54 protein-coding genes and 1 riboswitch (2 of these 55 running past the window's edge) are annotated in these 56611 nt (G+C 70.2%); of the genes, 17 read left to right on the forward strand and 37 right to left on the reverse strand.

The genetic code is table 11. The annotated features are described in order from the left end of the window. Together V1227_RS20275 and V1227_RS20280 are read right to left on the reverse strand one after the other, a co-directional pair. On the reverse strand, positions 1-124 hold the 5' portion of the coding sequence (locus tag V1227_RS20275) for a polysaccharide lyase 6 family protein (RefSeq protein ID WP_329787174.1). Its footprint begins 1217 nt before the window's first position; the window shows 124 of its 1341 coding nt (coding positions 1-124); it begins with the start codon at positions 122-124; its stop codon lies beyond the left edge, outside the window. A 43-nt stretch (positions 125-167) separates the two neighbouring features. Next, the gene (locus tag V1227_RS20280) at positions 168-602 is read right to left on the reverse strand and encodes an NUDIX hydrolase (protein ID WP_329787175.1); all 435 of its coding nucleotides are present in this window, start codon (positions 600-602) and stop codon (positions 168-170) included. Between the two features lie 73 nt (positions 603-675). On the opposite strand from V1227_RS20280, the gene V1227_RS20285 reads away from it, so the two are divergent. Together V1227_RS20285 and V1227_RS20290 are read left to right on the forward strand one after the other, a co-directional pair. Next, the gene (locus V1227_RS20285; protein WP_329787176.1) at positions 676-1608 is read left to right on the forward strand and encodes an SPFH domain-containing protein; all 933 of its coding nucleotides are present in this window, start codon (positions 676-678) and stop codon (positions 1606-1608) included. Then, positions 1608-1841 carry a hypothetical protein gene (locus V1227_RS20290; protein ID WP_329787177.1) on the forward strand — a complete coding sequence of 78 codons (234 nt, stop codon included), beginning with the start codon at positions 1608-1610 and terminating at the stop codon, positions 1839-1841. Before V1227_RS20285 ends, V1227_RS20290 begins: the two co-directional genes overlap by 1 nt. Here the strand turns inward: V1227_RS20290 and V1227_RS20295 are convergent. After that, on the reverse strand, positions 1838-2584 hold the full coding sequence (locus V1227_RS20295; RefSeq protein ID WP_329787178.1) for a PIG-L deacetylase family protein: 747 nt from the start codon (positions 2582-2584) through the stop codon (positions 1838-1840). The two genes, V1227_RS20290 and V1227_RS20295, sit on opposite strands and share 4 nt — an antisense overlap. Positions 2585-2753: 169 nt before the next feature. Here V1227_RS20295 and V1227_RS20300 point away from each other — a divergent pair, with 169 nt between their 5' ends. The 3 genes from V1227_RS20300 (at position 2754) to V1227_RS20310 (ending at position 4323) form a co-directional block, all read left to right on the forward strand. Next, positions 2754-3002, forward strand: coding sequence for a fibronectin type III-like domain-contianing protein (locus tag V1227_RS20300; RefSeq protein WP_329787179.1), 249 nt, complete (start codon positions 2754-2756; stop codon positions 3000-3002). Positions 3003-3125: 123 nt separating this feature from the next. Then, positions 3126-3392 (forward strand): 30S ribosomal protein S20, encoded by a 267-nt coding sequence (rpsT, locus tag V1227_RS20305; protein WP_090100067.1) that lies wholly within the window; start codon positions 3126-3128, stop codon positions 3390-3392. A gap of 91 nt (positions 3393-3483) precedes the next feature. Next, on the forward strand, positions 3484-4323 hold the full coding sequence (locus V1227_RS20310; protein WP_329787180.1) for a hypothetical protein: 840 nt from the start codon (positions 3484-3486) through the stop codon (positions 4321-4323). Between the two features lie 10 nt (positions 4324-4333). Here the strand turns inward: V1227_RS20310 and holA are convergent, their stop codons facing one another. Further along, positions 4334-5302, reverse strand: coding sequence for a DNA polymerase III subunit delta (gene holA, locus V1227_RS20315; protein ID WP_329787181.1), 969 nt, complete (start codon positions 5300-5302; stop codon positions 4334-4336). 87 nt (positions 5303-5389) lie between these two features. Further along, a riboswitch (SAM riboswitch) is annotated at positions 5390-5533 on the forward strand. Between the two features lie 11 nt (positions 5534-5544). Between holA and thrC the strand changes: the two genes are divergently transcribed. Next, positions 5545-6801, forward strand: coding sequence for a threonine synthase (gene thrC, locus V1227_RS20320; RefSeq protein WP_090100073.1), 1257 nt, complete (start codon positions 5545-5547; stop codon positions 6799-6801). On the opposite strand, the gene V1227_RS20325 is transcribed toward thrC, so the two are convergent. The 10 genes from V1227_RS20325 to V1227_RS20370 form a co-directional block, all read right to left on the reverse strand. Then, entirely contained in the window at positions 6785-9691 is a 2907-nt protein-coding gene (locus V1227_RS20325) for a DNA internalization-related competence protein ComEC/Rec2 (RefSeq protein WP_329787182.1), read from the reverse strand. The two genes, thrC and V1227_RS20325, sit on opposite strands and share 17 nt — an antisense overlap. Positions 9692-10511: 820 nt before the next feature. Then, positions 10512-11201, reverse strand: coding sequence for a ComEA family DNA-binding protein (locus tag V1227_RS20330; protein ID WP_329787183.1), 690 nt, complete (start codon positions 11199-11201; stop codon positions 10512-10514). Between the two features lie 87 nt (positions 11202-11288). After that, on the reverse strand, positions 11289-12182 hold the full coding sequence (locus V1227_RS20335; protein ID WP_329787184.1) for a DegV family protein: 894 nt from the start codon (positions 12180-12182) through the stop codon (positions 11289-11291). A gap of 20 nt (positions 12183-12202) precedes the next feature. Then, positions 12203-12916 carry a diglucosylglycerate octanoyltransferase gene (octT, locus tag V1227_RS20340; protein ID WP_329787185.1) on the reverse strand — a complete coding sequence of 238 codons (714 nt, stop codon included), beginning with the start codon at positions 12914-12916 and terminating at the stop codon, positions 12203-12205. Then, the gene (locus tag V1227_RS20345; protein WP_329787186.1) at positions 12913-13518 is read right to left on the reverse strand and encodes a histidine phosphatase family protein; all 606 of its coding nucleotides are present in this window, start codon (positions 13516-13518) and stop codon (positions 12913-12915) included. The genes octT and V1227_RS20345 overlap by 4 nt, the downstream gene beginning before the upstream one ends. An 8-nt stretch (positions 13519-13526) precedes the next feature. Next, entirely contained in the window at positions 13527-13910 is a 384-nt protein-coding gene (gene rsfS, locus V1227_RS20350) for a ribosome silencing factor (protein ID WP_109642793.1), read from the reverse strand. Positions 13911-14052: 142 nt separating this feature from the next. After that, positions 14053-14256, reverse strand: coding sequence for a transcription antiterminator/RNA stability regulator CspE (gene cspE, locus V1227_RS20355; protein ID WP_030468099.1), 204 nt, complete (start codon positions 14254-14256; stop codon positions 14053-14055). 85 nt (positions 14257-14341) lie between these two features. After that, positions 14342-14923 (reverse strand): nicotinate-nucleotide adenylyltransferase, encoded by a 582-nt coding sequence (nadD, locus tag V1227_RS20360; protein ID WP_329787187.1) that lies wholly within the window; start codon positions 14921-14923, stop codon positions 14342-14344. 181 nt (positions 14924-15104) lie between these two features. Beyond that, positions 15105-16274: a cytochrome P450 gene (locus V1227_RS20365; protein ID WP_329787188.1), complete on the reverse strand. Its 1170-nt coding sequence runs from the start codon at positions 16272-16274 to the stop codon at positions 15105-15107. 16 nt (positions 16275-16290) lie between these two features. Beyond that, on the reverse strand, positions 16291-17556 hold the full coding sequence (locus tag V1227_RS20370) for a glutamate-5-semialdehyde dehydrogenase (protein ID WP_329787189.1): 1266 nt from the start codon (positions 17554-17556) through the stop codon (positions 16291-16293). A gap of 63 nt (positions 17557-17619) precedes the next feature. Here V1227_RS20370 and V1227_RS20375 point away from each other — a divergent pair, with 63 nt between their 5' ends. Beyond that, the gene (locus V1227_RS20375; RefSeq protein ID WP_329787190.1) at positions 17620-19704 is read left to right on the forward strand and encodes a RecQ family ATP-dependent DNA helicase; all 2085 of its coding nucleotides are present in this window, start codon (positions 17620-17622) and stop codon (positions 19702-19704) included. Between the two features lie 209 nt (positions 19705-19913). Then, entirely contained in the window at positions 19914-21098 is a 1185-nt protein-coding gene (locus tag V1227_RS20380) for a cytochrome P450 (protein ID WP_329787191.1), read from the forward strand. Here V1227_RS20380 and V1227_RS20385 read toward each other — a convergent pair. Then, on the reverse strand, positions 21076-21486 hold the full coding sequence (locus V1227_RS20385) for an anthrone oxygenase family protein (RefSeq protein ID WP_329787192.1): 411 nt from the start codon (positions 21484-21486) through the stop codon (positions 21076-21078). The genes V1227_RS20380 and V1227_RS20385 overlap by 23 nt on opposite strands. A gap of 82 nt (positions 21487-21568) precedes the next feature. Here V1227_RS20385 and V1227_RS20390 point away from each other — a divergent pair, with 82 nt between their 5' ends. Further along, a complete protein-coding gene (locus V1227_RS20390; RefSeq protein WP_329787193.1) occupies positions 21569-22468 on the forward strand; it encodes an AraC family transcriptional regulator in 900 nt (299 codons plus the stop codon). Here the strand turns inward: V1227_RS20390 and V1227_RS20395 are convergent. Next, entirely contained in the window at positions 22450-22815 is a 366-nt protein-coding gene (locus tag V1227_RS20395) for a VOC family protein (RefSeq protein ID WP_329787194.1), read from the reverse strand. The two genes, V1227_RS20390 and V1227_RS20395, sit on opposite strands and share 19 nt — an antisense overlap. Before the next feature lie 56 nt (positions 22816-22871). On the opposite strand from V1227_RS20395, the gene V1227_RS20400 reads away from it, so the two are divergent. Further along, positions 22872-23456, forward strand: a complete 585-nt coding sequence (locus V1227_RS20400; RefSeq protein WP_329787195.1) for an alpha/beta fold hydrolase — start codon at positions 22872-22874, stop codon at positions 23454-23456. A 12-nt stretch (positions 23457-23468) separates the two neighbouring features. Beyond that, positions 23469-24734 carry an MFS transporter gene (locus V1227_RS20405; RefSeq protein ID WP_329787196.1) on the forward strand — a complete coding sequence of 422 codons (1266 nt, stop codon included), beginning with the start codon at positions 23469-23471 and terminating at the stop codon, positions 24732-24734. On the opposite strand, the gene V1227_RS20410 is transcribed toward V1227_RS20405, so the two are convergent. The 7 genes from V1227_RS20410 to V1227_RS20440 form a co-directional block, all read right to left on the reverse strand. Beyond that, positions 24697-25095 carry a VOC family protein gene (locus V1227_RS20410; RefSeq protein WP_090100102.1) on the reverse strand — a complete coding sequence of 133 codons (399 nt, stop codon included), beginning with the start codon at positions 25093-25095 and terminating at the stop codon, positions 24697-24699. The two genes, V1227_RS20405 and V1227_RS20410, sit on opposite strands and share 38 nt — an antisense overlap. 9 nt (positions 25096-25104) lie before the next feature. Then, positions 25105-26232, reverse strand: coding sequence for a glutamate 5-kinase (gene proB / locus V1227_RS20415; RefSeq protein WP_329787197.1), 1128 nt, complete (start codon positions 26230-26232; stop codon positions 25105-25107). A 3-nt stretch (positions 26233-26235) separates the two neighbouring features. After that, positions 26236-27687 carry a GTPase ObgE gene (gene obgE, locus V1227_RS20420; protein ID WP_236222969.1) on the reverse strand — a complete coding sequence of 484 codons (1452 nt, stop codon included), beginning with the start codon at positions 27685-27687 and terminating at the stop codon, positions 26236-26238. 102 nt (positions 27688-27789) lie between these two features. Further along, a complete protein-coding gene (rpmA, locus tag V1227_RS20425; RefSeq protein WP_329787198.1) occupies positions 27790-28047 on the reverse strand; it encodes a 50S ribosomal protein L27 in 258 nt (85 codons plus the stop codon). 14 nt (positions 28048-28061) lie between these two features. Next, positions 28062-28373, reverse strand: coding sequence for a 50S ribosomal protein L21 (gene rplU, locus V1227_RS20430; protein ID WP_065913850.1), 312 nt, complete (start codon positions 28371-28373; stop codon positions 28062-28064). Between the two features lie 252 nt (positions 28374-28625). Then, entirely contained in the window at positions 28626-31721 is a 3096-nt protein-coding gene (locus V1227_RS20435) for a translation initiation factor IF-2 N-terminal domain-containing protein (protein WP_329787199.1), read from the reverse strand. Positions 31722-31949: 228 nt separating this feature from the next. Further along, positions 31950-32675 carry a TIGR03936 family radical SAM-associated protein gene (locus tag V1227_RS20440; protein ID WP_329787200.1) on the reverse strand — a complete coding sequence of 242 codons (726 nt, stop codon included), beginning with the start codon at positions 32673-32675 and terminating at the stop codon, positions 31950-31952. Between the two features lie 205 nt (positions 32676-32880). On the opposite strand from V1227_RS20440, the gene V1227_RS20445 reads away from it, so the two are divergent. Further along, positions 32881-34311 carry a S8 family peptidase gene (locus V1227_RS20445; RefSeq protein ID WP_329787201.1) on the forward strand — a complete coding sequence of 477 codons (1431 nt, stop codon included), beginning with the start codon at positions 32881-32883 and terminating at the stop codon, positions 34309-34311. Between the two features lie 57 nt (positions 34312-34368). Here V1227_RS20445 and V1227_RS20450 read toward each other — a convergent pair whose 3' ends face one another. The 4 genes from V1227_RS20450 to V1227_RS20465 form a co-directional block, all read right to left on the reverse strand. Next, positions 34369-36330, reverse strand: coding sequence for a TIGR03960 family B12-binding radical SAM protein (locus tag V1227_RS20450; protein WP_329787202.1), 1962 nt, complete (start codon positions 36328-36330; stop codon positions 34369-34371). Between the two features lie 61 nt (positions 36331-36391). Continuing rightward, positions 36392-37237, reverse strand: coding sequence for an ABC transporter permease (locus V1227_RS20455; RefSeq protein ID WP_329787203.1), 846 nt, complete (start codon positions 37235-37237; stop codon positions 36392-36394). Between the two features lies 1 nt (position 37238). After that, positions 37239-38012 carry an ABC transporter permease gene (locus V1227_RS20460; protein ID WP_329787204.1) on the reverse strand — a complete coding sequence of 258 codons (774 nt, stop codon included), beginning with the start codon at positions 38010-38012 and terminating at the stop codon, positions 37239-37241. Further along, positions 38012-38926, reverse strand: coding sequence for an ABC transporter ATP-binding protein (locus V1227_RS20465; protein WP_329787205.1), 915 nt, complete (start codon positions 38924-38926; stop codon positions 38012-38014). Before V1227_RS20465 ends, V1227_RS20460 begins: the two co-directional genes overlap by 1 nt. Positions 38927-38981: 55 nt before the next feature. Here V1227_RS20465 and V1227_RS20470 point away from each other — a divergent pair, with 55 nt between their 5' ends. Continuing rightward, complete coding sequence (locus V1227_RS20470) at positions 38982-39569, forward strand: GNAT family N-acetyltransferase (RefSeq protein ID WP_329787206.1); 588 nt, start codon at positions 38982-38984, stop codon at positions 39567-39569. A gap of 263 nt (positions 39570-39832) precedes the next feature. On the opposite strand, the gene ndk is transcribed toward V1227_RS20470, so the two are convergent. Continuing rightward, positions 39833-40243: a nucleoside-diphosphate kinase gene (ndk, locus tag V1227_RS20475; RefSeq protein WP_089928249.1), complete on the reverse strand. Its 411-nt coding sequence runs from the start codon at positions 40241-40243 to the stop codon at positions 39833-39835. Positions 40244-41055: 812 nt separating this feature from the next. Between ndk and V1227_RS20480 the strand changes: the two genes are divergently transcribed. The 3 genes from V1227_RS20480 (at position 41056) to V1227_RS20490 (ending at position 42366) form a co-directional block, all read left to right on the forward strand. Continuing rightward, positions 41056-41535 (forward strand): hypothetical protein, encoded by a 480-nt coding sequence (locus V1227_RS20480; RefSeq protein ID WP_329787207.1) that lies wholly within the window; start codon positions 41056-41058, stop codon positions 41533-41535. Then, positions 41532-41843 carry a roadblock/LC7 domain-containing protein gene (locus tag V1227_RS20485; RefSeq protein WP_329787208.1) on the forward strand — a complete coding sequence of 104 codons (312 nt, stop codon included), beginning with the start codon at positions 41532-41534 and terminating at the stop codon, positions 41841-41843. Before V1227_RS20480 ends, V1227_RS20485 begins: the two co-directional genes overlap by 4 nt. A gap of 151 nt (positions 41844-41994) precedes the next feature. After that, complete coding sequence (locus tag V1227_RS20490) at positions 41995-42366, forward strand: hypothetical protein (protein ID WP_329787209.1); 372 nt, start codon at positions 41995-41997, stop codon at positions 42364-42366. 53 nt (positions 42367-42419) lie between these two features. Here the strand turns inward: V1227_RS20490 and V1227_RS20495 are convergent, their stop codons facing one another. The 9 genes from V1227_RS20495 to V1227_RS20535 all read right to left on the reverse strand — a co-directional run bounded on the left by V1227_RS20495 (position 42420) and on the right by V1227_RS20535 (position 55695). Then, positions 42420-43862, reverse strand: a complete 1443-nt coding sequence (locus tag V1227_RS20495) for a DHA2 family efflux MFS transporter permease subunit (RefSeq protein WP_329787210.1) — start codon at positions 43860-43862, stop codon at positions 42420-42422. A 40-nt stretch (positions 43863-43902) separates the two neighbouring features. Further along, complete coding sequence (locus V1227_RS20500) at positions 43903-44385, reverse strand: MarR family winged helix-turn-helix transcriptional regulator (protein ID WP_329787211.1); 483 nt, start codon at positions 44383-44385, stop codon at positions 43903-43905. A 49-nt stretch (positions 44386-44434) separates the two neighbouring features. After that, positions 44435-49834, reverse strand: coding sequence for a pullulanase-type alpha-1,6-glucosidase (pulA, locus tag V1227_RS20505; RefSeq protein WP_329787212.1), 5400 nt, complete (start codon positions 49832-49834; stop codon positions 44435-44437). A gap of 94 nt (positions 49835-49928) precedes the next feature. After that, positions 49929-51173 carry a hypothetical protein gene (locus V1227_RS20510; RefSeq protein ID WP_329787213.1) on the reverse strand — a complete coding sequence of 415 codons (1245 nt, stop codon included), beginning with the start codon at positions 51171-51173 and terminating at the stop codon, positions 49929-49931. A gap of 22 nt (positions 51174-51195) precedes the next feature. Further along, a complete protein-coding gene (locus V1227_RS20515) occupies positions 51196-52704 on the reverse strand; it encodes an alkaline phosphatase D family protein (RefSeq protein ID WP_329787214.1) in 1509 nt (502 codons plus the stop codon). Positions 52705-52783: 79 nt separating this feature from the next. Then, a complete protein-coding gene (locus V1227_RS20520) occupies positions 52784-53482 on the reverse strand; it encodes an ESX secretion-associated protein EspG (protein WP_329787215.1) in 699 nt (232 codons plus the stop codon). A gap of 1 nt (position 53483) precedes the next feature. After that, complete coding sequence (locus V1227_RS20525; RefSeq protein ID WP_329787216.1) at positions 53484-54785, reverse strand: hypothetical protein; 1302 nt, start codon at positions 54783-54785, stop codon at positions 53484-53486. Beyond that, positions 54782-55384: a DUF3558 domain-containing protein gene (locus V1227_RS20530; RefSeq protein ID WP_329787217.1), complete on the reverse strand. Its 603-nt coding sequence runs from the start codon at positions 55382-55384 to the stop codon at positions 54782-54784. The genes V1227_RS20525 and V1227_RS20530 overlap by 4 nt, the downstream gene beginning before the upstream one ends. A gap of 11 nt (positions 55385-55395) precedes the next feature. After that, entirely contained in the window at positions 55396-55695 is a 300-nt protein-coding gene (locus tag V1227_RS20535; protein WP_329787218.1) for a PE domain-containing protein, read from the reverse strand. 186 nt (positions 55696-55881) lie between these two features. On the opposite strand from V1227_RS20535, the gene V1227_RS20540 reads away from it, so the two are divergent. Then, a protein-coding gene (locus V1227_RS20540) for a DUF6346 domain-containing protein (RefSeq protein ID WP_329787219.1) crosses the window boundary here: on the forward strand, positions 55882-56611 show its 5' portion. It continues 245 nt past the right edge of the window; the window shows 730 of its 975 coding nt (coding positions 1-730); the start codon lies at positions 55882-55884; its stop codon lies beyond the right edge, outside the window.

Here is a 56611-nt window from a genome sequence, read left to right on the forward strand (position 1 = left end):
CGGTGTCGAGCGCGGCCTGCAGGGAGGACGCGGTCGACACGCCGACGACGGCAGCGAAGGCAGGCACGTGGACGAAGGACGACAGCAGGGCGGCCGCGCCCACTGCGGCCAGTGATCGGATCATTCGCCAACTCCGGTGTGGGGTCGTCGGCGGCGGCAGAGGGAAGCTACCGCAGGATTCCGCCGGGTGGGCTGTTCCGGTACAAGCCCAGGGCGGTGTCCAGTGACGGCACGCGCTCCAGCTCTCCGATGTCTGCGAGAGGGAACCACTGCGCGAGGTCGGTCGTGCCGTCCACCTCGTTGCGGAGCTCGCCGCCGACGATCCGCACCTCGTACATGATGCGAAGGGCGTGGTAGTCGCGGTCGGGCTCCTCGCGGAGCTCGGAGTCGATGCCGAGCAGGCGGACCACCTCGGCGAGGTAGCCGGTCTCCTCCTCGACCTCCCGGACGACCCCGTCGTACGGGTGCTCGCCGTGGTCGATGCCGCCGCCGGGGAGGATCCAACGTTTGCCCTTAGGGCCAAGCCAGCGCGCCAGCAGGATCTCGTCGTCGTCGTTGATGCACACCCCGTACGCGGCCACGCGCTGCTTCTTCGCCCTCATGCTACGGAGCGTAACTTGCGGTCGGCGCGAAAAAAGTGATATCACTTAGCTACTACTTCGCTAGGGGGTCTGGATGAGCGCATCCATCGACACGACGGTCCACATGCCGGCGCCTGTCGTCCGTGAGAAGCACGCGCGGGAGCTGCCCGGTCTGCCGATGTTCCTCGTGGGTTTGGCGGTGCTGGCTGTGAGCGCGTGGACGATCATCGAGGGCGTCAGGGCGATCGACCCCGACGGCGGTGACCCGTCGCCGGGCCTGCTGATCGCGGGGCTCCTGCTCTTCGGCGCCGGGGCTCTGATCTGGAAGGGGCTCTTCACCGTCGCGCCGGGTGAGGTGCGGGTGCTGCAGTTCCTCGGCCGGTACGTCGGCACGGTCCGCACGGACGGTCTGCGGTGGGCGAACCCGCTCACCACCAGGGAGAAGATCTCCGTCAGGATCCGCAACCACGAGACGGCGACCCTCAAGGTCAACGACGCCGACGGCAACCCGATCGAGATCGCCGCTGTGGTCGTGTGGCAGGTCGAGGACACTGCGCGCGCACGGTTCGAGGTCGACGACTTCGTGCGGTTCGTGGGCATCCAGACCGAGACCGCGGTGCGGCACATCGCGAACAGCTACCCGTACGACAACCACGCCGAGACGGGTCTGTCTCTGCGGGAGAACGCGGACGAGATCACCGAGACGCTGGCGATCGAGATCGCGGCGCGCGTGCAGTCCGCGGGCGTGAAGGTGATCGAGTCACGGCTCACGCACCTCGCGTACGCGCCGGAGATCGCCCACGCCATGTTGCAGCGTCAGCAGGCCGGCGCGGTCGTGGCGGCGCGGACCCGGATCGTCGAGGGTGCCGTCGGCATGGTCGAGCTCGCGCTGGAACGGCTCGCCGACCACGAGGTCGTCGAGCTCGACGAGGAGCGCAAGGCGGCGATGGTCTCGAACCTGCTCGTCGTCCTGTGCGGTGACCGTTCCACCCAGCCCGTGGTGAACACCGGGTCGCTCTACACCTGATGGCGGATCGCAAAAGCGTTCTGCTCAGGCTCGACCCGGCCGTGCACGACGCGCTGAGCAGGTGGGCGAACGACGAGCTGCGCAGCACCAACGCGCAGATCGAGTTCCTGCTGCGACGTGCGCTGGCGGACGCGGGCCGGCTGCCCGGCGAGGTGAAGAAGATGCCTCGCCGCGGCCGGCCCCCGAAGAAGCCCGGGAGCAAGAACGACGAAGAGCCGGACGAACAGGCTTAGAACTCCGGCGGTGCCTCGAGGTCGTGGGCGCGGAAGAGCACGGCGTGCTCGACGCCCATGGCCTCGCCGCTCATCGCGAGGAACTTCGGGATGAAGTCGGCCGGGGCGGGGTGGTCCGGGAGCGCGGCCAGGTACTCGGCGTGCGCTTCCAGCGAGGCGACGCCGCGGCGCAGCGGTTCACCCGTCACGTCGACGCCGTGGGTCGCGCCGGACCCGGCCAGCCCGGGAGTGATGTACCAGCGCACCGAGTGCGGCTCCAGGCCCTCGTCGACCTGTTCCGGGAACACCCAGCGGTTGCCGGCGTCGCGCAGCGCGTCGAGGGTCGCGAGCCCGGCCGCGCGGTGGTCGGCCTGGTCGAAGCCGTAGGGCGTCTCGACCTCGAAGCCGCAGCCGAACACGACGTCCGGCTTGAAGCGGCGGATCTCGCGGCAGATGTCCCGGCGCAGGTCCAGGCCGTAGACGAGGACGCCATCGGGGTGTTCGAGCACGGTCAGGTGCTCCACACCGACCACGGCGCAGGCGGCCCGCTGCTCGGCGACGCGCAGCCGTGCGGTCTCCTCCGGCGGGTTCGGCATCCCCGCCTCGCCGCGGGTGAGCAGGAGGTAGCCGACCTCGATGCCGCGCTCGGTCCAGCGGGCGACGGCCGCGGACGTGCCGTACTCCATGTCGTCGGGGTGTGCGACGACGCAGAGCACGCGCCGGAAGGTCTCCTCCGGAAGGGCAGGCAGTGTCATGCCGGTCATCGTCCCGTGCGAGGCGGCCGGCGTCCGGGAACCGGCGGAAGAAGTTGCGGGGACGAGCGCTGGGTGGGCCGCCGGTCTCGGCGTGTCGTACACGTCGTTCAGACCTGGGGGACGACGGTGTCCGTGGACCGCCGTGACGGCGTGGTGGAGTCCACGGGGGCGAACACCGATGGGCGCGCGGGCACGGCGATCGCGCCGGTGTACGTGCGCCAGCCGGCCTCCCCCCGTGCTCACGCCCGACGCGCGTCTGGTGGCCTTCACGCGCGTGGAACTCGCTGCGGGGCAGTTGAAGCAGGTCGAGGTGTCGTCCCGGCTCTCGCAGCTGGCGCTCACCGTCGGCGACGGGCGGCGTGAGGTCGCGCGCGGCGGGTACGAGGCCGTGGTGGGCGCGGCGAAGGCCGCCTTCGCGGTCCGCTGAGCTGGCCTGATATCCTTCGTCGTCGTGAACGCGCGGCTCTCCGCCGTGGAGGAGACCCGGTCCTTGGCCGGTGCCGACGAAGCGCGCCACGAACCCCGGTTTCGACAAGAAGGGTGATGTCGCATGGCGAACATCAAGTCCCAGCTCAAGCGGATCAAGACCAACGAGAAGGCTCGCCTTCGCAACAAGGCGGTCAAGTCGTCCCTGAAGACGGCCATCCGCAAGTTCCGCGAGGCTGCCGAGGCCGGTGACAAGGCGAAGGCCCTGGAGCTGCTGCAGGACGCGTCCCGCAAGCTCGACAAGGCCGCCACCAAGGGCGTCATCCACGCCAACCAGGCCGCCAACAAGAAGTCGGCGATGGCCCAGCGCGCGAACAAGATCGAGGGCTGATCTCGCTCGCGGAGCCTCGAGCTTCCGCAAAGGGCTCCACCTCCTCCGGGAGGTGGAGCCCTTTCGCGTTCCTGGTGTAGGCGTAGTTCCCATGGACTCGCTGCCGCGCATTCAGTTCGTCGAACTCCACGACCTCGAAGGCACCCCGCCCGTGCTGCGGACCCTGCACACCGAGTCGATCACCACGATCTACCGGCTGACGGACGCGGCGCGGGAGTACTCACGGCCACTGGCACGGGCGCTGCGGTCGGGCGCGGACCACCGGTCGGGCGCGGACCACCGGTCGGGCGCGGACCACCGGATCGTCGACCTGTGCGCGGGCTCCGGCGGACCGGTACCGCTCATCCAGCGCCGGCTGCACGCGGAAGGCGTCCACACCCACGTCACGCTGACGGACCTGGTGCCGAACGTGCGCGCGTTCGAACGCGTGGAAGCCGAGAACCGGCGCCGGCTGCGCGATTCGTGCTGCTCGGTGGACCACGTGCCCACCTCGGTCGACGCCACGGACTGCCGGGTCGAGGGGACGCGCACGATCTACGGCGCCTTCCACCACTTCCCGCCCGCGCTCGCCGCGCGGATGCTGCAGAACGCCGTCGACACCCGGCAGCCGATCGTCGTCGTGGACACCAAGCGGTCGTTCGTCTACCCGGTGTTCTTCCCGTTCCTGCTGACGCTGGCCGTGCTGGTGGCGGCGCCGTTCCAGCGCAATCCCCTGCCGCGCTACCTGCTGCGCCTGCTGCTCACCTACGTCGTGCCGGTGCTGCCGTTCATGATGTTCTTCGACAGCGTCGTGTCGTTCCTGCGCATGTACGGGCGCGCGGAACTGCGCCGGATCGTCGACGGCCTCGACCGCACCGAGTCGTTCACGTGGACGATCGGCGTCGAGCCCGGCTTCACGGGAGCCCAGTACCTGATCGGGATCCCGCGGTGACCTCCTCCGGTCAGCGGCGGCCGTGCGCGGCGACGATCCGGAGCACCGCGCGTTCCAGCGCGTAGTCGGCGTCGGCCGCGACGCCCTTCACGTCGGCGTTCAGACCGGCGACCACCTGCATCGCGTCGGCGAGACCCGACTGGTCCCAGCCGCGCGACTGGGCCTGGGCCTTCTTGATCTTCCACGGCGGCATGCCGAGCGGGCCGGCCAGGCTGAACGGGTCGGCCCGCCCCACCGCGGACACGCGCGCGACCGTGCGCACCGCATCCGCCAGCGCGTCCGCGACCAGCACGTGCGGCACACCGAGCTGCATCGCCCAACGCAGCGCCTCCATGGCACCCGCGCGGTCACCGGTGACGGCCTTCTCCGCGACGGCGAACCCGGTCACCTCCGCCTTGCCCTGGTGGTAGCGGCGGATCTCCTCGACCGTCACCTTGCCGTCGGTGTCGGAGACGAGCTGCGAGGCCGCCGCGGCGAGCTCGCGCAGGTTCGTGCCCACGGCGTCGATGAGCGTGGCGACGGCCTCCGGGTCGATCTTGCCGCCCGCCTGCCTCACCTCGTTGCGCACGAACGCCTCGCGCTCGGCGGACTTCGTGACCTTGCCGCACTCCGTGACCGCGGCACCGGCCTTCTTCAGCTGACCGGGCAGGTCCTTGGCGGCCTTGCTGCGGCCACCACCCGTGTGAAGGACGACGAGCGTGACCCCGTCCGCAGGCGCCTTCACGTAGGAGAGCACCGTGTCGGCGACTTCCTTGCTGATGTCCTGCGCGTTCTGCAGGACGATCACGCGGCCCTCCGCGAACAGCGACGGGCTCACCAGTTCGGCCAGCTCCGGAGGCGTGAGATCAGTCACCTGGACGCGGGTCAGGTCGGCGTTCGGATCGACCTCGCGTGCGGCCTCGAGAGCCGCCCGAACAGCACGTTCGACCAGCAGCTCCTCCTCGCCGACGACGAGGTGCAGTGACTCCGGTGCGCTCACGTTCCGCATCCTTCCACGTCCCGGATCGTGGACGACGGTGGCTCAGCGGCGGACCGGTGCCGTAGCTTGGTGGCCACAACTGAACACCGCTCATCCAGAGGGGCAGAGGGACCGGCCCGAAGAAGCCCCGGCAACCGGCGTCAGCGCTGTGTGCACACCTGTGCGCGCATCTGAGTGCAGACGATCACGGTGCCAATTCCGACCCGTTCGATTTCGCGGGAAAGATGAGGAGATACCTCGCGATGACTGCTGTCTCTGTGCCGACGAGCACCAAGTTCGACCTCGGCCCCGCCCGCGCGCTGCTGTGCCGTGAGTGCGGCAACGAAACCCCTCTCGCTCCCGAGTACGCCTGTCTGGAGTGTTTCGGGCCACTGGAAGTGGCCTACGACTTCGGGAAGATCCGGCGCGAGGACATCGAAGCCGGCCCCAGGTCGATCTGGCGCTACCGCGGCCTCCTCCCCGTTCCGTCCACTGTGGAACAGCACCCGAACACCGACCCCGGCGGCACCCGCCTCGTCGAGGCGCACAACCTCGCCAAGGCACTGGGCGTCCGCAAGATCTGGGTCAAGGACGACACCGGCAACCCCACCCACTCGTTCAAGGACCGCGTCGTCGGCGTCGCGCTCGCCGCCGCCCGCGAGCTCGGCTTCAAGGTGCTGGCCTGCCCGTCGACCGGCAACCTGGCGAACGCTGTCGCCGCGGCCGCCGCCCGCGCGGGCTGGCGGTCGGTCGTCCTCGTGCCCTCCAACCTCGAGCGCGCCAAGATCCTCATGAGCGCCGTCTACGAGGGCGCCCTGATCGCCGTCGACGGCAACTACGACGACGTCAACCGCCTCGCCCAGGAGCTCGCCGCGGAGAACGAGGACTGGGCGTTCGTGAACGTCAACGTCCGCCCGTACTACGCGGAGGGCTCGAAGACGCTCGGCTACGAGGTCGCCGAGCAGCTCGGCTGGCGCCTGCCCGACCAGATCGTCGTGCCGATCGCGTCCGGCTCGCAGCTCACCAAGGTCGACAAGGCGTTCCGCGAACTCGGCCAGCTCGACCTCGTCGAGGCCACGCCGTACAAGGTGTTCGGCGCGCAGGCCACCGGCTGCTCCCCGATCTCGGCCGCCTTCAAGGCGGGCCACGACGTCATCCGCCCGGTCCGCCCGGACACGATCGCCCGCTCGCTGGCGATCGGCGCCCCGGCCGACGGCCCGTACGTGCTCGACGCGGTGCGCCGCACCAACGGTGCCATCGAGGACGTCACCGACGAAGAGGTCGTCGAGGGCATCAAGCTCCTCGCCCGCACCGAGGGCATCTTCGCCGAGACCGCCGGCGGCGTGACCGTCGCGACGGCGAAGAAGCTGATCGAGTCGGGCCAGCTCGACCCGGACGCCGAGACCGTGCTGCTGATCACCGGCGACGGCCTCAAGACCCTCGACGCGCTCGGCGACACGATCGGCCCTCGTGCGACGGTGCCGCCGTCGGCCGAGGCAGTGATCAAGGCGCTGGGGTAGTCACCTCCTTTCCGGCTCCGGGGACGAGACTGCGTCTCCGGAGCCGTAGGTGAACGTCTCGTTCAAGAGATGGGCTGCTCCGGAAGCGCGCAGCCCTGTCGGGATGCCTATCCGTTGCGGCACAACGTGATCTCGACAGGGAACATTGGTTCACAAGGCGATCGCGTCCGTCTTCAGCCAGCCCGTGCGCGGGAAGCGCCGCAGGCCGTCCACCACGTGCGGTCCGACCGCCTCCACGGTTGCGCGCCAGGCCGCGATCCGTTGCGGCCACGGGGCTTCCGCCTTCAGGGCGTTGTAGTGGTAGTCGTGCCAGACGTCCGGGGCGATGCGCAGGTCGTCGTCGAACACGTGCTCGGCGATGAGGTCGTACGCCTCTTCCGGCTTCTCCGCCTTGGTGGGCGACAGCACGTGGGTGGTGGTCGCCTTGTACGTGACGGCGCGGGTGCCGTCTTCGAGTGTTTCGCAGATGTAGTAGGCGAAATCGGGTTTGAGTTCGTCGTGCGGCCACGGGGTCGCCGCGTAGTTCATCTGCCACAGCGCCCATGCGAGGCCCGGCGTGCCGCCGGGGATCGGGTAGCGCGCGTTGAACAGCCTGATCCAGACCATCTCTTCTCCTTCGTACGATGCGGTTCCCCGGCAGCACCGCCAGGTCTCCGTCCTTGTCCGTGCGCAGCACCAAGGCGCCTCCCGTTCGCAGCACGTCGATCACGTGCGGGCTCGGGTGGCCGTAGCGGTTGCCCGTGCCGACGCTGACGAGCGCTATCTGGGGCCGCACGGCCTTGAGGAACGCGGGCAGCGAGTAGCGGGAGCCGTGGTGCGGCACTTTGAGCACCTCCGCGGTCAGGTCCCGCTCTCCCAGCAACGCGGCTTGGCCGGCCAGTTCGACGTCGCCGGTGAGCAGCACTCGGCCTGCTCTCGTGTGGGCTTTGAGCACGAGCGAGTAGTCGTTCACCGTCGTGTTCTCGGCCTCGGCGACCGGCGGGCGCCTGGGGCCCATCACCTCCAGGTCCAGGCCTGGCAGGGCGAAGCGCTCCCCTGCCTTCGGTTCCACCACCCGCACGTTCTGGGCGCGGGCTCGTCTGCCGACCTCCCTCCAGGCCCACTCGGGTTCTTTGAGCGGGCCCACCGCGATCGCTCCCACCGCACGTCCGGTGAGCGCGGCTTCCAGGCCACCGACGTGATCCGCGTGCAGGTGGGTGAGGACCACGAGGGGGATCTTGGTGATCCCCAACGTCTTCAGGCACCGGTCAACCGCGCCGGGATCCGGTCCGGTGTCGACCAGGACCGCCGTGTCCGCGACGTCGGTGGCCAGGACGAGCGCGTCGCCTTGGCCCACGTCGCAACTGACGACCTTCCAGCCGTCCGGTGGCCAGACCGGTGCGACGACTCGCATCGGCACCAGCACCACGAAGCCGCCGACGAGCACGGCAACCACCAACGTCCGCGACTTCTTCAGCCGCAGCAACAACACGACCACCGCCGTGACGGCGGCCAGCGCGAGCGCTCCGGTCCAGCCGTCCGGCCAGCCGACCGCCGCGCCGGGCACGGTCGACGCCTGGCGTCCGACCTGGATCAGCCACGTCACCGCCGGACCGGCCACGTGCGTCACCAGTTCGGCCGCGCGGGGTGAGAACGGCGCCACGACCGCTGCGACCACGCCCAGCACCGTCGCCGGCGCGACCACCGGCCCGGCGACCAGGTTGGCCAGCACCGAGACCAGGCTCACCTGCCCGGACAGCCCCGCCACCAGCGGAGCCGTGGCCAGGCTCGCGGCCGTTGGCACGACCACAGCCTCGGCCAGTCCGTTCGGCACGCCACGCTGTTTGAGCGCTTGTGCCCACCTCGGCGCGATGAGCACCAACGCCGCCGTCGCCACCACGGACAACGCGAAGCCCGGCTCACCGCCCAGCGCCGGGTCGTGGAGCACCAGGACGAGGACCGCTGCCGCCAGGCTCGGCACCGCCGAGCGTTCCCGGCCCAGCACCAGCCCCAGCAACGTGACGGCGCCCATGACCGCGGCCCTGAGGACGCTCGGCTCCGGTCCTGCCAGGATCACGAACCCGACCAGCGCCACCATCGCCGCGACGGCGGCCTTGCGCGGTCCGAGCCGTCTGGTCAGCAGGTAGACCGCGCCGCACACGATGGCCAGGTTCGCCCCGCTCACCGCGAGCAGGTGGGCCAGACCGGCCGTGCGGAACTCGTCGACGATGCGCGGCACCATCTGCTCGGTGTCGCCCACGACGAGCGCCGGCAGGAGCCCGGCCTCCTCGTCGTCCAGCACCCGGCTGGCTTTGGCCAGGCCGTCGCGGAGGTCGTCCGCCCAGCTCTGCCAGACCGGTGGCGGTTGTAGGTCTGCCGGCGGACCTCTCACTCTCAGCAGGGCTGACGCCAGATCGCCGCCTCTGGGCGGGGCGAGCGTGCCCTTGACCGTGACCTTCTGGCCGGGCAGCAGGTCTCGCCACTTGGCTGCCGGAGCCAGCAGCACCAGTTGCGCGCCGTCCGCGGTTGCTTTGACCACGACGTTGTCCACGCCTGCCTGGTGGCTCGCGAAGCCCTCGGCCCTGATGCCCTTCGGCCTGGTGACGATCTCGACGGTGAGGGTGGTGCTGCGGCCTTCGTTCGCCGCCAGGCGGAACGGGTGGGATTCCGCCCGCAGGACGTGGCCGCCGACCCAGGCCGCTGCCACCGGGCCCGAGATCAGCAGGGCTATCGCGCAGGTCCTGTTCCACCACGCCCTGCGCCACGCGGCCAGGCCGATGGCGCCTGCCGCCACGCCGGTGCTCACTGCCGCCTGCCAGCTCAGGAAGAGGCCGGCGACCGCGGTCGCCCACACCGCCGCCGCGGCGGGGACCAGGCGGTAGTCCTGGGCTACCGGGTGCTTGCGGGCCACGGGGTGCTTCCCAGGCCGCTCGGCGGATCGGAGGCACGGCTTGGACTGCCTTGGCGTGGCTGGGGAACGTTCGGCACCTCGCCTGGGGCGTCGTGCGGCTGGATTTGCGTGCTGCGGCTCTTGTGGTCGTGCGACCTGGGCTCGGCATGAAGCGAGCGGGTGATGCGGACGGACGGCATGGGATGACTCCGATCTACGGGTGGATGGTTGCCGCGCACAACCGGCAGGCGCGCTTTTCGGGGGCGGCTGGGGCCGAGTTGGGTGGGGCCGAGTTGGGTGGGGCCGAGTTGGGTGGGGCCGGGTTCGGCGGCACGGGGCTGAGCTGCCCCCGGCTGGGCAGGGCTGGACCGGACGGCACCGCTACGGCTGGAGCCGGGCTGGGCGGCACCTGGCTGGGCGGCACCTGGCTGGGCGGCACCTGGCTGGGTGGGATTGGGCTGGGTGGGATTGAGCCGGACGGGACTGGGCTGGGCGGGACTGGGCTGGGCGGGACTGGACTCGGCGGGACCGCCACGGCTGGAGCCGGGCCGGGCTGCGCCGGGCTTGGCGGCACAGGACTTGGCTCCACCTGGCTAAGCGGGATTGGGCTGGGCCGGACTGGACCGGATGGCATCGGGTTCGGCGGCACCGCTACGGCTGGGGCGGGCTGGGCGGCGCCGGGTTCGGCGGCGCCGGTGCGGCTGGAACCGGGCCGGGTGGCGCTGGGCCGGGTGATGGTGATGGCGGTGGGAAGGCGATCGCCAGGAGGTGGCACACGGCGGTGGTCAGTGGAACTGGGCTTTGGTGCGGTGGTAGAGCGCCAGGGCCGCGCGGAGGAGGCTCATGTGTGGACCAGTTCGGCGAGCTTGGCCAGTTTCGAGTCGCCGATGCCCTCCACCTCGCGGAGTTGGTCCACGGAAGCGAACGGGCCCTTGCGGGTTCGGTGGTCGACGATGCGTTGAGCCGTCACCGGGCCCACCCCGGGCAGGGTGTCCAGTTCGGTGGCCGTCGCGGAGTTCAGGTTCAGCTTCGACTGGGCGGCACCGGCCTGGGGCGGTGCCGGTGGCGGGATGCCCACCGCGATGTGTTCGCCGTCGGCGAGCTTGCGGGCCAGGTTCAGGTTGTGAAGGTCGGTGCCCGGCTTGATGCCGCCTGCCAGGCGGAGGGCGTCGGCCACCCTGGCGCCGCTCGTCACCGTCACGAGGCCCGGGGTGGCGACCTCGCCGATCACGTTGACGACCAGTTCCGGGGCCGGCGCGGAGGTGCTCACCAGGGCCAGGTCCGGGGCTTGTTCGGCGGCGGGGCTCTGCCACCAGCTGCCCAGGCCGATGACCGTGCACGCCACCGCCACACCGAGGGCCAGCAGGCCGCGGCGCGGGAGGCGGGGCAGGCGGAAGCGGCGGCGGGGCGGGCCGTGTTCGTCCGAGTCCTCCGACTTCGTGAAGACGAGGGTCGGGTCGGCTCTCACCTTGTCCGCCAGGGCGGCCAGGCGTTCGTGCGGAAGGGTGTCCGGGTGGGAGCGGGGGAGCATGCGAGCGACGTTACGGAGCGGGGTGGGTGGGGAGGTGGGGTGAGCTCCGGGGCTGTGGACTACTCGCGGGTTGTGGACAGGTCGCGATCACTTAGGGGTCTGGGACGGGGAATTGTCGGGGGTCTGTGGGATGCTGTCGGGTCCTCCCGGCAGCACCACGACGCCCAGCACGCCCGGTCCCGTGTGCGCGCCGATCACCGCGCCGACCTCGGAGATCACGCATCCCGTGGAGCCCGGCAGCCGTTCGTCCAGGCGCGTGGCCAGTTCCGCGGCGCGTTCGGGTGCGGCGAGGTGGTGCACCGCCAATCCGACGGGCCCGTCGCCCGCCGCGGCCGCCGCCAGGTCGACCAGGCGTCCCACGGCACGGCTCATCGTGCGCACCTTCTCCAGCGGCACGATCCGGCCGTCGTCCATGTGCAGCAGGGGTTTCACCGCCAGCGCGGTGCCCACCAGGGCCGCCGCCGTGCCGATCCGCCCACCCCGGCGCAGGTGGTCCAGCGTCTCGAGGCAGAAGAACATCCGCACCTGCTCGGCGACGGAGCTCGCGGCCTCCTCCACCTCGGAGTGCGAACGACCGGCGGACACCGCGGCGCACGCGCGCAGCACCGCGAATCCGAGCCCCATGCCCGTCGACCGCGAGTCGACCACTCGGATGCGGGCGGGATCGATCTCCTCCGCCGCCAGCCGTGCGGCCTCCCACGTCCCGGACAGCTCACGGGAGAGGTGCAGGGACACGACCGCGTCCGACGACAAGAGCACCTCGCGGTAGACGTCGGCCATCTCGCCGGGTGTGGGACGCGACGTCGTCACCCTGCGGTGCTCGGCGAGGGCGCCGGCCAGCTCGGACGGCCCGAAGTCGACGCCGTCGAGGCGTCCGGCGCCGTCCACCGCCACGTGCAGCGGCACCACGGTGATCGCATGGCGCTTCGCGAACCCCTCGGGCAGGTATGCCGTCGAGTCGGTGACGATGGAGATGCGCACGAGCGACGAGCCTACGGGGCTCACTCCTCCGAAGGACTCAACGCCACGGAGGAGATGAGGGCCGCCATCGCCTCGCCCACGAGCTCGTGCCCCTCCCAGCCCCAGTGCATCCCGTCCGGGTTCCCGGCACCGGAGCGCACGTGCTCCCCGATCACGGCGGGCAGGTCCAGCAACGGCACTCCCGCACCCGCGGCCCACCCGCGCACGGCGGCCACCGCAGCCGCGTGCCCCTGATGCGCGAACGCGTACGTAGGTGCGCGGTGGACCGAAGGCACGACCCCGACCGCGGGCATCGTGTACTGGAGGTTGCGGACCGACTGCAGCATGTCCCGCAGGTACCGCGCGGTCAGCGCGGGAGGCAGAGACGCGCGCGTATAGGGCGCCAACCGAGGTTGAACGTCCTGATAGCGCGCACGAAGCCAACGCCGAAGCCAATCAGGCCGCACATAACGCAGCCCCTCGCGCAGATACGTGGGCAACGGCGAAGGCAGCGTGTCCATGCTGCCCACCGCGAACACCAGCACGTCCGCGCGAGGCAGCAACGACCAGATGCGGGGATCCCCGGTCAACGCCCACCAGGCGTCCCGCGCCGTCCACCCGAACCCGGCCGCCAGCTCCGCGGAACCACCCAGGGCCGAGGCGCAGATGTTGTGCCACAACCTCGGGTGATCGGCGGGCAGCGGTCCGGACGGCCCGAAGAACGACAGCGAGTCGCCGAGGACCAGCAGTCTCAACGCGTGGTGCCCGCGTTGTACGACGACAGCCGCCACCGGTCGTTGCGGCGCGTGAACACGGTCCAGTGGCAGTTCGAGATCCCGCCGAGCTGGGACCAGGTCTCCACCGGCAGGTCGAGCAGCCGACCGGTCAAAGCGCTGATCAGGCCACCGTGCGCGCACAGCAGGACCGTCTCGGAGAACTCCGCGTCGACCTCGTGCACGACCTTGATGGCCCGTTCGGCGACCTCGACGCGCGACTCGCCGTCCGGCGGCGTGTAGGTCGGGTCCGTGCGCCACACGGTGACGGCGCCCGGCCACTCCTGCTCCACCTCGGCGGTCGTCAGGCCCTGCCACTTGCCCAGGTGGGTCTCGCGCAGCCGCTCGTCGATGCGCAGCGGCACGTCCGCGGACGTGGTGAACACCCGTGCGGTGTCACGCGCGCGCTGCAGGTCGGAGGCGACCACGATCTCCGGCTCGAACCCGGCGAGCACCGGGACGGCGAAGCGGGCCTGGTTCAAGCCGGTCTCGGTGAGCGCCGAGTCCAGATGACCCTGCAGGCGACCTGTCGCGTTGTAGTCGGTCTCACCGTGCCGCCACAGCACGAGCCGGCTCAGGGCCATCAGCTACCTCATTCAGCCGTGGACTCGGCGGGGACGTCCGCTTCGAACTCGATCCGCGGGCAGTCCTTCCACAGCCGCTCCAGGCCGTAGAAGCTGCGCTCCTCCGTGTGCTGGACGTGCACCACGACGTCCACGAAGTCCAGCAGGACCCATCGGCCCTCGCGGGCCCCTTCGCGGCGCACCGGCTTCGTGCCGGCCTCCCGCAGCTTCTCCTCGATGTTGTCGACGATCGCGCCGACCTGCCGCTCGTTGGGAGCGGACGCGATCACGAACACGTCCGTGATCACGAGCTGGTCGGAGACGTCGAGCACCGTCACGTCGTGCGCCTTCTTGTCGGCCGCTGCGTTCGCCGCGACCAGCGCCAGCCGTCGTGCCTCGTCGGTGGCTGCCACGTCACTCCTCTGACTTCCGGCGGGCGTCGATACGCCCACACGAGTTACTGAGGGTACCGGCGAGCGCCAAACCGGTACTTCACGCCCAGGCATGACGAAGGCCACCTCAGCGCCCTGAGGTGGCCTTCACCTGCGCCGAAGCTTAGAGCGGGCGGACCTGCTGGGCCTGCGGCCCCTTCTGGCCCTGGCCGACCTCGAACTCGACCTTCTGGTTCTCCTCGAGCGAGCGGAAACCCTTGGACTGGATCTCCGAGTAGTGCACGAAGACGTCTGCCGAGCCGTCGTCGGGCGCGATGAACCCGAAGCCCTTTTCGGCGTTGAACCACTTCACGGTGCCTGTAGCCAAAGTCTTGCCTTCCACGAACCAGCAACAACCCGCTGATTGTTGCTCCCCGCGCCCTCCAATGCACGCAAAATCCACTCGAACGTGGTCACGACTCGGAGTACAGGCCCGTTTTGGCGATGTACTGGACCACCCCGTCCGGAACGAGGTACCAGACGGGCTGACCCGAAGCGGTCCGCTCGCGGCACCCGGTGGAGGAGATCGCCATGGCCGGGACCTCCACGAGCGACACCGAACCGGGCGGCAGGTGCCGGTCGTTCAGCGTGTAACCCGGACGGGTGACTCCGATGAAGTGGGCGAGCTCGAACGCGTCCGCGGCGCGCTTCCACGACAGGATCTGCTCCAGCGCGTCGGCACCGGTGATGAAGAACAGCTCGGCGTCCGGGTACTGCTTCCTGAGGTCCGTGAGCGTGTCCACGGTGTACGTGGGGCCCTCGCGGTCGATGTCGACCCTGCTGACCGAGAACCGGGGGTTGGACGCCGTGGCGATGACCGTCATCAGGTACCGGTCTTCGGCGGGCGAGACCTCCCGCGACGCCTTCTGCCAGGGCTGACCCGTCGGGACGAAGATCACGCGGTCCAGGTCGAACCTGTCCTGCACCTCACTGGCGGCGACGAGGTGACCGTGGTGGATGGGGTCGAACGTGCCACCCATGACGCCGATGCGCATCGAGACAGCGTAGACCGGCGCCGAGCCGCTCCCGAGGCCCGGCGCCGGTCGTGCTGATCACACCGCACGGCCCAGGGGGAGGACGGGCCGTGCGGGTCGCGGCCCACCCCGAAGCAGAGCCGCGCGCACTGGAGGAACGCGCGGGCCGCTCCCCCATGACGCGGTCAGCCCAAGATTTTTCTCACCACGCGACGACGAGCTCCACCGGTCCTCTGACCAGCGAACCCTTGCGGAACTCGGCGGGTTCTTCGAGCCGCAGGCCGGGCATCCGGCGCAGCAGCGCGTCCAGTGCCACCTGCAGTTCCATCCTGGCGAGCTGCGAACCGAGGCAGAAGTGGATGCCGTGCCCGAACTGCAGGTGCTGGCCGACCTCGCGCTCCAGGTCCAGTCCGGCGCCGTCCGGGTAGACCGACTCGTCGTGGTTCGCCGACGACACGACCACCAGCACGGCGTCGCCCTCCTTCACCAGCGCGTTGCCGATCCGGACGTCCTCGGTGGCGATGCGGGTGAAGCCGGCGCCGCTGCCCAGCGGGATGAACCGCAGCAGTTCCTCGACGGCGTTCGGCAGCTTCTCGGGGTGCTCGCGGAGGCTCTTCATGGCCTCCGGATGGTCCAACAGCGTGATGACGCTGTTCGCGAGCATGTTCGCCGTCGTCTCGTGTCCCGCCACGAGCAGCGTGATGCCGAAACGGACGAGTTCGTCCTCGCTCAGCCTGTCGTCGTTGTCCCGTGCGGCGACAAGCGCGCCCATCAGGTCGTCCGTGGGGTGTGCGCGGCGTATGGCAACGAGTTGAGTGAAGTAGGCGTGCAGCTTCATCAAGCCGTGCATCGCCTCTTCGGGCGTGTACCCGCCGACCGTGGACAGGACCTGGTTCGACCACGTGCGGAAGTCGTCGCGGTCCTCGAACGGCACCCCGAGCAGCTCGCAGATGATGGTGATCGGGAACGGCATGGTGAAGCCCTCGACCAGGTCGCCGGGGTTGTCCAGGCGGTCGAGCAGCTCGTCGGTGATCTGCTGGGCGCGCGGCCGCAACTCCTCGACCCGGCGGACCGTGAACGCCTTCGACACCAAGCGGCGCATGCGCGCGTGGTCCGCGCCGTCGTGCGTGAGGATCGATTCGCCCGGTGCGATGAGCGGCTGCATCCTCGGCACGTCCCGGTTGACGGTCCGCGCGCGGCTGAACCGCGGATCGCCGAGGACGAACTTCGTCTCTTCGTAGGACGTGACGAGCCAGCCCTCGCCGCCGTAGGGGAACGTCACGCGCGAGACGGGCTCGTCACGCCGTAGCCGTTCATACGTCGGATCGAGGGTCAGGCCGTCGGGTTCGGAGAACGGGTAGTTCGGAGCCATGGCTCCGAAGCTAGAGCTACGCCTTCGCGCGTGTGTGCCCTTCGCCCCACACGACCCATTTAGAGGACGTCAGCTCCGTCAGGCCCATCGGACCGCGGGCGTGCAGCTTCTGCGTGGAGATGCCGATCTCCGCGCCCATGCCGAACTCCGCGCCGTCGGTGAAGGCCGTGGAGGCGTTCACGAACACCGCCGCCGCGTCCACACGAGCCGTGAACCTGCGTGCCGCCACCACGTCGCTCGTGACGATGGCCTCGCTGTGACCGGAGCCGTACGTCGCGATGTGCTGCACGGCCTCGTCGAGCGAGTCGACGACCTTCGCGGCGATGTCGAGGCTGAGGTACTCGGTGCCCCAGTCGTCGTCGGTCGCGCCGAGGACGTCGGGCTGCCGGGCGAACTGCTCGTCGCCGTGGATCGTGACGCTCTCCTGCTGCAGCGCCTTGGTGATGCGCGGGACGAACTCGTCCGCCACGTCCTTGTGCACCAGGAGGGACTCGGCCGCGTTGCACACGCTCGTGCGGCGCGTCTTGGCGTTGAGGACGATCGACTCGGCCATGTCGAGGTCGGCGTGCGCGTCCACGTAGACGTGGCAGTTGCCGACGCCGGTCTCGATCGTGGGAACGGTCGCCTGCTCGACGACTGCGTTGATCAGGCCGGAGCCGCCGCGCGGGATGACCAGGTCGACCAGGCCGCGCGCGGTGATGAGGTGGGTGACGGACGCACGGTCGTGGCACGGCAGCAGCTGCACCGAGTCGGCCGGCAGGTTCACGCTTTCGAGTGCATCGCGCAGGACGCCGACGAGCGTGGTGTTGGAGTTCTCGGCGGTCGAGGAACCGCGCAGCAGGGCGGCGTTGCCCGACTTCAGCGCGAGGCCGGCGGCGTCGACCGTGACGTTCGGGCGGCCTTCGTAGACCATGCCGACGACGCCCATCGGGACGCGGACCTGCTTGAGCTCGAGGCCGTTCGGGAGGATGCCGCCGGTGATCACCTGACCGACCGGGTCCGGCAGGCCCGCCACGGTTTCCAGGCCGGTGGCGACGCCGTCGACGCGCGCCTCGGTGAGGGTGAGGCGGTCGAGGATGTTGTCCGGGAGACCCGCTGCCCTGCCCGCGTCGAGGTCCTTGCGGTTGGCCTCGAGGATCTCCGGCGTGCGCTTGCGGAGCGCGGCGGCCATCTCCAGGAGCGCGGTGTCCTTGCGCTCGCGGGTGGCGAGGACGAGTTCGTCGGCGGCGACGCGGGCGCGGCGAGCTGCTGCGTGTACCTGGTCGCGCAGGTCATCAGTCACGCTGCACAGCTTACGACCTGCGACAATCACAATTGTCAGAGTGGCCTGGCAAGCTTGCTCCCCATGGACGACATGGCGTTGCGAGAACTGGCGGAGGAACGGCTGCGGGCACTGGCGGGCCCGGACGCCGTGCTGCGCGAGGACCAGTGGACGGCGATCCACACCCTCGTGGCGCAGCGCCGCAGAGCTCTCGTCGTCCAGCGCACCGGCTGGGGCAAGTCGGCGGTGTACTTCATCGCGACGGCGCTGCTGCGTCAGCTCGGTGAGGGGCCCACGGTCATCGTGTCGCCGTTGCTCGCGTTGATGCGCAACCAGATCGATGCCGCGGCGAGGGCCGGTGTGCACGCGGTGACGATCAACTCGGCGAACACCGACGAGTGGGACGCCGTGCAGGAGCAGGTCGCCGCGGGCGAGGTCGACGTGCTGCTGGTGAGCCCGGAACGCCTGAACAACCCCGACTTCCGCGATTCGGTGCTGCCCTCGTTGACGGCGTCCGCGGGCATGCTCGTCGTCGACGAGGCGCACTGCATCTCGGACTGGGGGCACGACTTCCGGCCCGACTACCGCCGGCTGCGGACGCTGCTGACGGAGCTGCCGCCGGGCGTGCCGGTGCTGGCGACCACGGCGACGGCCAACAACAGGGTGGTCCACGACGTCACCGAGCAGCTGGGGCTCGGCACCGACGAGGGCACGCTGGTGCTGCGCGGGCCGCTCGACCGGGACAGCCTGCGCCTGTCGGTCGCGCTGCTGCCGACCGCGGAGTCACGGCTCGGGTGGCTGGCCGAGCAGCTCGACCGCATGCCCGGTTCCGGGATCATCTACACGCTGACCGTGGCGGCGGCGGACGACATCGCGGCGTTCCTCGCCTCGCGCGGGTTCGCGGTGGCGGCGTACTCGGGCAAGACCGAGCCGGCCGAGCGGGAGCGGGCCGAGCAGGACCTGCTCGAGAACCGGGTCAAGGCGCTCGTCGCCACCTCGGCGCTCGGCATGGGGTTCGACAAGCCGGACCTGGGGTTCGTCGTGCACGTCGGCGCCCCGTCGTCCCCGATCGCCTACTACCAGCAGATCGGCCGGGCGGGCCGCGGCGTCGAGCGGGCCGAGGTGGTTCTGCTGCCGGGTCACGAGGACCGCGACATCTGGGCGTACTTCGCGTCGCTGGCGTTCCCGCCGGAGGTCGTGGTGCGCCAGGTGCTGTCGGCTCTCGACGGTGCCGGCAGGCCGCTCTCGACGGCGGCGCTGGAGCCGGTGGTCGAGCTGTCGCGCGGCCGGCTCGAGGTGGTGCTGAAGGTCCTGGACGTCGACGGCGCGGTCCGGCGCGTGCGCGGGGGCTGGGAGTCCACCGGACGGCCGTGGGAGTACGACGGCGAGCGGTACGCGCGCATCGCCGAGGCGCGCAGGGCCGAGCAGCAGGTGATGATCGACTACCTGCGGACCGGCTCGTGCCGGATGAAGTTCCTGCAGGACCAGCTGGACGACCCGACCTCGCACGAGTGCGGGCGTTGCGACAACTGCACCGGCGAGCGGCTATCGGTCGAGGTGTCGGACACGGCGGCGAGCGCGGCTCGTGAACGGTTGCTGCGTCCCGGTCTGGACGTGGCGCCGCGCAAGATGTGGCCGACGGGCATGAACGCGATCGGCGTTCCGCTGTCCGGCAAGATCCCCGCGACCGAGGTGGCGGCCACGGGCAGGGCGCTCGGCAGGCTCACCGACATCGGCTGGGGCAACCGGTTGCGCGACCTGCTGGCCGACGGGAACGACCGCGAGATCCCGGACGACGTGTTCGCGGCGTGCGTGAAGGTGCTGACGGCGTGGGGCTGGGACGAACGGCCGGTCGGCGTGGTCGCGGTCGGCTCGCGCAGGCGACCGCAGCTGGTCGGCAGCTTCGGGCGGAAGATCGCGGAGATCGGCCGGCTGCCGTTCCTGGGCACCGTGTGGCTCGGCGAGTCGACGCACCGGGCCAACAGCGCCCAGCGGCTGGCCGGGCTAGTGCGGGCGGGCGAGACGCCTGACGTGTCCGGTGTGGACGGTCCGCTTCTGCTGGTGGACGACCACATCGACACCGGGTGGACGATGACGGTCGCGGCTCGGATGCTCAGGAAGGAGGGGGTGTCCGCCGTGCTGCCTTTCGCGCTGGCGGTGACGAACTGAGTCCGGCTCGTCCTGACCGGAGGCGGGGTGAGAAGCTCCCGCCCGTGTGATCCCGGAACCCACGCCGGCGCAGGTCGTGGCCGCGGACGTTCGCCGTCGTGGTGACCGGCGAGCCGTGGCAGGAGCACCCGCAGCTGTCCACCGTGATCTCGTGGCTGGGACCGGCGGGTGCGCACCGACGCGGTCTGGGTTGTGGCACTGTCTTCGGCATGACTGCGGAAGTCGTGCGGTTCCGGCAGGCCGACCTCCTCGCCGGTCTGCACCGGCGGTTCGGGCCGGTCGTGCGGATGGGTCCGTACACCTACCTCCTCGGGGCCGAGGCGAACCGGTTCGTGTTCGCGCACTCCGAGCTGTTCGAGGTGGAGCGGGCGTTCCAGTCGCTGGTGCCGGTGGACGGGCCCACGTCGTTGATCGTGAGCGACGGCGAGGACCACAAGCGGCGGCGCAGGTTCGTGCAGCCCGCGTTGGCGCATCGGCAGATCGCCGGTCATGTGCCGGTCGTGCGGGCCAACGCCGAGGCCGTGCTCGACTCGTGGCGGCCCGGTGACGTGGTCGACGTCTACCAGGAGTTCCGGCGGGCGGTCCGGCGCAGCACGATCCACGCGTTGTTCGGCGAGGAACTGGCTCGGGACTCGGACTTCTTCGGGGCGCACCTGCAGGTGCTGATCAACCTGGTCGACCGCAACCCCGCTGTCGTGACGGTGCTCCGGCGGACGAAGGCGCCGGCTTGGCGTGACGCGATGCGGGCGCGCAGGGCCGTGGACGCACGGGTGTACCAGGCGATCGAGGAGACACGTCAGGGCAAGACGGCCGGTGATGTGCTCACCTCTCTCGTGCAGGGCGACGGGTTGAGCGATCTGGAGGTCCGCGACCAGGTCGTCACGTTGATCGCGGCCGGGTATGAGACGACCAGTGCCGCTATGGCGTGGGCGGTGTTCAACCTGTTGCGGCACAACGGAGTCTGGGAGCGCGCGCAGGAAGACGACGACTACCTGGCCAACGTCGTCAACGAGACGCTCCGGCTGTACCCACCGGCGGTGGTGTCGGCAAGGGTGGCGGCGCAGCCGTTCGAGTTCGCCGGGAAGAAGATCAAGCAGGGCGCGTTCCTGTTGTACAGCCCGTACGTCACGCATCGGCTCGAAGAGATCTATCCGGATCCGTTGCGGTTCGACCCCGATCGCTGGGAGACCAAGCCGGCGCCGCACGAATTCCTGCCGTTCGGCGGTGGCCCGCACCGGTGCATCGGCGCCGGGCTCGCCACCACCTCGCTCACGGTGATGCTCAAGGCGTTGCTGCAGAGGCCGAAGCCGGAGCTGCTCCCCCAGCGCATCACGCCGACCAGCGTCGCCGCGATGCGTCCGAAGCGGGGCCTCAGAGTCCGAGCAGCAGGGTGACGGCCGAGGCGGTGCAGGCGACGGTGCGCAGGTGGTTCCAGAGCGTCCACCGCCGCAGGTACGCGGGCCAGTAGGCGTCGTCGGCCTGTTCGAGACGGTTGTTCATCGGCACATTGACGACGACTGTCACCAGGAAGCAGCCGACGACGTAGAGCAGGCCACCGACGGCCCGGCCCTGGAACACCTCGACGGCGCACAGGACCAGGGTGCCGACGAACAGCAGCAGGAACACCGGGTTCTGGATGCGGGCGTTGATCCGCCGCATGGCGGCGCGGGCATCGGCGGGCGAGAGGTCCGCGAGGCCCGGCATGACCGCGGCGGAGAAGGCTAAGAACACCCCGGCCATCAGGCCGGTGGCGGTGACCGTGATCAGCGTGAGTGTCCCCATGCCGGTAACTCTGTCCCGTCGGCGTCGGACTCCCAATGACAATTCATCGCGCAGACTTGCTCGTTCGTCCAGAATCAACGGCATGACGGACGCACTGGGCGAAGCGCTGCACCTGTTGAGGATGTCCGGGACCTTCTACTGCCGCAACGAGCTCACCGCGCCGTGGGGCGCGACGATGCCCGACATGGCGGACTGCCTGTGGTTCCACGTGCTGACCAGCGGCCGGTGCGACGTCGAGGTGGACGGCCAGGTCATCCCGCTCGAACCCGGCGACGTGCTGCTCGTCCCCGGCGGGCAGCGCCACCGGCTGTTCCACGGCGAGGCGGAGTCGCCGGTCGTCACGACGCTGCCGCACGAGTTCGAGACCGAGAACTACGCGGTCCTGCGCCACGGTGGCGGCGGCGCGGTGACGCACCTCGTGTGCGGCGCGGTCCGCTTCGACCACCCGGCCGCCAAGCACCTCGTCACCGTCCTGCCGAACGTGCTCCACCTGCGGCAGGCCGACGACATGCGCGCCACGATCGACCTCATGGCCGCCGAGGCGAAGGCCGTGCGGCCCGGCGGCGAGGCGGTCATCACCCGGCTCGCGGACGTCCTGGTGATCCAGACGATCCGCTCGTGGCTCGCCACCGACCCGGCCGCGCGCACCGGGTGGCTGGGAGCGTTGCAGGACGAGCAGATCGGGCAGGCGCTCGCGCTGATCCACCGCGATCCCGCGCAGCCGTGGACCGTCGAACGCCTCGCGCACCGCACGGCCATGTCGCGGTCGGCGTTCGCGGCGCGGTTCACCGAACTCGTCGGTGAGCCGGCCATGCGGTACGTCACGCGGTGGCGCATGCACGTGGCGATGAACCGCCTCAAGAACCGCGACAGCACCGTCAGCGAGATCGCCCGCGGTCTCGGTTACGAGTCGGAGGCGGCGTTCAGCCGGGCGTTCAAGCGGATCGTCGGGGTGTCGCCGGGTCAGGCGCGGGCGGGCTGAAGCAGGTCCCAGCGGTTTCCGTAGAGGTCCTCGAACACGGCCACACGACCGTAGACCTCGTCGCGCGGCTCCTCCCGGAAGTGCACGCCGTACGCGGTCATGCGGGCGTGGTCGCGGTCGAAGTCGTCGGTGTTCAGGAAGAACCCGACGCGGCCACCGGTCTGGTCGCCCACTCGTGCCTGCTGCTGACCTGTGTCAGCCCGGGCCAGCAGCAACGACGTCCCCTCCCCCGCCGACACCACGACCCAGCGCTTGTCGCCCTGCGGAACGTCCTCGACCAGCGTGAACCCGAGCCCCTCCACGTAGAAGCGGATCGCCTCGTCGTAGTCGCGGACCACCAGCGTCACCAACCCAATAGATCGCACGGCGACGAGTATCGACGACGAGAGAGGTCTACCCGCACATGGCTGACTCACTCGTGCTCCTGCACCCCGGCGGCGCGGACCCGTCCGCGTTCGGGCCGCAGTTCGACGCTCTCGCCGATTTCGCCCTGCACGCACCACACCGGACGAACCAGGCCACTCAGGACCACACGGAGATGGCGCTCGAGACCGTCGAGTTCCTCGACCGCACCGGGCCGGCGCACCTGCTCGGCTGCAGCGACGGCGCCACCATCGCGCTTCTCACCGCCGTGCTCCGACCTGATCTCGTGCGACGGCTTGTGGTCGTGTGCGGCGTCTACCACCACAACGGCTGGGACCCGGCCACGGAGCTGACGCCGATGCACCGCCGTTCGCCCGCGCTGACCGGAACAGATCTCGGGAAACTGCCGAACCGCACGCTGGTCATGATCGGCGACGACGACGAAGTCACGCTGGAGCACGCCACGGCCATGTACCGGGCGCTGCCGAACGCCGAACTGGCGGTCGTCCCGGGCACGTCACACGGGCTGCTGCACGAGAAACCCGCGCTGTGCAACGCGATGATCGTCGACTTCCTGTCCAACGACCCGGTCGAGACATACGCACCGATTCGTCGCCGTATGTGATTGGCTGACTGCATGGCGGTTACATCGGAGAAGCACCGACTGCCCGTACGCACGCTCGTCGCGTCCAGCGCCGGCAACGCCGTCGAGTGGTACGACTGGGGCATCTACACGGCGTTCAGCATCTACTTCGCCACCCAGATCTTCCCCTCCGGCAACGAAGCCGCGGCGCTGCTGAGCACGTTCGCCACGTTCGCCCTGGCCTTCTTCTTCCGCCCGCTCGGCGGTTACCTGCTCGGCCGGTTCGCGGACCTCAAGGGCCGCCGCACCGCGATGCTGCTGACGATCGTGCTGATGTCCGGCGGCTCGGTCGTGATCGGCCTGCTGCCCACGTTCGAGCAGGTCGGCTGGCTCTCCCCGGCGCTGCTGGTGCTCGCCCGCATCGCGCAGGGCATGGCGCTCGGCGGTGAGGTGTCGAACGCCTCGGCGTACCTCGCGGAGATCGCGCCCGCCTCCCACCGCGGGCGGTACTCGTCGTTCTTCTACATCTCGACCGGCGCGGCGGTGCTGATCGCGTCGTTGCTCGGGTTCTTCCTGTCGCACAACCTCGACAAGGCCGCGATGGCCTCCTACGGCTGGCGCGTGCCGTTCCTGATCGGCGGCGTGCTCGGGCTGGTCGGGCTGTGGCTGCGGCGCGAACTCGAGGAGACCGAGCAGTTCGAGGACAACAGGGCGAAGGCCGAAAGCCTGCGCAACCCGCTGCTCACGACCGTCAGGGAACACCCGAAGGCCGTCGGGCAGCTCATCGGCATCACGCTGCTGTCGACGCTGAGCTTCTACACGTTCTTCAGCGCGCTGACGCCGTACGCGGTGAAGTCCCGGGGTGCCGACGACATCGACGTGTTCCTGGCGCTGTCTATCGGCACCGTGGTGTTCATCGCGCTGCAGTACCCGCTGGGGTGGACGGCCGACCGCTACGGCCGCAAACCGCAGATGCTCGTCTGGTCCGCGGCGATGGCGTTGCTGGTCGTGCCGCTGTCGACGCTGGTCGGACCCGGCCTCGCGAACCTCGTGGTCGTCTTCGCCGTGGGCCTGGGGCTCTACACGGCGATCACGGCGATCGCGCCCGCGATCATGAGCGAGCTGTTCCCGACCGAACTGCGCGGGCTCGGCATCGGCGCCTGGTACAACCTGACGGTCGCGCTGTTCGGGGGCACGGCACCGCTGGTCATCCAGGCCGTCGGCGGGACGGTGTTCTTCTGGTACGTCGCCGTCGCCGCCGTCATCACGTTCCTGGTGGTGCTCACCCTTCCGGAGACAAGGGGTGTTCCGTTGAGCTGAGGCAGAACTCGTTGCCCTCGGGATCGGCCAGCACGAACCAGACGCCATCACGGCTCACCACGGACGCGCCCAGGGCGACGAGCCGCGCCACCTCGGCCTCGACGTCGTCGCACCACAGGTCGACGTGCACGCGGTTCTTGACCGTCTTCGGCTCCGGCACGCGGTTGAAGAAGAACCGGGGCGACCCGGCGAGCAGCACCGACGGGTCGTCCTCGGGGTCGTCGATCCCCATCGCGCTCAGACGGGCCAGCTCGGCGTCGTCGTACGGCGCCATCTCGTGGTCGTCGAGCGCCTGCGCCCAGAACCGGGCGAGCGACGCGGGATGGGCGCAGTCGATGACGACGTCGTGCATCCGGGCCATGCCCCGACCCTAGCGGTGCAGCGGCACCAAATCATCGGCATGGACGACCTCGCGCCGTTGCTCCTCCGGCAGGTCGTGCGTCTTGCGGCCGATCAACGACGGCAGCTCCGCCGAGTCGTAGCCGGCCACACCGCGGGCCACGACCTCGCCCGCGAGGCTGACCAGCTCGACGACGTCGCCCGCCTCGAAGTCGCCGTCCACGCCCGTGATGCCGGCCGCCAGCAACGACCGGCGCCGGCCGACCACCGCGGCGACCGCGCCGTCGTCGAGGTGCAGGCGGCCGTTCGCGTCCGTGGCGTAGCCGAGCCAGAACCGGCGGGCGGTGAGGCGCGACCCCGTGGCCGCGAACGCCGTGCCGACGTCCGCGGTGGTGAGTGCGCGCCCGGCTTCCGTGGCGCTGGTCAGCAGGACCGGGATGCCCGCGGACGACGCCAGGCGGGCGGCGGCGAGCTTGGACGCCATGCCGCCGGTGCCCAGACCGGACGCGCCCGCGGCACCCGCCTGCACACCGTCCACATCGGACGCTGACGCCACCTCGGAGATGCGGACGGCACCCGGCCTGCGCGGGTCGCCCGAGTAGAGCGCGTCCACGTCGGACAGCAGGAACAACGCGTCCGCGCCGACGAGGTGGGCCACCAGAGCCGCGAGGCGGTCGTTGTCGCCGAAGCGGATCTCTTCGGTGGCAACGGTGTCGTTCTCGTTCACGACCGGAACCGCGCCGAGCGCCAGCAGCCGGTCGAACGTCCGCTGCGCGTTGCGGTAGTGGGCACGCCGCACGACGTCGTCGGCGGTCAGCAGGACCTGGCCGACGGTCAGCGAGTAGCGGCCGAACGAGTTGGCGTACGCGTGCGCCAGCGTGAGCTGCCCGACGCTCGCCGCGGCCTGCTGGGTGGCGAGGTCGCGCGGACGGCGGGAGATCTTCAACGGCGCCAGGCCCGCCGCGATCGCACCGGAGGACACGAGCACGACCTGGCTGCCCGCGGCGCAACGCGCGGCGAGGGCGTCGACCAGCGCGTCGAGACGCGCCGGGTCGAGGCCACCTTCCGCCGTGGTCAGGGAGGACGACCCGACCTTGACCACGATGCGGTGCGCCGAGGCGACCGCCTGCCGAGCTTGTGAGACCACGGGGGCCGTCACGGGTTACTCCTCGTCGAAGTCGTCACCGTAGTCGCCGGGCGCGCGGCGGGCCTTCTTCAGGGCCTTGCGCTCGTGGGCGCCGATGCGGTCGTTGCGCTCGAGGCGGGCGTCCGTGCCACGTCCGGTCATCGTCATCGCGATGCCCGCCGGGGTGGTCGGCTCCCAGTCGAAGATCAGGTCGCCGATGGTGACCTGGCAACCGGGGACGGCGCCCATCTTCACGAGCTTCTCCTCGACGCCCAGCCTGTTCAGGCGGTCCGCGAGGTAACCGACGGCTTCGTCGTTGGAGAAGTCGGTCTGGCGGATCCAGCGCTCGGGGCGTTCGCCCTTCACGATGAAGCCACCCTCGACCGAGGGGTCCTCGGTCACGGTGAAGCCCTGGTCGTCCACGGCGGTCGGCCGCAGCACGATTCGGGTCGACTCCTTCTTCGGCTGGGCGGCGCGGTACTCGCGCACGACCTCGGCCAGCTTGAACGTCAGCTCGCGCAGACCCTGGCGGGAGACCGTCGACACCTCGAAGACCGGCAGGCCGCGGGCCTCGATCTCCGGGCGGACGATGTCGGCGAGGTCCTGGGCGTCCGGGATGTCGACCTTGTTGAGGATCACCACGCGCGGGCGGTCCTCGAAGTTCCCGCCGAGCGCCGGGGTGTACTCCGACAGTTCCCTCTCGAGCGCGTCGATGTCCGCGATCGGGTCGCGGCCCGGCTCGTACGTCGCGCAGTCGACGACGTGCGCGAGAACGGCCGTGCGCTCGATGTGGCGCAGGAAGTCGAGGCCGAGGCCCTTGCCCTGCGACGCACCGGGGATCAGGCCGGGAACGTCCGCCATCGTGAAGATGGTGTCGCCCGCGGTGATCACGCCGAGGTTCGGCACCAGCGTGGTGAACGGGTAGTCGGCGATCTTCGGCTTCGCGGCGGAGAGCACGGAGATCAGCGACGACTTGCCGGCCGACGGGAAGCCGAGCAGGCCGACGTCCGCGACGGACTTGAGCTCCAGCACCAGGTCGCGCGTCTCGCCCGGTTCACCGAGCAGCGCGAAACCGGGGGCCTTGCGAGCCTTGGACGCGAGCGAGGCGTTGCCCAGACCTCCACGGCCACCGGCGGCGGCGATGAGCGTGGTGCCCTCGCCGACCAGGTCGGCCACGATCTCGCCGTCCTCGGTCAGCACGACGGTGCCGTCCGGGACGCGCAGGACCAGGTCCTCGCCGTTCGCGCCGTCGCGGTTCGCACCGGCGCCGGCCTTGCCGCTGGTGGCGGAGGCGTGCGGGCGGAAGTGGAAGTCGAGCAGGGTGTGCACCTGCGAGTCGACCACGAGGACGACGTCGCCGCCCTTGCCCCCGTTGCCGCCGTCCGGGCCGCCGAGCGGCTTGAACTTCTCGCGGTGCACTGAAGCACAACCGTTGCCCCCGTTGCCGGCGGCAGCGTGGATCACCACCCGGTCTACGAAGCGGGCCACGGAACTACTTCCCTTCAAACGTCTTGGACAAGCAGCGAGGGGCGGAGCCGGGTGACCGGTTCCGCCCCTCGCAGAGGTCTGACTACGTCGCGGAGACGGTCCTCAGACCGCGACCGGGACGATGTTGACGGTCTTGCGACCGCGCTTCGTACCGAACTCCACCGCACCCGGCTGCAGGGCGAACAGCGTGTCGTCCTTGCCGATGCCGACGCCGACGCCGGGGTGGAACTTGGTGCCGCGCTGGCGGATCAGGATCTCGCCGGCCTTGACGACCTGACCGCCGAACCGCTTCACACCCAGGTACTGGGGGTTGGAGTCACGGCCGTTGCGGGAACTGGATGCACCCTTTTTGTGTGCCATGAGAAGTCAGGTCCTCACTTACCGGTGATGCCGGTGACCTCGACGCGGGTCAACTTCTGACGGTGACCCTGTCGCTTGTGGTAGCCGGTCTTGTTCTTGAACTTGTGGATGCGAATCTTCGGGCCCTTGGTGTGCTCGACCAGCTTGCCGGTAACCGAGAACTTCGCCAGGGCGTCCGCGTCAGCGGTGACGTCAGTGCCGTCGACCACGAGCAGAGCCTGGAGGGAGATTTCGGTGCCCGGCTCGCCCTCGAGCTTCTCGACCTCGACGATGTCGCCGACAGCGACCTTGTACTGCTTGCCGCCGGTCTTGACGATCGCGTACATCAGGACGGAAGTCTCCTGCTACTCGATGGTGACGGGCCATGCGCCAGCCAATCTGGGAACGGTGTTTCCACCACAGGCACCAGAGGAGGCACACGACAGGACCCGTCGGATGGCGGGCCGTTGCCAAGGTTACGGGAGTGGGTACGCCGGGAGCAAACCGGGGTGCCCGGATCACATTTCCGCAGGCTGAGCCGCCCCCACAACGCAAAACCGGGGCCGCCTCGATGAGGCGGCCCCGGTCTCGCTGCTGCGTCAGTCCTCCTGGACCGGCGGTCCCGCGGGCCGCGACACGGCGCGGCGACGGCGGGTGGTGGTGACCACCGGTGCGGGCATCTGGACCTCGGGCTGCTTGGGCACCTCGACGACGATCGGCGCGGACGCCTCCACCGCGACCGGCGCACCGGCGGCGCGCTTGGCCGCACGGCGCCGCGGACGGGCCGCAGGGGCCTCCACAGCGGCCGCAGGGGCCTCGGCGACGGGTTCGGGTGCGGAGACCGGCTGCGGGGCAGCGGCGGGCTCCTGCGCCTGCTCGGGCTCGGCGACCACGGGGCGCTGGGACCCGATGCGACCCGTCACCGCGGGCCCGGCCTCGGCGACCGGCTGCTGCGCGCCGATGCGACCCGTGGCGACGGGCTGCTCCTGCGCGGGCTCGACGGGGCGCTGGGCACCGATGCGGCCGGTCGCGAGGGGCTTCTCGGCGACCGGTTCCGGGGTGACCGGCTCGACGAGCTCCTCGGCCGTCTCCTCGATCACCACGGGCTCGGTCTCGGACACCACGACCGGCTCGACCTCGACCGGCTCCGGGTCCTCGGCGACCTCGTGCGGAACGGTGCCGTTGAGCGCCTGCTCCTCGGCCACGACCGCGTCGACGGCCGCCTGCGGCTCCTTGTCACGGCCGCGGCGGCGACGCCGGCGACGGCCGTGGCCCTCGTGCTCCTGGTCCGCGGCGACCACGTCCTCGGAGACGTCCTCCGGCTCACCCGGCTCGACGACGACCTCAGCCGGTGCCTCGGGCGCCTCGACCGACGCCTCGACGACCTCGGTGGTCTCGGCCGCCTGCTCGCCGCCGCCCTTGTTGCGGCGCGACTTGCGGCCGCCGCCCTGGGCCTGCTGCTGCTGCTGCTGGCCGCCGCCGTTGCCGCCGCCGTGCGAGTGCACGGGCTCGGTGGACACGACGACGCCGCGGCCGCGGCAGTGCTCGCACGTCTGGCTGAACGCCTCGAGCAGGCCGGTGCCGACCCTCTTGCGGGTCATCTGGACGAGGCCCAGCGAGGTGACCTCGGCGACCTGGTGACGTGTGCGGTCACGGCCGAGGCACTCGGTCAGGCGGCGCAGCACCAGGTCGCGGTTCGACTCGAGCACCATGTCGATGAAGTCGATGACGATGATGCCGCCGATGTCGCGCAACCGGAGCTGGCGGACGATCTCCTCCGCCGACTCCAGGTTGTTGCGGGTGACGGTCTCCTCGAGGTTGCCGCCGGACCCGGTGAACTTGCCGGTGTTGACGTCGATGACCGTCATCGCCTCGGTGCGGTCGATGATCAGGTAGCCGCCCGAGGGCAGCCAGACCTTGCGGTCGAGCGCCTTGAGCAGCTGCTCGTCGATGCGGTACTCGACGAACGCGTCGTTGTTGCCGACGTGCTTCTTCAGGCGGTCCTGCAGGTCCGGCGCCACGTGGCGGACGTACGAGTCGATGACCTCCCACGCCTCGTCGCCCTGGACGACGAGCTGGGCGAAGTCCTCGGTGAACAGGTCGCGGACGACCTTCACCAGCAGGTCCGGCTCTTCGTAGAGCAGCGCCGGCGCCTTGGTGGAGGTGGTCTCGGACTTCTCCTTGATGACCTTCCACTGGGCCTGCAGACGCGTGACGTCGCGGCCGAGCTCCTCCTCGGAGATGCCCTCCGAGGCGGTGCGGATGATCACACCGGCGTCCTCGGGGACAACCCTCTTGAGGATGTCCTTGAGGCGCTTGCGCTCGTTGTCCGGCAGCTTGCGGCTGATGCCCGTGGCACCGCCACCCGGCACGTAGACCAGGAAGCGGCCGGGGAGGCTGATCTGGGTGGTGAGGCGGGCGCCCTTGTGGCCGACCGGGTCCTTGGTGACCTGGACGAGCACCGAGTCGCCGCTGGAGAGCGCCTGCTCGATCTTGCGGGACTTGCCCTCGAGACCGGCGGCGTCCCAGTCGACCTCACCGGCGTACAGCACGGCGTTGCGGCCGCGGCCGATGTCGATGAACGCGGCCTCCATGCTCGGCAGCACGTTCTGCACGCGGCCGAGGTACACGTTGCCGACGATCGAGCCGGAGCCCGACGACGTGACGAAGTGCTCGACCAGCACGCCGTCTTCCAGCACGCCGATCTGGGTGCGGTCGCCGCGCTCGCGGACGACCATCGTGCGGGCCACGGCCTCGCGGCGGGCCAGGAACTCGGCCTCGGTCAGCACCGGGGCGCGGCGGCGGCCGGCCTCGCGGCCGTCGCGGCGGCGCTGGCGCTTGGCCTCGAGGCGCGTGGAGCCGCGGATGCTGCGCACCTCGCTCTGCGCGGCCTCGGAGTCGGCCTTGTCGTCGCGCGCGTCGCGGGACTCGCGGACGTGCACGACCGTGTTCGGCGGGTCGTCCTCGGACGTCACGTCCTCGTCCGCGCCGGTCTTGCGGCGGCGGCGGCGACGGCGGCGGCGGGTCGAGCCCTCGTCGCCCTCGTCCTCGGTCTCAGCGGTGTCCTCGGACTCGGCGGCCTCGGCCGCGTCCTCGGGCTCGTCGGACTCCTCGGAGCCCGCCTCGGCGTCGGTGCCCTTGCCGCGGCCACGGCCACGGCGCCCCCGGCGACGGCGACGGCGGCTGTCGCCCTCGTCGTCACCGTCGGCATCGGCGTCGGTCTCCGCCTCGGCGGCGTCGAGCTCGTCCGCGGCGATCTCGCCGATGGACTTCTCGTCCTCGACCGGCTCCTCCTCGACGACGAACGGCGAGACGGGCGCCTTCGGGCGCTCGACCGGCGTCGGCGGCAGGAAGACCGCGCTCGGCGCGGCGAAGATCGGGGCGAGCGCCGGTGCCTCGAACGCCGGGACCGCGGGGGCCTCGTAGTCCTCGGTGACCTCGCCGGTGACGACGTCGTCCCAGTCGACGAGCGTCTCGGCGACCTTCAGCGCGACGTCGCGGCTGACGCTCGACTGCGCGCTGCGGGCGACCTCACCGAGGTCGGCCAGCGCCGTCATCACGTCCTTGCTGCTGACCGCCAGCAGCTTCGCCAGCGCGTGGACCCGCAGCTTGTCCGGCAGGTCCGCGAGTTCAGGGCGCGCGGCAACGACACCCTGCCCGCCGGTACCACCGGCAGGCTGTTCCTTGTTCGACATGCAGCTCCTCCACCCCCGGGCGCGTCCCGTGAGGACGCGGCCGCGCAGGGGCCTCTCTTGTCTCTCTCCGCCGCTGCTCGCGGCGGGAATCCTTGCCTCGCGCGCAGCGGCGTGGCGCCTCACCGGGCGCACGCTTGCGCAGGTCCCACGACGACGCCGCTGTCAGCGCCGCTCCTCCTAATCGCGCGTCGCGGCGAACGGCAGTTGAGTGGACACTGTCTGCGCTCGTCAGGACTCCTTGTCCTGCTGGAGCGGGTCCACCAGCCTGCCTTCGCCGTCGAGCCGTCCCTGCGCCATCCGGGTTGCTCTCGCAGGTACCGGCGGCACGAGGTCGGCCACGACGCGAAGCGCGTTCAGCACGTCGTCGGGTCGGACGGTAGGCGTTACCTGCCGAACGACCGTCATGAGTATCCCACACGGTTGTGACATTCCGGCGTCATCGTGTCCGGCGTCGCTCGAACGGGGTTCGACCAGCGCCGACACGACGGCGGGCCGCACGTCGAGCATCTTCGTGCCGCTCTTGGTGAGCCGTTCGACCTCCACGGACTCCTCCGCGAGGAAGGCGCTCACCGCCCGCGCGAGCTCTTCCGGCTCCACGCCGTCGAGTTCGATGCGCCACTCGCTCGCGTCGATGCGCTCGGTGAGGTTGCCGCCCCTGGCCTGGACGATGTCGACGACGTCGATGCCGGGTGGCAACGCCTCGTCGAGCGCCGTCCTGAGGGCCACGGGGTCGACCTCCTCGACCACGGACACCTCGACGTACTCCGCCTCGCTGGCGACGCCGGTCGGCGCGGCGCCGACCCACGACACCTTCGGGTGAGGGCTGAACCCCTGCGAGTACGCCATGGGTACGCCTGCGCGGCGCAGCGCACGTTCGAACGTGCGAGCGATGTCGCGGTGCGAGGTGAAACGCAGCCTCCCCCGCTTGGTGTAGCGGAGGCGCAGTTTCTGCACGGCGGCGGCCGACGGGTTGTTGGGCAGGTTGCGGCTCAGTGGTGCTCCCGAGTGGTGTTCCGACGGGTGAGCGGTCCCATCGGCGCAGGCTGTTCGTCCGGTAGGACGGTACCGTGAACCTGATTCAGAACGTTCAGCTTGTCTAGATCGTTGCGCGTGGTTACGGTCCGGCTGACTGGACGCCCTGCCTACCTGGAGGTCCCTGGTGCCTCTGCTCCACCGCGCTCGAGCGGCGGCGTTGACCGCGTTGCTCGCCGCAGGGTGCATGACGGCGTCCCTGCCCGCGGCCGCGCAGCCCTGGGTCTCCCCCGCGACCCCGTCGTGCATCCAGCCTGGTCCACTGCTGCGCTACCTCGTGGTGTTCTCGCAGCTCACGACCCCTGCGGTGGCTGACGCGGAGATCACTGAGGCCTGCGGCACCACGACCGTCTACTACCCCGAGATCTCGGTCGCCGTCGCGACCTCGCCGGACCCGTCGTTCCTCAAGCTGATCGGCCCGCAGCGCGCCTACAGCGCCCAGGGCGAGAGCATCGCCAAGCGGTCGCCGAAGCGGAAGAAGGACGACACGGAGCTCCTGCGGCCGGCCGGGGCGCGCTCCGGCGAGCAATGGGACATGGATCTCATCAAGACCTCCGCCGCCCACGAGATCACCACGGGCGACAAGTCCGTCGTCGTGGGCGTGCTGGACTCCGGCGTCGACCCGCGCCACCCCGACCTGGCCGGCGCACTGGCACCCGAGCTGTCCGCGGGGTGCCTGACCGGCAAGCCCGACCCGTCGCCGTCCGCGTGGGCCCCGACGACGTCCGCCCACGGCACGCACGTGGCCGGCACCATCGCCGCGGCCGACGACGGCCGGGGCGTCACGGGCGTCGCACCGGGCGTGCGCATCGCGTCCGTGAAGGTCGTCGACGACGAGGGCTTCATCTACCCGGAGTACGCGGTGTGCGGCTTCATGTGGGCCGCCTCGCAGAACATGACGATCACGAACAACAGCTACTTCATCGACCCGTACCTGTTCACGTGCCAGAGCGCGCCGGGCCAGCGGGTCATCTACGAGGCCGTGCGCCGGGCCGTCGACTACGCGACCTCGCGCGACGTGCTGACCGTCGCCGCCGCCGGGAACGCCGCGGCGGACCTGTCGAGGCCGGGCCGCGACTCGATGTCCCCGACGAACGGCGACGCCCAGACCAGGCCCGTGGACTCGACCTGCGTGGTGCTGCCGGCGCAGCTCAAGAACGTGGTCGGCGTGTCAGCGGTGGAGTCGACCAAGACGAAGGCCGGGTACAGCTCGTACGGCCTGGGCGCGATCGACGTGACCGCGCCGGGTGGCGACGCGCGCACACCGGCCGGGTGCGTGCTGTCGACCGTGCCGACCGGCTACGACTACTCGTGCGGGACGTCGATGGCGGCCCCGCACGCGGCCGGGGTGGCGGCGCTGATCGCGTCGACGCATCCCGAGGCGGACGCGGTGTCGCTGGGGCGCATGCTGAACGCGCAGGCGGAGACGCTGGCGTGCCCGGCCGACTACGACCTGAACGGCACGGGTGTGCAGGACGCGTTCTGCACCGGCTATTCGGAGTACAACTCGTTCTACGGGCACGGGCTCGTGGACGCGCTGGCCGCGGTCACGAAGTAGGCCCCAAACGAAGCAGGGCCCGCTTTCGCGGGCCCTGCTTCGTGCGACTCGGAGGAGCTACGGCGTGAGCGCCGGGTTCTTCACCGGCGAGCCGACACCGACCGGCGAGATCGGCAGCAGCTTGCGGCCCGTCGGACCGACCTCGATGTCCGTGCCCATCGCCGGGCAGACACCGCAGTCGAAGCACGGCGTCCAGCGGCAGTCGTCCTGCTCGCGCTCGTCGAGCGCGTCCTGCCAGTCGGCCCAGAGCCACTCCTTGTCGAGGCCCGAGTCGAGGTGGTCCCAGGGCAGGACCTCCAGCTCCTCGCGCTCGCGGGTGGTGAACCAGGCGAGGTCGACGCCGAGCGGTTCGAGCTGCTCCGCGGCCTTCGCGGTCCAGCGGTCGTAGCTGAAGTGCTCGCTCCAGCCGTCGAACCGGCCGCCGTCGCGCCACACCGCCTCGATGACCTTGCCGATGCGGCGGTCACCGCGGCTGAGCAGGCCTTCGATGAGGCTCGGCTTGCCGTCGTGGTAGCGCATGCCGATGTTGCGGCCGAGGCTGCGGTCGGCGTTGACGGCCTCGCGGAGCTTGCGCAGCCGGTCGTCGACGACGTCCGGGTCGCACTGCGCGGCCCACTGGAACGGCGTGTGCGGCTTGGGCACGAAACCGCCGATCGAGATGGTGCAGCGGACGTCGTTGCGGCCACTGGCCTGGCGGCCGGCGCGGATGACGTTCTTCGCCATCTCCGCGATCTGCAGGACGTCCTCGTCCTCCTCGGTCGGCAGGCCGCACATGAAGTACAGCTTCACCTGCCGCCAGCCGTTGGAGAACGCGGCCGACACCGTCCTGATGAGGTCTTCTTCGGACACCATCTTGTTGATGACGCGCCGCATCCGCTCGCTGCCGCCCTCGGGCGCGAAGGTGAGGCCCGAGCGCCGCCCGTTGCGGGACAGCTCGTTCGCGAGGTCGATGTTGAACGCGTCGACGCGGGTGCTCGGCAGGCTCAGGCCCGTGTTCGTGCCCTCGTAGCGGTCGGCGAGGCCCTTGGTGATCTCGGCGATCTCGCTGTGGTCGGCGCTCGACAGCGACAGCAGGCCGACCTCCTCGAAGCCGGTCGCCTCCAGGCCCTTCTGGACCATGGCGCCGATGCCCTCGATGGACCGCTCGCGCACCGGGCGGGTGATCATGCCCGCCTGGCAGAAGCGGCAGCCGCGGGTGCAGCCGCGGAAGATCTCGACGCTCATCCGCTCGTGGACGCTCTCGGCGAGCGGCACCAGGGGCTGCTTCGGGTACGGCCACGCGTCCAGGTCCATCGTGGTGCGCTTGAACACGCGGTACGGGACCCGGTCGCGGTTCGGCACGACGCGCTGGATGCGGCCGTCCGGCAGGTACTCCACGTCGTAGAAGCGCGGGATGTACACGCCGCCGGTCTCGGCGAGCCTGGTCAGCACCTCGTCGCGGCCGCCGGGGCAGCCCTCGGCCTTCCACGCGCGGACGATGTCGGTGATCTCGAGGACGGCCTCCTCACCGTCGCCGAGCACCGCCGCGTCCACGAAGTCCGCGATCGGCTCCGGGTTGAACGCCGCGTGCCCACCGGCGACCACGATCGGGTCGTCCTCGGTGCGGTCGGCGGCGTGCAGCGGGATGCCGGCGAGGTCCAGCGCCGTCAGCATGTTCGTGTAGCCCAGCTCCGTCGCGAAGCTGATGCCCATCAGGTCGAACGCCTTCAGCGGGCGGTGCCCGTCGACCGTGAACTGCGGGACGTCGTGCTCGCGCATGAGCTTCTCGAGGTCCGGCCACACGGCGTACGTGCGCTCGGCGAGCACGTCCGGCAGCTCGTTGAGGATCTCGTAGAGGATCATCACGCCCTGGTTGGGCAGGCCGACCTCGTACGCGTCGGGGTACATCAAAGCCCAGCGCACGGACGCCGCGTCCCAGTCCTTGACGGTCGCGTTGAGCTCCCCGCCGACGTACTGCACCGGCTTGGAGATCCGCGGCAGCAGAGGCTCCAACCTGGGGAAAACAGACTCGACACTCACGCGACCAGAGTAACGGCCCCTCCGGGGAGGGGCCGAATCGCGTGCCGGGACCGGTTTTCGATCAGTCCAGCAACAGCTTCCCCAGGCGCCGCGCCGCCACGACCGTTCCCGCGGCGGCCATCACCGCGAAGTAGGCGACGTGGCCGAGCATGCCCCAGCCGACGACGCCCAGCGTGAGGCCGCGCATCAGCTCGATGGCGTGGTAGAGCGGCGTCCACGTGACCACGGCCTGCAGCCAGCCCGGGTAGACCGACAGCGGGTAGAACGTCGTCGAGAACAGGAACAGCGGCAGCACCGCGAGCTGCACGAGGTCGAAGTCCAGCCACGACCTCATGAACGTCGTGGCCGCCATGCCCACCGCCGCGAACGCGAACGCCACCAGCAGCGCCGCGGGCAGGGCCAGCAGCGCCCACGGTGAGGCGATGAGCCCCATCCCGAGCATCACGGCGAGGAACCCCGCCGAGTACAGGCCGCCCCGCAGCAACGCCCACGCGATCTCGCCGATCGCGATGTCCATCGGTCCCATCGGGGTCGTGAGCATCGCGTCGTAGAGCTTCACGTACTTGAACTTGAAGAACACGTTGAACGTCGCGTCGTACACGGCGCCGTTCATCGCGCTGGCGGCGAGCAGCGCGGGCGCCACGAACGCCGCGTAGCTGATCGGCCGCCCGTCCGGCCCGGCCACCGACGTGACCATCTGCCCGAACCCGAGGCCGAGCGACCACAGGAACAGCAGCGGTTCGAACGCCCCGCCGACCAGCACGAACCACGCCCGCCGGTTCACCACCGCCGCGCGTTCCACGAGCATGCTCGCCTTGCGCCCGTAGAGCCCAGGCGGGATCACGCGCCACAGCAACCCCACGCTGGCGGGTTTCGCCTGACCGGCGCGGTCGAGGGTCTGCGTCATGTCACATCGCCAGCCTTCGGTGGAAGAACTTCACGCCGAGCGCGACCCCCACGGCCAGCAACGCCCCGAGGTACGCGATGTGCCCCAACGCGGGCAACAGGTCCAACGTGCCGAACGTCGCGCCGCGCGCGAGCTCGATGCCGTGCCACGCCGGCGTGAGCCACACCAGCGGCAGCAGCCAGTCCGGCAGCTGGCTGACCGGGAAGAACGCGCCGGTGAACAACGTCATCGGCATGAGCACGAACCGGAAGATGTTGGTGAACACGTCCGGCTTCTCCAGCGTCGCGCTGTAGGCGACGAGCGGCGCGCTGAACGCGAGCCCGGCCAGCGTCGCGAGCGGGACGGCGAGCAGGATGCCCGGCCCGGCCGCCGCACCGAGCGCGGCGGCGATGCCCACGAACACCGCCGACCGCAGCAGCAGCTGCGAGCCGATCCACATGACCTGCGAGTAGAGCACCTGCGCGGGTGTGATCGGCGTGGCCACCATCGCGACGAACGACTTCTGCCACATGAACTGCGACATGACCGGGTACGTCGACTCGAACGTCGCCCCCTGCACCGCCGTGACCACGATCAGCGCGGGCGCGAGGTACTGCAGGTACGGCACACCCCCGATCAACGCCGTCGACTGCACCTGCGACCCGAACCCCAGCCCGAGCGCCAGCAGGAACAGCACCGGCGTCAGGAAGCTCGACACCGCCGTGGCGCGCCAGTTGCGCCGGTACCACGTCCAGGTCTTCTCGAACCCGAACCAGGAGGCCCTCAACGTCTCCATCAGTCCACCAGCGTCCGGCCGGTGAGCCGGAGGAACACGTCCTCCAGCGAACTGCGCCGCACCAGGCTCTGCACGGGCTGAACCCCTTGCTCGTGCACCTTCGCGAGCGTCTGCTCCCCGTCCGGCGTGTAGAGCAACAGCCGGTCCGGCAACACCTCGACCCTGTCGGCGAACCGCGCGAGGTCCGGTTTCTCCGCCCCGGGCTGGAACCGCAGCTCCAGCACCTCCTTGGTGGAGTACCGGTTGATCAACTCGCTCGGCGACCCCTCCGCCGCGATCCGCCCGCCGTCCATGACGACGAGCCGGTCGCACAGCTGCTCGGCCTCGTCCATGTAGTGCGTCGTGATGATCAGCGTGACGCCGTCCTGCTTGAGCCGGAACAGCCTGTCCCACAGCAGGTGTCGCGCCTGCGGGTCCAACCCGGTCGTCGGCTCGTCGAGCAGCAGCAGCTCGGGGTCGTTCACCAGCGACCGCGCGATCGTGAGCCGCCGCTTCATGCCGCCGGACAACGGCTCGACCTCGTGGTCCGCCCGGTCCGACAGCTGCGCGAACTCCAGCAACTCCTCGGCCTTCTCCCGGCACCTCGCCCGCGACATCCCGAAGTACCGGCCGTAGATCTGCAGGTTCTGCCGCACCGTCAGCTCGGTGTCGAGGTTGTCGAGCTGCGGCACCACCCCCAGCCGCGCGCGGATCTTCGGCCCCTGCGTGGCGGGGTCCATGCCGAGCACCTCGAGATCCCCGCCCGTGCGCCCGGAGACGCACGAGATCATCCGCATGGTCGACGACTTGCCCGCCCCGTTGGGCCCGAGGAACCCGAACGCCTCACCCCTGCGCACCTCGACGTCGATCCCGCGCACTGCCTCGAACGATCCGAAGTGCTTGGTCAGAGCTTTGGCCTCAACGAGGTTGTCCACCCACCCGACGTTAACGAACCCCTCCGACAATTTTCGACGCAATTACGATCGCCCCATGCCCACCCCGGAACTGCACTGGCTCACCGAAGCCGACGACCACCTCCGCGCCGAGATCCACGCGGTGGTGCACGACGTGGTGGCAGCAGGCGGCGCGGTCGGCTACCACCAGCCCCCGACCTACGACCGCATCTCCACCTGGCTCGACACGGTCCTCAAGCAGGTCCGGGACGGCGACGCCGCCTTCGCCGCGGCCCTCGTGGACGGCGTCGTACGAGCAGTGGGCCTGTGGCGCCGAGGCTCGACCGCCGTGTTCCAGCACCGGGCCGAGGTCCAGCAGGTCATGGCGCACCCGTCCGCCCGCGGCCTGGGACTGGGCCGCCTGGTGGTGGAGGGCCTGGTCGGCAACGCACGCGCCAGGGGCATCGAGATCGTCATGCTCGGCGTGCGCGGCAACAACCACGGCGCGATCGAGCTCTACGAGAGCATCGGCTTCCGGGAGTGCGGACGGATGCCGAACGCGATCGCCGTGGGCACCGAACGGTGGGACGACGTGTGGATGTACCTGCCGCTCGGCTACCCCGAGGGCACGATCCTCAACGGCGCCAAGGCAGGCGGCCTGGGCAGCAGCCCCCGACGAGCCTGACCACGACGTCGCGGCCAGATCACGCGACGCCGACGGCCCGCCGTCAGGTGAACCCGCATCCGCACCCGGATCACCCGCGAAAGCGACAGCCCGCGAAAGCGACAGCCCGCGACCGCCGAAAGGCGGCACCGCAAGCTGACGCAGGCGTCCCCCCGATCCGGGAACCCCTACATCTCAACGTACCCAGGTGGTCCGACAAGATCGGAAAAACGAAGGGCCCCCACCGAAACCCGGTGAAGGCCCCTTCGACTCCCCAACCCCACTCAGAGGTTCGGGAACCAGATCTTGATCTCGCGCTCGGCCGACTCGGCGGAGTCCGACCCGTGCACCAGGTTGTACTGGACCTCGGTGCCGAAGTCGCCGCGGATCGTGCCGGGCGTGGCCTTCTCGACGGGGTCGGTGCCACCGGCCAGCTGGCGGAAGGCCGGGATCGCCCGGACACCCTCCACGACCAGGGCGACGAGCGGCCCGCCGGTGATGAAGTCGACCAGGTCGCCGTAGAACGGCTTGCCGTCGTGCTCCGCGTAGTGCTGCTCAGCGGTGGCGCGGTCGGCGGTGCGCAGCTCGAGGGCGGCGAGCTTCAGGCCCTTGCGCTCGATGCGGGCGATCACCTCGCCGACGAGACCACGGGCGACGCCATCGGGCTTAACGAGAACCAGGGTGCGCTCGGACACGACGGTGTGACTCCTTGGGGAACAGGTACGGGATGTGCGAGCAAGGGTAGCCGCGCACGGCGAGCGCAGTTCGGGAGGGCTGTGACCGGCGGTACCCCCGGCGCCGGGCACGCGACCGGCCGCAGAACCGGCCCGACAAGGTGCGTGTTCGCGACGAAGCCGGCTTCGTCAAGACGCCGAAAGCGCGCGACCCCGACTTCGCATTTTTACGCACCGACCTTGTCCGTCCGCGCGAGAAAACCAGGCACAGTTTCGATAGGCACCCGATAAATACAGGATCCACATTGCCGCACGAACTGGAATCGTTCACTCGATCGTGTGGTACCTGGCGCACTTTTCCGACACCTGCGGGTAGGAAGTAACGGCGCCGATCGCTCTTTCGATGAGGAATAAGTGCCCGATCGGGTGATCATTCGTTCCGATTCCGTTCTGCAAGACCGAAATAACCCGGAGTGACTTCTGTTAGGCGACCATCGAGCCGCATTCGGCGTCCTCGCCGACGCCTTGACGCAGTGCCACGCGGATCGGACCACGGGAGCATTGTGCGTTTCCGGTAATGCGGGCGGGCTGTTCCACCTGCGTCGCGGTGTGGTGATCGCGGTCGACAGCGCCGGCTCCCCCGGAATGGAGACGCTGCTGGTGAAGTCAGGGCGGGTGAGCGCGGAGGACTGGGAAGCGGCACTCGCGGAGAGCGCCGGGCCCCGGTCGTTCGCGCGGCGCTCGTCACCCGGTGCGGGCTCGAGGCCGCCGAGGTCCAAGCCCTCGCGAGGGCCGCGCTGCGGGACGCGGCTTTCGCGGTCGCCGCCGGTGACGTGGAGAAGTGCGTCGTCGGCGATCCCGGTGAGACACCCCTGCTGACCACGGGCGGAGGCGTTGCCCCCGGCCTGTTGCCGGCGGACGTGGCGGACCGGCTCCACGAGATCACCGCGCTCCCGTTCCCGCTGTCGCCCTACCGGGACCGGGTGGTGGCCGCCGACGGGACCGACCCGTCCGGGCTGCCCGCGCGGCGGCGGGAGATCGTCGCGCACGCGACCGGGAGGCGCAGCGCGAGGGACATCGCGTTCGCGACCGGCAGGGGCCTGCACCCGGTCACCGTCGAGATCTCCCGGATGCTCGGTGAGGAACTGCTGGAAATCGCTCCGCTCGCGACCGCTTCCAGTTTTTCACACCGGGGGCTGCCCTCGCTGCGCCCTCGGGTCGCGGCGGGGCGGACCAGCGGAAAGGAACAACATTGGACTACGACGCCTTGGCCGCCGAACTGCGGAAGCTCCGGGAGAACGTCGCCGGGGTGACCGACACGGTGCTGGCCGCGTCCGACGGGATTCCCATTCTCACCGACGTGGTGAAGAACGTCGAGCCCGCGCACATCTCCGCACTCGCCGCCGCCGATCTGGGAATCGCCCGCCAGGCATCGGAGGTGATCGTTCTGGGCAAGCTCAGCCAGACCGTCGTTTTCGGCAGCGAAGGCTACATGGCCGTGTACTCCATCAGCAGAACGGCTCTGATGGTCGTGCTCGGGGACAAAGGACTGAACCTCGGACGCCTTCTCCACGAAACCCGTCCGGCGATCGAGCGGATCGGCTCGATCATGACCACCTAGCGCACCGTCCACCGAACAAAAAATGGTCGCCGCACATGTCCGCCCTTGGCTCGTTGCTCTCGTCCATGTGGAGACGTGTCCGCCCCGGCCGGAGCCCGGCGAATCGATCACGTCATCCCGGTCACCAGTTGACGCAGAAAAGTGGAGTCTGATGAACATCGATATCGCGATGAAAGAGGCCATGTCCATCTCCGGCGCCGTCGGCGTCGCGCTGGTCGACTACGACAGCGGGATGTCGCTCGGCACCAGCGGTGGAGGCGACTGGCTGAACCTGGAGATCGCGGCGGCCGGCAACACCGAGGTCGTCCGGTCGAAGCTCCGGGTGATGCAGACCCTCGGCCTCAACGACACCATCGAGGACATCCTGATCACCCTGCACCGCCAGTACCACCTGATCAGGCTGATGAGCGGTGTGAAGACCCGGGGGTCGCTCTTCCTGTACCTCGTGCTGGAGCGCGACCAGTCGAACCTCGCGCCGGCGCGCCACCAGCTCAGGCGCATCGAGAACGAACTGCAGGTCTGAGCAGCTCGGGAAGGGGGTGCGGGCCGGGGAACCGGCACGCACCCCTTTCTGCGTCAGTGCACCAGAACAGGCTTGGCGTCGCGGGACACGGCGACCTGCCGCAGCACGAACACCGCGAGTGCCAGCGCCACCGCCACGAGCACGGCGGAGATCCAGAACGCCAGGTGGAAGCCCGAGGTCAGCGCCTCCAGCCGACCGACCCCCGACGCGAGCAACGACGACGTGTAGGTCGTCGAGGTCGTGGCGAGCACCGCGAGCCCCAGGGCGCCGCCGACCTGCGCGGTCGTGTTCACCAGACCGGACGCGAGCCCGGCCTCGTCGTGCGCCGCACCCGACATCGCGAGCGTCATCAGAGCCGGGAACGACAGGCCCATGCCGATGCCGATCGGCGCCACGGCGGGCAGGATGTGCGCCACGTACGAGCCGTCGACCGGCACCTGCGTGAACACCAGCATGCCGACGAGCATCAGGGACAGGCCCAGGATCAGCATGTTCCGCTCGCCGAACCGCGCGTTCAGGCGTGCCGAGAGCGACACCGAGAACACCGCGATCGCCACCGCCACGGGCATGAACGCGAGGCCGATCTGCAACGGCGTGTACTGCAGCACGAGCTGCATGTAGAGCGTGCCGAGGAAGAACAGCCCGAACATGCCGGCGACCATCGAGATCTGCACCAGGTTCGCGCCGCTGACGTTGCGGGACTTGAACACGCGCAGCGGCAGCAGCGGCTTCTCCGCAGTCCGCTGGCGCAGCACGAATCCCGCCAGCAACGCCAGCGCGACGGCACCCAGTCCGAGGGTGTGCGCGGAGCCGAAGCCGTAGTGCTCGGCCTTGACGATCGTGTAGACGCCGAGCATCACCGCGGCGACGATCAGCAGCGCGCCCAGGACGTCCGCGCCCTCGCGCAGACCCAGCCCGGCGGAGTCCGGCACCAGGCGCACGGCGGCGACGGCGGCCACGATGCCGATCGGGATGTTCACGAAGAAGATCCAGTGCCACGACATCGCGTCCGTGAGCACACCGCCGAGCAGCAGGCCGATGGACGCACCGGCCGCCGCGACGAAGCTGAACACGCCGATGGCACGCCGCTGCTCGTCGGGCTCGGGGAACATCGTCACGACCATGCCCAGCGTCACGGACGTGGCCAGCGCACCGCCCGCGCCCTGCACGAACCGCGACACGATCAGCATCTCGGAGCTCACGGCCAAGCCGCACAGCAGCGACGCGACCGTGAAGACGCCGAGGCCGATCAGGAACACCTTCTTGTGCCCGATCAGGTCACCGAGGCGACCCGCGAGCAGGAGCAGACCGCCGTAGGCGATCAGGTACGCGTTGACGACCCAGGCCAGCCCGGCCTGGCCGAACTTCAGGTCCTCCTCGATCGCGGGCAGCGCGACGTTCACGATCGTCTGGTCCAGCACGATCATCAACATCCCCGCGCACAGCACGACCAGCGCGAGCCAGCGCGCGTCGGTCTTCGATCCCCCTGTAGTCATGAGAGGAACCGTAACAGATAGTTTTGTACGGGACTATCTCCTACCCGATCGCATGACGCAGAGCACGCTTGCGAGGCGGCTTCTCACACGGCATCGGGGTGCTGAGACGGCCCTCGACCAGCCTCGTGAGGCCGTTGACCATGCCGAGGCGCTCGTTTTCCGGCAACGAGCCCAGCACGCTGCCCACGACCTCCCCGTACAGGTCGTCGGCCTTCGCCACGATCTGGCGGCCCAGCTCGGTCACGACCACGACGCGAGCGCGGCGGTCCGTCGCCGACGGCTTGCGCTCGGCGTACCCGGCGGACTCCAGGGCGTCCATCGTGACGACCATGGTCGTCTTGTCGATGCTGACCATGTCGGCGATCTCGGTCTGCGTGAGGCCCGCGTCCAGCGCGCTGGACAGAACGCAGCGGGCTCGCGGAGTCAGTCCGATCTCCGCGAGCCTCGCCGTCAGTTCGGTCTCCAGTGCGTGTCCCGTCCGATGCAGCAGCATCATCAGGTCAGTACACCCCGTCGTGCCCATGGCACCACGGTACCAAACTAATCTAGAACCAAACTATTTCTCAGCGGAACTATCGCTCCAGCACTACCACAGAACGCGCAGCTCCCGCCTTCTTCTCGCTGGTCAGCGGCCTCCAGTCACCGGCGGGCAGCGTCACGGCCTTCTCGATCGGGTACGGGTTGATCACCACGACCAGCCCGCGCCGCGCCCTGTCGACGTCCGGTCCGACCGTGTCGTCCACGTGCATGACGATCACGCCCGGCTCGGCGGCGGGGAACGAGACCTTCTGCTGCACGAGGTCGGCCGACCCGAGCGAGAACAGCGGCGAGAGCTGCCGGATCCGCAGCAGTTCCAGGGTCGCGTCCAGCGAGGCCCTCATGTCCGCGGAGGTCGGTTTCGCCAGCCCCAGCAACGGCTTGGCGTACGGCCACTTCGCCTCGTTGTCGGCCTTGGGCGGCAGCCCGCGGCCGAACCCGTTGTCGCGCAACGACGGGTCGTAGGCGTTGAACCAGTCCCCCGAGTCGTAGCTGTTGCGGTCCAACGACTTCGAGCGCAGGAACTCCGTGCCCGCGTGCACGAACGGACGCCCCTGGCCGAGCAGCGCCGGCGCCAGCGAGACCGTCTGCATCTTCACCCGGTCGGCCATCGAGGTCTCCGGCTTCAGCTTGTACATCAACGCGTCGAACAACGCCTCGTTGTCGTGCGCGTCCACGTACGTGATCGCCTCCAGCGGCTGACCGGTGTAGCCCGCCGGGGAGCCGTTGTACCGCACGTCCCGGCCGGAGACGACCGGCCCGGCGGTCGACTGGAAGCGGTACGACGCCATGTTGCCCGCCATGCCCAGCTTCACCAGGTCGCTGTAGTTCTCCAGGCGCGCGGCGACGTCGCCGTTCGCGGGCGAGGAGTTCACGTCCCCGGCCAGGCCGGAGCCGAGGCCCTGCACGCGCGGGTCGTCGTCGAACGGACCGCCACCGCGCACCGCGTCGCGGAGCCGGTCGCTGAACGTGCCGATGCCCGTTCCGGCCATGTTGGCCTGGGTGGCCTGCTCGAACCGCGCGTTGCCCGCGACCTCGCCGAAGTCCCAGCCCTCGCCGTAGACGCCGATCTTGCGGCCGTCCACGCCGTCCTTCTCGACGGTCAGCGCGTCCAGGGCCGCGCGCACCGCGAGCATGTTCGCCTTCGGGTGGTGTCCCATCAGGTCGAACCGGAACCCGTCGACCTTGTAGTTCTTCGCCCAGCGCACGACCGAGTCGACGACGAGCTTGCCCATCATGGCGTTCTCGGTCGCGGTGTTGGCGCAGCAGGTGGAGTTCGCGACCGAGCCGTCGAGGTTGAGCCGCTGGTAGTAGCCGGGCACGACCTTGTCGAGCACGGACGTCGGTGCGTCGCCGAACGCCGCCGTGTGGTTGTAGACGACGTCCACCACCACGCGGTTGCCGTTGTCGTGCAACGACTTCACCATCTCGCGGTACTGCTTCGAGCGTGCCCAGCCGTTCTGCGCGTCCGCCGTGGCGTACGAGCCCTCGGGCACGTCGTAGTGGAACGGGTCGTAGCCCCAGTTGAAGCCGTCCTTCGCCGCCACCTCGCCGATGCACGCCTGCTGCCGGTCGGAGTCCGCGGGCAGCGAGGGCAGGTCACAGGCCGGGGTGGCCTGCTCGGAGCGCTTCTCGGGAATCGTGGCGATGTCGAACGTCGGCAGCAGGTGCACGGTGTCCATGCCCGCCGCGGCCAGCGTCTTCAGGTGCTTCATGCCGGTCGAGTCGCGGTGCGTGAACGCCTTGTACGTGCCGCGGTCCGCCGCCGGGACGGACTGGTCGTTGATCGAGAAGTCGCGCACGTGCAGCTCGGTGATCGCGCCGCCGATGCCCTTCGCGACGTCCTTCGACCAGTCGGCGGGCATCGTCCGGCCGTCCCGCAGGTCGGCGAACTGGGAGTGCGTCGAGTTCACCGACAGCGCGACGGAGTACGGGTCGGTGACCACGACCGTGCGCTGCCAGTCGGTGACCTCGAACTGGTAGTACCTGTTCTTCCAGTTGCCGTGCCCGGACCACGAACCCGAGGCGTCGTCGCGCTCGAGCTGCACGACCTTCCGAGGCTCACCGGACGGCTCGTCGAACAGGCGCAGCTTCACGTTCCGCGCGGTCGGCGCCCACAGCCGGACCGACGCGCGGTCGCGGTGGAACTCCGGCCCGAACGTCAGCTTCGTCGCCGCGGCGGCGTAGCGGTCGTCCAGCACGCCCGCGATCTGCACGCGCGTGCGGTGCCGGATCGCCCCTCCCGCGTCGACGTGGACGGCGGAGAGCCTGTCCCGCAACGCCTCGTCGACGAACCCGCGCACGGCGAACACCGGCTTGCCCTTGAGGTGCGGGAACCGCGCCGGAACCTCCTCGGTGGTGGGCGAGAGCCGCAACACCTTCGAGCCGTACTCGAGGCGGTAGCCGTCGGACTGCACGGACGGCACGTCCCAGACGACCCTGTCCTTGGAGATCCAGATCGCCTTGGCCTTGGTCAGGTCGTCATCGGCGGCCGGACCGGCGTTCGGCGGGAGCAGGTAGGTCTCGTCGCCCTGCAACTGCCACACCTCGTTCCCCTTCTGGCCCAGGTCGAGGAACTGGTCGGGACCCGGGTCCTTGGTGTCGCCGCGGTGGAGGAGGTAGCTCAGGCCCGCCGCGCCGGCCGCGAGCGGCACCGACCAGTAGACACCGAACTGGTCGCGTCCGTCCGGCACCCGCGACTGGTTCCACCCCGGTGAGGGTTCCGCGGAACCCGTCCAGTGGTACATCGTCCAGTCCGTGTAGTCGCCGTCCGGGCGGTGGTAGTGGATCACCGCGCGGTTCTCGGCGGCGGCCTTGGTGGCGTGCACCTTGCCGTTCGCGACCCACGCGTGGCCGCTCGTGAACTTGCCCGTGGCCTCGACGGTCGTGCCGCGCACGACGGAGAAGTCGGTGGTCGGCGGGAGCTCGGCGATGCCGCCGGTGAACGGCACGTCGCCGCGTCCGGCCACGCGCACCACGGCTCCCGTGGCGTCACCGACGTAGTGCACGACCGCCTTGCCCGTGGCCGCCTGCTCGGACGGGTGCACGGCCGGGTCACCCTGCTTCAGCCACACCTCGGGCGTCACGCTCGGATCCACGACCCGGTCGGCGGAGGTGTCCTTCTCGTCGCCCTTGTGCGCGATGATCCCGACGGACTTGGCCCCCGGCTTCAGCTTCACCCACGCGAAGCGCCCGTAGGCGTCCTCACCCGCGAACGGCAGAGGAGCGCTCCACTCGGTCGGCGTCTCGACGTCGCCCCAGACGTGCAGGCCCCAGCCGTCGTGGTTGTCGCGGGCGTAGTGCACGACCAGCCAGTCCGGGTTCTTCGTCCCGGGGTCCGGCAGCGGCGGCGCGGCCACGAGCGAGACGAACGCGCCGTCCGCGCCGATCTCGCCGGACTTCGCGACCACGCGCAGTTCGACGCGCTTGCCGGCCGCGGCACCCGGAAGTGCCGACAGGTCGGCGAACACCCGGTAGGGAGCGGCGTCGTCGGTGCCGAGCACGGTCCACTCGCGGGTGCCCTCGACGCGCGCGGCGAACGTGGCCGCCGCGTTGGGGGCGCTGATGCCGTCCGCGCGGAGCTCGACGCGCTCGTCCAGCACCGTTCCGGCGGCCGGGGCGACCAGCGTCGGCGACGGCTTGGACCGGGCGACGTCGCCGGTGCCCTCGAGCACCACCGTCGACAGGGCGGGCACGGTCACCGTGACGCGACCGTTCTGGACCTGCGCGTTCTCGAAGCCCGCGGACGACACGGGAACGGTGACGGTCGCGGGCGAGGTGCCGGCGTTGGCGACGACGAGGTGCTCACGGCCGAGGATGCGGCTGAACGCGAACACGTCCCCGTCCGCGTACCGGAGGACCTGGTTGCCGTCCCGCCACACCGGGTCCCTGTCGACCTGCGCGGCCAGGGCCTTGAGCTGCTGGTAGAGCGGATGTGCGGTGTTGAAGTTGTCCACAGCACCCGTGCGGTCGGAGCCGACGAGCTTCTCCGCCATGTACTCCGGCGTCTTCGAGGCGAACATGTCCTGACGTGCGAGCTTGTCGCCACCCGTGCCCGCGAACCCCTGCTCGTCGCCGTAGTAGACGACCGGGTTGCCGCGCCACAGGTACATCAGGGAGTTGCCGAGCTTGAGGCGCTCCAGCAGCTCGGCGTCCGAGATGCCGGGCTTGTCGTTGCGGATCATCCACGCGATGCGGCCCATGTCGTGGTTGCCGAGGAACGTGGGCAGCGACGAGGCGTTGGAGTCGGCGTCGGTGTAGCGGTCGTCGTCCAGCAGCACCTCGCCGAGGCGCTGGGAACCCTTGCCCGACAGGAAGCTCAGGGCGCTGCTCTGGAACGGGAAGTCCAGCGTCGCCTGCATCCTGCCGGCGGTCGTGTACTTCGAGGTGTTCTCGGGCGAGGAGTCGAAGACCTCACCGAAGACGAAGAAGTCCTTCTTGCCCTTGCGGTTCGCGTACTGCTTCACGTGTGGCGCGAGCGCCTGCCAGAACTCCAGGTTCACGTGCTTGACGGTGTCGACGCGGTAGCCGTCGATGTCGAGCGTGTCGATCCAGCTCGTGAAGATGTCCTTCATGCCCTTGACCACGCGCGGGTGCTCGGTCATCAGGTCGTCGAGGCCGGAGAAGTCGCCCTGCTCGCTCGACTCGCCGGAGAACGTCGAGTCGCCGCGGTTGTGGTAGAGCGTGGAGTCGTTGAGCCACAACGGGAACTTCGTCGGTCCCTGCTTCACCGGCGTGTACGGGAACGACTTCGCGGGGTCGAGCTCCGGGAAGTCCTCGCGGCCCGCGTAGTCGGCGAGGTCGAACGGCTTGCCGTCGGCGTCCAGGTACGGCTGCGCGCCGGTCGAGACGTACTGCGTCTTGCCCTCGGCGTACTTGATGACGTCGGCGGTGTGGTTCGCGACGATGTCGAAGAAGACCTTGATGCCGCGGCGGTGCGCGTCGCGGATCAGGTCGCGCATCTCCTGCGTGGTGCCGAAGTGCGGGTCGAGCTTGGTGAAGTCGGTCGTCCAGTAGCCGTGGTAGCCGGCGCTGTCGCCCTGCACCCAGCGGTTGAGGAACATCGGCGTCATCCAGATCGCCGTGATGCCCATGCCGTCGAGGTAGTCGAGCTTCCCGTGCAGCCCCTTGAGGTCACCGCCGTGGTAGAAGCCCTTGTCGGCGGGGTCGAACCCGTGTTCCGGGGTGTTCGAGCGACCGCGGTCGTTGCCGGTGTCGCCGTTCGCGAACCGGTCGGGCATCACGAAGTAGAAGCGCTCACCCCGCAGGTCGTCGCGCCGGGGCGGCAAGGCGAGCCTCGCGTCCCCGTCGCGCACACCGGGCGCGACGTCCACCACCTCGCCCACGGCAAGGCGTTGCGGTGGAGCGGCAACGGCCTGGGCCGGTGTGAGGGGTAGCAGAACCAGTGCAGCGAGCGCGGCGACGACCCGACGCATCGCGACCTCCTTGTCGCAACTTCTTGCAGGGTTGCTGCACGAAACCACGACAAACAGCGGGAAACAATACGTCGTGCTCTGCAAATATTTGCAGTCAGCTTGCGGAACGCCGGTAGGTGATCGCCATCTTCAGCGGATGGGAGCGCCACTCGTTGACCGCGAGCCCGGCGAGCACACCGATGCCCTCGACCGACTCCGCCGTGGCGGGAGCGGTGCGGCTCGTCGCGCCCGCGAGCGGTCCCCCGGACGGCGGCGGCGAGAACTGGGCGATCACCACCTGCCGGCCCTCGTGCGGCTGCACGGCCAGGAGGACGTGCGGATCGGCCTGCTCGCCGTCGTTCTCGATCGGTTCCAGGGACAGGAACTCGCCGCGCTCCGCCGCGGCACCGCACATGCGGCCCGCCCACTTGAAGGCGTCCATGACGTCGTCGTCGGAGAGCGCCGCGTCCGCCTCCTGCAGCGTGACCTGCTGCAAACGCGTGCTGTGCGCGGTCATCTGGCCGTTGGTGGTGAAGCGGTCGGGGATCATCGCGTCACCGGTCTCGACGTCGATCAGCAGCATGTCGCGGAACCGGGTCTCCGCGAGCGGCGAGCGACCCATCAGGCCGCGGCCGAGCACCTCGGCGAGCTTCGGGTCGGTCATGCGCCAGTACGTCGTCCGTTCCCCGATCCGCAGGCCGACGAAGTCCTTGACCGGCAGGCTCGGCAGCGCGGTCGACAGCGTCTGGCCCGGTTCGACGGGAGGCGGCGGCGCCTGGACGCGGAACGGCGGCAGCGAGGCGAACCCCGGATCGACCTGCGCCGTACGGACCACGTGGTGCGCCCACGCGCGCACACGCGTCAACGGGTGGTCGGGGAACCGTGCGTCGTAACGCGGGTCGTCGCCCGCGTGGAACGGGAGCACGCCCTCCAGCTCCGGCGCGTACGGGTGGGGCCTGACCCAGTTCTCGAACCCGATCTCGGCGGCCAGCACGGCCTCGCGCGCGCCGGTCATGCCGCGTTCCGGCGCCACGAGCAGCAGCACGGCGCTGCTGCGTTCCTTCGGCACCGTGAAGGAGGCGACGAACACCTGCCCGTTCGGCTGGTCCGGCAACGGCAGCTTGACGATCCGCAGCAGCGCCGGCGTCCCGCCGAGCTGGACGACGTGGGCCTCGACCAGGCACCCGGTCTCGCCGTGGACCAGGGCGAGACCGTGCCTGAGCTCCGGCAGGTCGTCCAGTCCGGCGGGCAGGTCGGGGACCACGCCGTGGTAGGTCAGCCGGACCTGGTCACCGTTGCGGTGCTGCCAGGTGTTCTGGTCGATCTGGTGGAAGCCGGTGGCGTCGAACGAGATGGGCACGCGTCCGACACTACGGCTCCGGTCAGGCGGCGCTGAGCGTTTTGGACCACAGCGAGGCGCCCGTGGCGTCGCGCAGCCACACCGTGAGCTCGTGCCGCGTCGCCTCCACCTCGCCGAAGTGCTGGAACCCGTCCAGCGGCGAGGTGTTGGCGACGGGCGGGGCGTGCACGAACACGGCCTGCGGCCCGAACGTCGGGTCGAGCGCGTTCGGGCCGAACGCGCCGGAGTGCAGCGGTCCGGAGACGAACTCCCAGAACGGGTCGAAGTCGCCCACGGCCGCGCGGTCGGGCGAGTAGTGGTGCGCGGCGGTGTAGTGCACGTCCGCGGTCAGCCACACGGTGTTCTTGACGCGGCGGCGCTTCAGCTCCCTGAGCACCCACGCGATCTCGTGCTCACGGCCGTTGGGCGCGCCCGGCAGGCCGTTCGCGACGCCCTCGACGTCGGTGCCGTCGGGGACGACCAGGCCGATCGGCAGGTCCGCCGCGATGATCTTCCACGTGGCGGTGCTGCGGCTGAGCCCGTCGACGAGCCACTTCGCCTGCCTCGCGCCGAGGACCACGCCCGGCTGGTCCTTGGGCGAGGTGTTGCGGTCCTTGTAGGTGCGCATGTCGAGCACGAAGACCTCGACGTTGCGGCCGTAGGCGAACTTCCGGTAGACGCGGCCGTCGACCGCGCGCTGCCGGTCGATCGGCATCCACTCGTGGAACGCCTGGAAAGCCCGCTGGGCCAGCACGTCCACGCGCTTCTCGGTGTAGAGCGGCGAGTCGAGGATTTCGCCGGGGTACCAGTTGTTCGTGACCTCGTGGTCGTCCCACTGCACGAAGCTCGGGACCCGGGCGGCGAAGCGCTTCACGTTCTCGTCGAGCAGGTTGTAGGCGAACTGGCCGCGGTACTCGTCGAGCGTCTCGGCCACCTTGGCCTTCTCCGGCGTGACGACGTTGCGCCAGATCCGGCCGTCGGGGAGCGCCACCGTCTCCTTCATCGGGTTGTCGGAGTAGACGGTGTCGCCGCTGTGGATGAAGAAGTCGGGCCTGCGGTCGGCCATGGCCTTGAAGATCGGCATGCCGCCGAGGTCGGGGTTGATGCCCCAGCCCTGGCCGGCGACGTCACCGGACCACACGAACCGCACCCCGTCACGGCCGAGCGGGGCCGTGGAGAAGCTGCCGGTGAGCGGTTCGCTGCGGGTGCGGCCGCTCAGGTCCTCGGCCGTGACGCGGTAGTAGGCGGGACGGCCCGGGAGGAGACCGGACACCCTGACCTGCCCCGTTCCGCCGGTCTCCGGCGTGAGCAACGGGCCCTGGAAGCGGTGGGAGAGGCGGAACCGCGGGTCGTTGGACACCTCGACGAGCATCCGGGACGGGCGGTCGGCGCGCGTCCACACGATGCCGCCGTCCCAGGTCACGTCGCCGGACTGCACGCCGTGGGTGAGGATCGGGCGGTCGGTCTTCGCGAGGCCGGTGCCCGAGGGCACCAGCGCCGCGGCCGTGCCCAGTGCGCCTGCCTTGAACAACGTGCGACGGTCGAAGGTCATGCGCGGTTTCTAGTCCGCCGTTCTGACCAGCGGCCGAACCCGGGGTGAACTCCAGCGGGCCCACCCCGGGCGGTGCTGGTCACGTCAGGCGCTTGAGCCAGTCGGTGATGATCTGCCGCGACGCGGGCGTGGCGTGGACCCACGTCTGGTGGTTCTGGTCGGTGTAGCGGACCACGAGCCAGCGGCCGTCCTCGAAGTCGATCGTGGTGAGGAAGGTCCTGGCCCGCTGCCTGCCCTCGGGGCTCCCCTTGGCCGCGTACAGCTTCGCCGTTCCCCTGCGGGGCTGGGCGAGCAGCTGGCGCAGCGAGGTCGACGGCGACGCCTTGCCGGGCTGGTGGACGTTGAGCTCCGACGCGTGCACGTTGATCGACGCGCCCTTGCCGGGCGGGACGTCCGGCAGCTGCATCGCGAGGACCTCCGGCGCGTTCTCCGGACGGATCGGGTGCAGCTGCACGTACCCGTTGTCGTGCACGGCGAGCACGCCGTGCTGCGCGTTCGCCGCCACCACGACGGGCCTCGTCTCGTTCGGCGTGAGGGCGATCCACGCCGAATAGTCGTTGTCCGCCTTGGCGATCAGGTGCAGCGTGCCCCGGACGTCCGGGTGGTCGAGCCCGACGCGGCGCAGCTCACCGATGACGTCGCGCTCGATGAGCACCCGCTCGTCCTCGTTCTCCCCCGGCGAGCCGACCGACAGCGCGGGGTGGTACGCCCCCAGCTTCTCCTGCTTCCACAGCACGTCGAAGGCGAGGTCGGACAGTTGGACGGACGAGCGCAGCACGTCACCCCCCGATCGTCGGCGGTGCGACCATCGGCATGTCACCGATGATCTCGTTCGTGTTCTCCTCGGTGATGAGGTAGTCGGCGGACTTGTGCTCCAGGTCGTCCTCGCCCTGGCCCTTCTGGCCGTGACCACCCATCGCGCCCATGCCGGCCGCACCGGCACGGCCCGCGGCACCCGCCGCGGCGCCACCGCGCGCACCGGCGTTCTGGCCCTCGCCCATGCCGCCGAACACACCGGCCTTGCCGCCGGGCTGCTGCGCGGACGTGCCGCTGCCCGTTCCGGTGCCGCTGCCGCCACCGAGACCGCCGCCGCCGAACCTGCCCGCGCCACCCGAGCCGCCCGCACCCCCACCACCGAACCTGGCGGCGCCCGCTCCGGCGGGACCGCCGGGGCCGCCCGCCGTCCCGCGGCCGCCGCCCCCGCCGAGACCGGGACCGACCGGCACGCCGATGGGCGGCAGGCCGGTGTTCGGCGGCCGCTCGATCACGCTGCCGACCGGCGGCTTGCCGATGCCGGGGGTGTCGCCCGGCTTGCCGGTGCCACCCGTGCCGGACGTGCCCGTGCCGTCGGTCCAGCTGGCGGTGGTCTGATCGCCACCGGTGCTGCTCGGCGGCGTCCAGGCGGAGCCGGTCGGGCTCTGGGTGGAACCGGTGGAGCTCGTGCCGGGGTTCTTGCCGCCGACGCTCGAGTTGCTGACGTCGGCGCTCTTGTCGTCGCCGTTGTCGCCGCCGGTGTTGATCACCTCGACGTTGAGCGTGTCGGCCGTGACGCCGGGGAACTCCTTGGGCAGCTCACCGCGGTTGGTGTTCGAGGCGCTCTGGAACTCGCTGTAGATCCGGCGGTTGTGGGCTTCCTGCGAGTTGTAGCTGTTGACCGCGTCTTCGGTGTCGGTGTCCCAGGGCGTCACGTCGTCCCAGAAGCCCGTGTCGGGCTTCTGCTCCGGCATGTCCTTGAGCTGGTTCTTGTTGTAGTTGAACTGGTAGACCTGGTTCGACAGCGAGGTGTCGGCCTGGCGCAGCGCGTCCTGCATCTGCACCATCGCCTGGTTGATCGGGTTGCCGGCGGCCTGGGCGGCGTCCGCGCTGGCACCGGCCCACGCCTCGCCTAGGGTTTCGCCGACCCGCTTGAGCCTGGCCTCGATCGAGGCGTAGGCGGACTCCAGGGCGGCGGCGGCGTTGGCACCGGCCTGCGCGCTGCCCGTACCGGGTCCCGTGGTCATCAGGTGGTGGATCTGGTGACCCGAGAGGCCGTCGGCTCTCGTGTTGTCCTGGGTGTAGCAGCTGGGCGCGGGCTGTGTCATTTCGCACCTGCCTTCATGGTGGTGAGGACGAGGTTCGCGAACTCGGTGACCGCGCCGCACGGGTCCGCGAGCCGGGAACTGCCCTTGACGCTCTGGAAGTCGAAGAGAACGGCCCTGGCGTCGGACACGCCGACGACGATCGTGCAGCTGCCGCTCGGGCGCTGGTCCACGGGGAGGGTGAGGACGGCGGGGTAGCCCTGGACGTCGGGCCGCGGTTCGAACACCGCGTAGGTCCCGTTGTCCTTGTTGCCGTACACCGACTCGAGGTTCGTGCCCTCGGGGAGGATCACCAGGCCGGGTGACGCCTTCGCCGGGGTGCTCGCGCCGAGCCAGTCGCACCCCGGGCCGGGCGAGGTCGGGTTCTTCTTGCCCGCGACGCCGGGCAGGCCGTAGGCCTCCGCCTGGGCGGGCGTGAACGCGCTGCACGGGTCGGCCTCGAAGGCCTTCAGGTCCAGCGGGTTCCGCACCTTCGGCGCCCCGGCACCGGAGCTCGGCGGCGGGGTGGCGCCGGTGGGCGTGCCGGTGGTCCCGCCGCTGGTGCCGCACCCCGTCAGCAACGCGAGTGCCGCGACTCCGGCGACGATGGATCGGATGCGCAACTGCTCAGTCCTCACGGCTTGAAGTTCGCCTGGTTGCCCTGCTCGGTCTGCTCGTACTGGGCGAGGGTGGCCTTCAGGTTGTCGATGCGCGTGGTCAGCGTGTCCTGCAGCTGCTGGTTCGACTGCTGGTGCATCGCGCCCGCGTTGACGGCCCAGTTCGCGTAGACCTGGCTCGGCACGTCACGGCCCGCACCCTTGACGGCGATCAGCGCCTGGCCGGTCGTCTTCGCCTGGATCAGGTCGTCGCGGATGGACTCGTACTCCTTGATGGCAGCGCGCAGCGTCTCGAGATCGACCTTGGTTCCGCTCATCCCCAGTGCCCTCCCCCTGCAGATTCGTGCGTCTCGGAGCATAGCGCCAGGCCACAGGCCTCGTCCCGGTTTCGAAGCACGTTCGAGTGAACGGCCGAAGTGCGATTCGCGCCGTTCTCCGGCGCATTCCGCCGACGTCGAACAATTCGTCACCGACCGCGCGTGCGTTCTGTCTAGGGTGTGCCCGTGCGCGCACTCGCCTTCCTGCTGGCCGCGGTCTTCGCCTTCCTGGCGCTCGCCACGACGATCCGGACCACCGACGTCCTGCTCGGCGCGGTGGAGGCGCGGCAGACCGGCACCGCCGCGGTCGTGTCCTGCACCGAGCACGGGCCGGTCGGCAGGTGGGGCGTCGGCACGAGCCACGGCTGCGACGCGGACGTGCGGTGGGAGGACGGGAGCACCGAGCGGGTCGCGTTCCCGCCGGGGCAGCTGGAGCCCGGTGCGCGCGAGGTCGCCGTCTTCCGGTCCACCAGGGACGCCGGGGTGAACGACAGCGCGCGGTGGTTCCTCGCGGGACCGCTCCTGGCGGTGGCGCTCGGGTTGCTGGCGCTGTGGTTCGCCGTGGCGGCGGTGCTGTCCCTCGTTCCCGGGCGCAAGACGCCGAAGCCGGACGAGAAGTGGCCTCTGACCGAGGAGGACGTCAGGAACACGCCGGTCACGCGGCGGGTGCGCAGGTTGCGCTTGCTGGCGTGGCTCGGGCTCGCGACGGCCGCGGCGGAGGGTCTGGCGTCCATGCCGTTCTTCGACGCGCCTCGGCGGGTGGGGGCGTTCGCGTCGCCGTGGCCCCAGCTCGAGGAGGCCTGGCTCGTCGACCTGCCGTCGGGGGTGCTGGCCGGGTTCGCGGTGCTGGTGGCGGCGGTGATCGGGCTGATCGCGGAGAACGTGCACAGGGACGCCGCGCGGGTCGTCCGGTATG

The organism is Lentzea sp. DG1S-22 (assembly GCF_036321065.1).
Classification (GTDB): Bacteria; Actinomycetota; Actinomycetes; order Mycobacteriales; family Pseudonocardiaceae; genus Lentzea; species Lentzea jiangxiensis.

Coding starts and splice junctions, on each gene's coding strand:
- V1227_RS20380 (WP_329787191.1), top strand. CDS start 19,914: ATGACTGCGGAAGTCGTGCGGTTCCGGCAGGCCGACCTCCTCGCCGGT.
- thrC (WP_090100073.1), top strand. CDS start 5,545: ATGACTGCTGTCTCTGTGCCGACGAGCACCAAGTTCGACCTCGGCCCC.
- V1227_RS20490 (WP_329787209.1), top strand. CDS start 41,995: ATGAACATCGATATCGCGATGAAAGAGGCCATGTCCATCTCCGGCGCC.
- V1227_RS20310 (WP_329787180.1), top strand. CDS start 3,484: ATGGACTCGCTGCCGCGCATTCAGTTCGTCGAACTCCACGACCTCGAA.
- V1227_RS20385 (WP_329787192.1), bottom strand. CDS start 21,486: ATGGGGACACTCACGCTGATCACGGTCACCGCCACCGGCCTGATGGCC.
- V1227_RS20500 (WP_329787211.1), bottom strand. CDS start 44,385: ATGGGCACGACGGGGTGTACTGACCTGATGATGCTGCTGCATCGGACG.
- V1227_RS20525 (WP_329787216.1), bottom strand. CDS start 54,785: ATGACACAGCCCGCGCCCAGCTGCTACACCCAGGACAACACGAGAGCC.
- V1227_RS20390 (WP_329787193.1), top strand. CDS start 21,569: ATGACGGACGCACTGGGCGAAGCGCTGCACCTGTTGAGGATGTCCGGG.
- V1227_RS20460 (WP_329787204.1), bottom strand. CDS start 38,012: ATGGAGACGTTGAGGGCCTCCTGGTTCGGGTTCGAGAAGACCTGGACG.
- V1227_RS20365 (WP_329787188.1), bottom strand. CDS start 16,274: ATGGCTCCGAACTACCCGTTCTCCGAACCCGACGGCCTGACCCTCGAT.
- V1227_RS20290 (WP_329787177.1), top strand. CDS start 1,608: ATGGCGGATCGCAAAAGCGTTCTGCTCAGGCTCGACCCGGCCGTGCAC.
- V1227_RS20345 (WP_329787186.1), bottom strand. CDS start 13,518: ATGGCCCTGAGCCGGCTCGTGCTGTGGCGGCACGGTGAGACCGACTAC.
- nadD (WP_329787187.1), bottom strand. CDS start 14,923: ATGCGCATCGGCGTCATGGGTGGCACGTTCGACCCCATCCACCACGGT.
- rpmA (WP_329787198.1), bottom strand. CDS start 28,047: ATGGCACACAAAAAGGGTGCATCCAGTTCCCGCAACGGCCGTGACTCC.
- V1227_RS20535 (WP_329787218.1), bottom strand. CDS start 55,695: ATGAGCGGAACCAAGGTCGATCTCGAGACGCTGCGCGCTGCCATCAAG.
- V1227_RS20295 (WP_329787178.1), bottom strand. CDS start 2,584: ATGACCGGCATGACACTGCCTGCCCTTCCGGAGGAGACCTTCCGGCGC.
- V1227_RS20280 (WP_329787175.1), bottom strand. CDS start 602: ATGAGGGCGAAGAAGCAGCGCGTGGCCGCGTACGGGGTGTGCATCAAC.
- V1227_RS20330 (WP_329787183.1), bottom strand. CDS start 11,201: ATGCTCCCCCGCTCCCACCCGGACACCCTTCCGCACGAACGCCTGGCC.
- rplU (WP_065913850.1), bottom strand. CDS start 28,373: ATGTACGCGATCGTCAAGACCGGCGGCAAGCAGTACAAGGTCGCTGTC.
- V1227_RS20470 (WP_329787206.1), top strand. CDS start 38,982: ATGCCCACCCCGGAACTGCACTGGCTCACCGAAGCCGACGACCACCTC.
- V1227_RS20455 (WP_329787203.1), bottom strand. CDS start 37,237: ATGACGCAGACCCTCGACCGCGCCGGTCAGGCGAAACCCGCCAGCGTG.
- V1227_RS20515 (WP_329787214.1), bottom strand. CDS start 52,704: ATGACCTTCGACCGTCGCACGTTGTTCAAGGCAGGCGCACTGGGCACG.
- V1227_RS20410 (WP_090100102.1), bottom strand. CDS start 25,095: ATGGCCCGGATGCACGACGTCGTCATCGACTGCGCCCATCCCGCGTCG.
- V1227_RS20400 (WP_329787195.1), top strand. CDS start 22,872: ATGGCTGACTCACTCGTGCTCCTGCACCCCGGCGGCGCGGACCCGTCC.
- pulA (WP_329787212.1), bottom strand. CDS start 49,834: ATGCGTCGGGTCGTCGCCGCGCTCGCTGCACTGGTTCTGCTACCCCTC.
- V1227_RS20435 (WP_329787199.1), bottom strand. CDS start 31,721: ATGTCGAACAAGGAACAGCCTGCCGGTGGTACCGGCGGGCAGGGTGTC.
- rpsT (WP_090100067.1), top strand. CDS start 3,126: ATGGCGAACATCAAGTCCCAGCTCAAGCGGATCAAGACCAACGAGAAG.
- V1227_RS20285 (WP_329787176.1), top strand. CDS start 676: ATGAGCGCATCCATCGACACGACGGTCCACATGCCGGCGCCTGTCGTC.
- V1227_RS20300 (WP_329787179.1), top strand. CDS start 2,754: ATGGGCGCGCGGGCACGGCGATCGCGCCGGTGTACGTGCGCCAGCCGG.
- V1227_RS20375 (WP_329787190.1), top strand. CDS start 17,620: ATGGACGACATGGCGTTGCGAGAACTGGCGGAGGAACGGCTGCGGGCA.
- V1227_RS20495 (WP_329787210.1), bottom strand. CDS start 43,862: ATGACTACAGGGGGATCGAAGACCGACGCGCGCTGGCTCGCGCTGGTC.
- V1227_RS20405 (WP_329787196.1), top strand. CDS start 23,469: ATGGCGGTTACATCGGAGAAGCACCGACTGCCCGTACGCACGCTCGTC.